Origin of the sequence: Candidatus Thiothrix phosphatis, assembly GCF_035668035.1 — a bacterium.
Lineage (GTDB): Bacteria > Pseudomonadota > Gammaproteobacteria > Thiotrichales > Thiotrichaceae > Thiothrix > Thiothrix phosphatis.
This window is the reverse complement of the sequence record NZ_JAYMYJ010000042.1, coordinates 56,173-100,010: the sequence shown is the minus strand read 5'-3', so window position 1 is coordinate 100,010 and position 43,838 is coordinate 56,173. Positions and strand designations below refer to the sequence as shown.

The 43,838-nt window shown below is 54.5% G+C and carries 41 protein-coding genes (1 of these 41 running past the window's edge); 10 read left to right on the top strand and 31 right to left on the bottom strand.

Features of this window, described 5'->3' with window-relative positions:
• The 12 genes from VSS37_RS05140 to fabD all read right to left on the bottom strand — a co-directional run.
• A partial coding sequence (locus VSS37_RS05140) for a hypothetical protein (protein ID WP_324693647.1) occupies nt 1–204 on the bottom strand: 204 nt, incomplete at its 3' end.
• 9 nt (nt 205–213) lie between these two features.
• A complete protein-coding gene (locus VSS37_RS05135) occupies nt 214–651 on the bottom strand; it encodes a hypothetical protein (RefSeq protein ID WP_324693646.1) in 438 nt (145 codons plus the stop codon).
• Between the two features lie 680 nt (nt 652–1,331).
• Nucleotides 1,332–1,709 carry a PilZ domain-containing protein gene (locus VSS37_RS05130; protein WP_324693645.1) on the bottom strand — a complete coding sequence of 126 codons (378 nt, stop codon included), beginning with the start codon at nt 1,707–1,709 and terminating at the stop codon, nt 1,332–1,334.
• Between the two features lie 25 nt (nt 1,710–1,734).
• Nucleotides 1,735–2,682 carry a DNA polymerase III subunit delta' gene (gene holB, locus VSS37_RS05125; RefSeq protein WP_324693644.1) on the bottom strand — a complete coding sequence of 316 codons (948 nt, stop codon included), beginning with the start codon at nt 2,680–2,682 and terminating at the stop codon, nt 1,735–1,737.
• Complete coding sequence (gene tmk, locus VSS37_RS05120; RefSeq protein WP_324693643.1) at nt 2,679–3,314, bottom strand: dTMP kinase; 636 nt, start codon at nt 3,312–3,314, stop codon at nt 2,679–2,681. The genes holB and tmk overlap by 4 nt, the downstream gene beginning before the upstream one ends.
• 1 nt (nt 3,315) lies before the next feature.
• Nucleotides 3,316–4,380 carry an endolytic transglycosylase MltG gene (gene mltG / locus VSS37_RS05115; RefSeq protein WP_324693642.1) on the bottom strand — a complete coding sequence of 355 codons (1,065 nt, stop codon included), beginning with the start codon at nt 4,378–4,380 and terminating at the stop codon, nt 3,316–3,318.
• Nucleotides 4,377–5,186: an aminodeoxychorismate lyase gene (gene pabC, locus VSS37_RS05110; protein ID WP_324693641.1), complete on the bottom strand. Its 810-nt coding sequence runs from the start codon at nt 5,184–5,186 to the stop codon at nt 4,377–4,379. Before pabC ends, mltG begins: the two co-directional genes overlap by 4 nt.
• Nucleotides 5,173–6,510 carry an aminodeoxychorismate synthase component I gene (locus VSS37_RS05105; protein WP_324693639.1) on the bottom strand — a complete coding sequence of 446 codons (1,338 nt, stop codon included), beginning with the start codon at nt 6,508–6,510 and terminating at the stop codon, nt 5,173–5,175. The genes pabC and VSS37_RS05105 overlap by 14 nt, the downstream gene beginning before the upstream one ends.
• A complete protein-coding gene (fabF, locus tag VSS37_RS05100; RefSeq protein ID WP_324693637.1) occupies nt 6,511–7,755 on the bottom strand; it encodes a beta-ketoacyl-ACP synthase II in 1,245 nt (414 codons plus the stop codon).
• An 84-nt stretch (nt 7,756–7,839) separates the two neighbouring features.
• On the bottom strand, nt 7,840–8,076 hold the full coding sequence (gene acpP / locus VSS37_RS05095; RefSeq protein WP_324693635.1) for an acyl carrier protein: 237 nt from the start codon (nt 8,074–8,076) through the stop codon (nt 7,840–7,842).
• Between the two features lie 80 nt (nt 8,077–8,156).
• Nucleotides 8,157–8,912: a 3-oxoacyl-ACP reductase FabG gene (gene fabG / locus VSS37_RS05090; RefSeq protein ID WP_324693633.1), complete on the bottom strand. Its 756-nt coding sequence runs from the start codon at nt 8,910–8,912 to the stop codon at nt 8,157–8,159.
• A complete protein-coding gene (fabD, locus tag VSS37_RS05085) occupies nt 8,912–9,859 on the bottom strand; it encodes an ACP S-malonyltransferase (protein ID WP_324693631.1) in 948 nt (315 codons plus the stop codon). The genes fabG and fabD overlap by 1 nt, the downstream gene beginning before the upstream one ends.
• A gap of 216 nt (nt 9,860–10,075) precedes the next feature.
• Here fabD and infA point away from each other — a divergent pair, with 216 nt between their 5' ends.
• A complete protein-coding gene (gene infA / locus VSS37_RS05080) occupies nt 10,076–10,294 on the top strand; it encodes a translation initiation factor IF-1 (RefSeq protein ID WP_324693652.1) in 219 nt (72 codons plus the stop codon).
• A 46-nt stretch (nt 10,295–10,340) separates the two neighbouring features.
• On the opposite strand, the gene clpA is transcribed toward infA, so the two are convergent.
• The 3 genes from clpA to icd all read right to left on the bottom strand — a co-directional run bounded on the left by clpA (nt 10,341) and on the right by icd (nt 14,402).
• The gene (clpA, locus tag VSS37_RS05075; protein WP_324693630.1) at nt 10,341–12,632 is read right to left on the bottom strand and encodes an ATP-dependent Clp protease ATP-binding subunit ClpA; all 2,292 of its coding nucleotides are present in this window, start codon (nt 12,630–12,632) and stop codon (nt 10,341–10,343) included.
• 5 nt (nt 12,633–12,637) lie between these two features.
• The gene (gene clpS / locus VSS37_RS05070; protein ID WP_324693628.1) at nt 12,638–12,970 is read right to left on the bottom strand and encodes an ATP-dependent Clp protease adapter ClpS; all 333 of its coding nucleotides are present in this window, start codon (nt 12,968–12,970) and stop codon (nt 12,638–12,640) included.
• Between the two features lie 178 nt (nt 12,971–13,148).
• A complete protein-coding gene (gene icd, locus VSS37_RS05065; protein WP_324693626.1) occupies nt 13,149–14,402 on the bottom strand; it encodes an NADP-dependent isocitrate dehydrogenase in 1,254 nt (417 codons plus the stop codon).
• A gap of 150 nt (nt 14,403–14,552) precedes the next feature.
• Here icd and VSS37_RS05060 point away from each other — a divergent pair, with 150 nt between their 5' ends.
• The 5 genes from VSS37_RS05060 (at nt 14,553) to hflD (ending at nt 20,017) form a co-directional block, all read left to right on the top strand.
• Complete coding sequence (locus VSS37_RS05060; protein ID WP_324693625.1) at nt 14,553–16,352, top strand: endonuclease; 1,800 nt, start codon at nt 14,553–14,555, stop codon at nt 16,350–16,352.
• A 60-nt stretch (nt 16,353–16,412) separates the two neighbouring features.
• Entirely contained in the window at nt 16,413–17,660 is a 1,248-nt protein-coding gene (locus VSS37_RS05055; protein WP_324693624.1) for an efflux RND transporter periplasmic adaptor subunit, read from the top strand.
• A 69-nt stretch (nt 17,661–17,729) separates the two neighbouring features.
• Nucleotides 17,730–18,188 (top strand): NUDIX hydrolase, encoded by a 459-nt coding sequence (locus tag VSS37_RS05050; protein ID WP_324693623.1) that lies wholly within the window; start codon nt 17,730–17,732, stop codon nt 18,186–18,188.
• On the top strand, nt 18,181–19,308 hold the full coding sequence (gene mnmA / locus VSS37_RS05045; RefSeq protein WP_324693622.1) for a tRNA 2-thiouridine(34) synthase MnmA: 1,128 nt from the start codon (nt 18,181–18,183) through the stop codon (nt 19,306–19,308). The genes VSS37_RS05050 and mnmA overlap by 8 nt, the downstream gene beginning before the upstream one ends.
• A gap of 61 nt (nt 19,309–19,369) precedes the next feature.
• Nucleotides 19,370–20,017 (top strand): high frequency lysogenization protein HflD, encoded by a 648-nt coding sequence (gene hflD, locus VSS37_RS05040; protein ID WP_324693621.1) that lies wholly within the window; start codon nt 19,370–19,372, stop codon nt 20,015–20,017.
• Nucleotides 20,018–20,040: 23 nt separating this feature from the next.
• Here the strand turns inward: hflD and pyrF are convergent, their stop codons facing one another.
• From pyrF to gyrA, 13 genes are all read right to left on the bottom strand, one after another.
• Nucleotides 20,041–20,736: an orotidine-5'-phosphate decarboxylase gene (gene pyrF / locus VSS37_RS05035; RefSeq protein ID WP_324693620.1), complete on the bottom strand. Its 696-nt coding sequence runs from the start codon at nt 20,734–20,736 to the stop codon at nt 20,041–20,043.
• Nucleotides 20,737–20,754: 18 nt separating this feature from the next.
• Complete coding sequence (locus VSS37_RS05030; protein WP_324693618.1) at nt 20,755–21,903, bottom strand: tetratricopeptide repeat protein; 1,149 nt, start codon at nt 21,901–21,903, stop codon at nt 20,755–20,757.
• A 68-nt stretch (nt 21,904–21,971) separates the two neighbouring features.
• Nucleotides 21,972–22,277, bottom strand: coding sequence for an integration host factor subunit beta (locus VSS37_RS05025; protein WP_324693617.1), 306 nt, complete (start codon nt 22,275–22,277; stop codon nt 21,972–21,974).
• 145 nt (nt 22,278–22,422) lie between these two features.
• On the bottom strand, nt 22,423–24,090 hold the full coding sequence (gene rpsA, locus VSS37_RS05020) for a 30S ribosomal protein S1 (protein WP_324693616.1): 1,668 nt from the start codon (nt 24,088–24,090) through the stop codon (nt 22,423–22,425).
• 122 nt (nt 24,091–24,212) lie between these two features.
• Nucleotides 24,213–24,866: a (d)CMP kinase gene (cmk, locus tag VSS37_RS05015; RefSeq protein WP_324693615.1), complete on the bottom strand. Its 654-nt coding sequence runs from the start codon at nt 24,864–24,866 to the stop codon at nt 24,213–24,215.
• Entirely contained in the window at nt 24,863–26,185 is a 1,323-nt protein-coding gene (gene aroA, locus VSS37_RS05010) for a 3-phosphoshikimate 1-carboxyvinyltransferase (protein WP_324693614.1), read from the bottom strand. Before aroA ends, cmk begins: the two co-directional genes overlap by 4 nt.
• Nucleotides 26,186–26,272: 87 nt before the next feature.
• A complete protein-coding gene (locus tag VSS37_RS05005) occupies nt 26,273–27,133 on the bottom strand; it encodes a CHAP domain-containing protein (protein ID WP_324693613.1) in 861 nt (286 codons plus the stop codon).
• Nucleotides 27,123–28,028 (bottom strand): prephenate dehydrogenase, encoded by a 906-nt coding sequence (locus VSS37_RS05000; RefSeq protein WP_324693612.1) that lies wholly within the window; start codon nt 28,026–28,028, stop codon nt 27,123–27,125. The genes VSS37_RS05005 and VSS37_RS05000 overlap by 11 nt, the downstream gene beginning before the upstream one ends.
• Nucleotides 28,025–29,155, bottom strand: coding sequence for a histidinol-phosphate transaminase (gene hisC / locus VSS37_RS04995; protein WP_324693611.1), 1,131 nt, complete (start codon nt 29,153–29,155; stop codon nt 28,025–28,027). The genes VSS37_RS05000 and hisC overlap by 4 nt, the downstream gene beginning before the upstream one ends.
• A gap of 87 nt (nt 29,156–29,242) precedes the next feature.
• Nucleotides 29,243–30,352, bottom strand: coding sequence for a prephenate dehydratase (gene pheA, locus VSS37_RS04990; protein WP_324693610.1), 1,110 nt, complete (start codon nt 30,350–30,352; stop codon nt 29,243–29,245).
• The gene (locus VSS37_RS04985; RefSeq protein ID WP_324693609.1) at nt 30,349–31,512 is read right to left on the bottom strand and encodes a phosphoglycerate dehydrogenase; all 1,164 of its coding nucleotides are present in this window, start codon (nt 31,510–31,512) and stop codon (nt 30,349–30,351) included. The genes pheA and VSS37_RS04985 overlap by 4 nt, the downstream gene beginning before the upstream one ends.
• Nucleotides 31,513–31,621: 109 nt before the next feature.
• Entirely contained in the window at nt 31,622–32,707 is a 1,086-nt protein-coding gene (serC, locus tag VSS37_RS04980) for a 3-phosphoserine/phosphohydroxythreonine transaminase (protein WP_324693650.1), read from the bottom strand.
• A 6-nt stretch (nt 32,708–32,713) separates the two neighbouring features.
• On the bottom strand, nt 32,714–35,290 hold the full coding sequence (gyrA, locus tag VSS37_RS04975) for a DNA gyrase subunit A (RefSeq protein WP_324693608.1): 2,577 nt from the start codon (nt 35,288–35,290) through the stop codon (nt 32,714–32,716).
• 212 nt (nt 35,291–35,502) lie between these two features.
• Here gyrA and VSS37_RS04970 point away from each other — a divergent pair, with 212 nt between their 5' ends.
• Nucleotides 35,503–36,621, top strand: coding sequence for a cytochrome-c peroxidase (locus VSS37_RS04970; RefSeq protein ID WP_324693606.1), 1,119 nt, complete (start codon nt 35,503–35,505; stop codon nt 36,619–36,621).
• On the opposite strand, the gene VSS37_RS04965 is transcribed toward VSS37_RS04970, so the two are convergent.
• Nucleotides 36,618–37,550: a LysR family transcriptional regulator gene (locus VSS37_RS04965; RefSeq protein WP_324693605.1), complete on the bottom strand. Its 933-nt coding sequence runs from the start codon at nt 37,548–37,550 to the stop codon at nt 36,618–36,620. The two genes, VSS37_RS04970 and VSS37_RS04965, sit on opposite strands and share 4 nt — an antisense overlap.
• Before the next feature lie 163 nt (nt 37,551–37,713).
• Between VSS37_RS04965 and VSS37_RS04960 the strand changes: the two genes are divergently transcribed.
• The 3 genes from VSS37_RS04960 (at nt 37,714) to VSS37_RS04950 (ending at nt 42,299) form a co-directional block, all read left to right on the top strand.
• On the top strand, nt 37,714–39,099 hold the full coding sequence (locus VSS37_RS04960; RefSeq protein WP_324693604.1) for a ribulose-bisphosphate carboxylase: 1,386 nt from the start codon (nt 37,714–37,716) through the stop codon (nt 39,097–39,099).
• Nucleotides 39,100–39,245: 146 nt separating this feature from the next.
• Nucleotides 39,246–40,049: a CbbQ/NirQ/NorQ/GpvN family protein gene (locus tag VSS37_RS04955; RefSeq protein ID WP_324693603.1), complete on the top strand. Its 804-nt coding sequence runs from the start codon at nt 39,246–39,248 to the stop codon at nt 40,047–40,049.
• 6 nt (nt 40,050–40,055) lie between these two features.
• Complete coding sequence (locus VSS37_RS04950) at nt 40,056–42,299, top strand: nitric oxide reductase activation protein NorD (RefSeq protein ID WP_324693602.1); 2,244 nt, start codon at nt 40,056–40,058, stop codon at nt 42,297–42,299.
• A gap of 28 nt (nt 42,300–42,327) precedes the next feature.
• Here VSS37_RS04950 and VSS37_RS04945 read toward each other — a convergent pair whose 3' ends face one another.
• Nucleotides 42,328–43,464: a YeeE/YedE family protein gene (locus VSS37_RS04945; RefSeq protein ID WP_324693601.1), complete on the bottom strand. Its 1,137-nt coding sequence runs from the start codon at nt 43,462–43,464 to the stop codon at nt 42,328–42,330.
• Between the two features lie 114 nt (nt 43,465–43,578).
• Nucleotides 43,579–43,838: the end of a cytochrome b/b6 domain-containing protein gene (locus tag VSS37_RS04940; protein WP_324693600.1), read on the bottom strand. 424 nt of this gene lie beyond the right edge of the window; 260 of the gene's 684 nt are visible here — the last part of the coding sequence; its start codon lies beyond the right edge, outside the window; it ends in the stop codon at nt 43,579–43,581.

Below are 43,838 nucleotides of genomic sequence, written 5' to 3'. Positions count from 1 at the left end.
TGGGTCAGTTTTCAATTGATGGGGTGGGTCAGTTTTACATCGGTGGTGACAGTACTGCCTGAACCTTGGGCGGGCTTGCACCACATCGGACAATTCCCAATGCCTGAGGGCTTCACAAAAGATCTCCTCCGGCTGATACCCGGCCCGGAAAGTGACCTGATACCAGTCAAAACGGGGTTGGGAAAAAGGCATGTTATCGATCATTTTGACCCCCTATTCCGGTTGTTTTTTGTCCATTTTCTTCGTGTTGTCAACTGCTTGAAAGATAAGTGGTTTATCTTTTTGTGCTAGATTATCGTCCAACCTAACACCCTTGTTACCCTTGTTACCCTTGTTACCCTTGTTAATACCAAGGGTGTCGGGCAGCTCCCCGACCGCCCGCAAGAACCCCTCACCCTGCTGCTGCAAACCGTGCAAAGCCGCCTCAACGCCTTTGGCTGCACGATCCCCCGAATCGTCAACTGACCCCTTATAGGCATTTGCCAAATGTTCAAGGACTGAAATGTTGCCCTCCAGATGCCCCATGGATTGCTGGATGAGGGTCTTGATCACCGCCGAAGGCCGCATGCCCAGGACAGATGAGTAACGCTCCAAGATGTCAGCTTCCTTGTCATCAAGGCTAATGATGTAACGCTTGCGTATCAGAGACATTGGCTGGAACCCCGCTTGTACCATTCTTTGAAAGTGTACCAAGCATAACGCCCGTTAAGGCAGTGTACAAGCCTTGAAACTGTACCAAGGACACCAGCGCCTATGGCTGGCACAGAAAGGCTTAGAAGCCTACCGGCCACCAATTAATCCCAAATTGGGACAAATGTGCAGTATTACTGGTACTGCACATGCCTCGAAGCCTACCGGGCCACCCTCCCCCGGTGCTCCCTAGAGTCCGCCCGGTGGAGGGTGGCCCGGTAGGCGCTACGCCGCAGCACACAACCTTGAACTGTCTACAGCCGTAGAATGGACATGCCCAGGAAGATGGCTTTCAGGGTGGCGGTCAGGCAAAGGCACGCAGGACTACAAACGGCAAGCCACGGACAAAGGCTTTTCTCCGAAAGCCTACGGAGCGCGGTAGCGCCAGATTCTGGCGATGCAGGAGCGGCTACGCCGGATTACGCGGGTTGGAAACTGTTACACATTTCAAATGCTCCCAGCCGCTACTTTGTCATGCAGCAAAATGCACAGCATTTAAAAATTGCGGGACAAGTCTTTAAAATATTTGCAGGATTATTTTAAAGCTGGATTCTAAAATATTAGTGTCGATTTTTTAAATACTTTACCGCGCTACACATTATGCGAAACTGGACACTGCCAAGGCTTTGGAAAGGCTGGAGCTAGTAAGATGGATTCGCTGCTGGTTGCTTGGCGAGATCACCGAGAATTTCTTCAATAAACTGTTTGACGCGGAGGCGCTGCTCGCCTGTAAATTGCAAACCAACACCCGGGCTGGTGCCACGATGCCCAACCCCAGGAGAAATCCAAACGACACGCCCTGGAATCAGGAGCTTCTTGCCATCTTCAACCAAGCGCAAGTGCAAGATTACTTCATCATGCAAAGTGAATTTTTCAGTTGTAGGCACAAAAACGCCCCCATCCTTGATGAATGGCATGTAGCAAGCGTGCAAGGCTGATTTTTCGGCAATAGCCATGGAAAGACTGGCTGGCTTACCCTCCTCTTTGCTTTTATGTTGTACCCCAGCCGTGTTGTTCATCAAAGCTCTCTAGCCATTCTGAATGTTATATGCCCCACAATATTAGCATGGATTCAATATATGAACGGGAATTGAGAGGATGAGTGGCAAATTTTTTAAGCTCCATCAAGCTGTCATGAATTTGGAACACCCTATTCTCCTTAACAACCAGGGACAATGCTTTCAATTCATCAGGAATGGTTGATTTTTCTCTTGCAACATAATGTTTTATCAGTAAAAAAATCCACTCAAGCTGCCAGTCCAATAGTCGCATCCTGTCATATTTTTCCCAATATACGGAAATATCCGTGAGGTTGCCATTTCCTTGGGTCAACTGGGTCAAGTGCCTTAACCATTGCTGACGCTCTACAAGAACGCCAGTGGCATCCAAGTTCAGGGCCTCCAAAGGCCTTCCTCTAGCAATATCCAAGAGGCGATCGGGCGGATTTTGCAATTCCTGCGTTTGCAACCATGTCAATGCAGTTTGACGGGGTGGTGGTGGCAAGCGGACTTCCTGGCAACGGCTACGGATAGTCGGCAACAGCACTGCTGGTTGCGCTGTCAGCAACAGGAGATGGGTATCTGCCGCAGGTTCTTCCAGTGATTTCAGCAAGCTATTGGCGGCATTGACGTTCATGCGGTCCGCTGGGGCAATAATGGCGACGCGACGTGGGCTGTAACTGCGGCTAAGGCTCAGGAAGTAGTTCAGTTCGCGGATTTGTTCAATCAGGATGCTCTGCTTGTCTTCCAATAAGGTGACGGATATGAAATCAGGGTGTGCTTGCGCGGCAAAGACCTGACAGCTGCGGCATTGGTTGCAGGCACCCCCATCAGCGGTAGGATGCAGGCAAAGCAAACTCTGTGCCAGGGAGCGGAGGAACATTTCGTTCCCGCAGCCCTCTTCCCCTGTGGCCAGTAAGGCATGATGCAGATGATTGCCTGCTATCGCCCGTTGCAAGGTCGTCCAGACACTGGCTTGCCAGGGGTATATCACCCTGTATCTCCGGCCAGAATCTGCTCAAAAACCTGTTGCAATTGCCCCCTGACCTGTTCCAACGGTTGGGAGGCGTCAATGATTGGGTAACGTTCCGGCACCTGCCCTGCCCTTTGTTGGTAGCCCTCCCGAATACGCCGAAAAAAAGCATGCTGCTCTTGCTCGAAACGGTCAGCGCGGCCACGCGCCTGCGCCCTCGCCATGCCGGTATTCACATCAAGGTCAAACAGGATGACATAATCAGGCCGCAAGCCACCTTGAACCCAATCTTCCAGGGCGGCGATACGGGATAATGGGATGCCGCGTCCGAAACCCTGGTAAGCATAGGTGGCGTCGGTGAAGCGGTCGCAGATAACCCATGTCCCCTGCTTCAGTGCAGGCAGGATTTTTTGTTGCAGATGTTCATTCCGGGCGGCAAACATCAGCAGCAACTCAGTGTCTGGGTTCATTGCAGGCAAATCAGGTGACAGCAGGACGGTGCGGATGGCTTCAGCCACTTCCGTCCCTCCCGGCTCGCGTGTCACCAAGACAGTCTTGCCCTTTTCCCGCAGATAATTGGCGACCCACGCAACATTGGTGCTCTTGCCCGCCCCTTCCCCACCTTCAAGGGTTATGAACTTTCCTGCCTGCATCTTATTGAACCGATTCCTTATTTTTGTCCACGTTGGGGTTAACCGCCGGTTTTGGCCTATCCAGGATATATTTTCTGACAGCCTGCTGGTGTTCATCATAGGTTGTGGAAAAATAGGAAGGCCCACCCGGCACAGTCGCCACGAAATACAGGACATCGCTTGCCACAGGATGCATGACTGCATCAATGGCAGCCTTGCTTGGCGTGGCGATTGGTGTAGGCGGTAACCCAGTGCGGGTGTAGGTGTTGTAGGGCGTGTCCGTTTGCAGGTCAATCTTGCGGATATTGCCATCGTAACGGTCGCCAATGCCGTAAATGACGCTGGGGTCTGTTTGCAGCAACATGCCCTTCGCCAGCCGGTTCAGGAAAACGCGGGCAATCAGCGGGCGCTCTTCCGGCAAACCAGTTTCCTTTTCAACAATGGAGGCCAGGATCAACGCTTCATAGGGCGTCCTAATCTGCGGGTTCTGCTCGCGCCCATCCCAAGCTTTTTGCAGGTATGCCTGCATTTCCTTGTAACTGCGCTGCAAAAATTCCAAGTCGGTGGTTTTGCGCGGGAAAGAATACGTGTCTGGGAAAAACCAACCCTCCGGCAGCACACCTGCGGGCGCGCCCAGTTTTTGCATGATGGACTTGTAGTCATCCTCTGTCAGGGTTTGCACTATCTGTGGCTGCTTGCGGATGGAAGCAGCAATATCCTTGAACGTCTGGCCGTCAATGATGCCAAGCTGATATTGCAAAACCTGACCAGACACAAACTTCTTCAGCAAATCGTCAGGCTTCATCCCAGGCTCCAGTTTGTACTCACCAGCCTTGAGCTTGTGGGCGGAATCCACCAAACGCGCATGGGCAAAAAACAATTCACTGTGCGCTATGATGCCTTTCGCTTCCAGTTGGGTGGCGACTGTCCTGATGCTGCTGCCAGGTTTGATTTCGAAGATAGCGTTTTCCCCGTTGACGTTTACCGGCGCATTCAAAAAGCTATCATATTGGTACCACAGCAAAAAGCCTGCCGTAATCAGCAATGTGGCCAGCAACAAGCCCAGTAATTTGAATATTAATTTCATGATAGTGCTTTTACATCCATCTGCAACTTCCTGATTAATGATGGTATGCCATAGTGTTTGCCGGAGAATTCACGGACAGGCCAAATACCAATCAGCGAGTTGGTCATAAATAACGCTTGAGCCTGCTCAATATCCTTCAACTCCAAGGTACAAATGTGGCACCGAATGCCGTATTTCTCAAGAACATGGATAATAAATCGGCGCATTATGCCAGCAACACCGCATTGGCCCAAATCCGGCGTGCAGAATTCACCAGCCGCATTGATGATGAACAGGTTGCTCATCACCCCTTCAACAACATTGCCAGCGTAATCACACATCAAGCCTTCCTGATAGTCATTGCCAAATTCCGCCCGCGCCAGCACCTGCTCCAGACGGTTCAGGTGCTTGAATCCGGCCAGCAACGGCTGCCGTGCCAAGCGGGCTTGGCAAAGGGCCAGGCGGACGCCTTGTCCTGCATAATCAGGCGGGTATTCAGGCCAAGGGGAAAGTTGCAGGATGCGGGTTGGCGGCAGGCCAGTCACGGGGTTATAGCCGCGTTGCCCAGCCCCCCGGGTGACAATCACTTTCAGGACGGAACGTTCCTGCCCTTGGCAAAAGGTGAGAATTTCCTGCTGAAACCCATGCCAATCAGGCTGCGGGATACGTAGGGCCTGTAAGCCTGTCTGCAACCGCTCCAGGTGCCATTCCAACAACTGCGCCCTGCCCTGGCGCACACCGATGGTTTCCCACACGCCATCACCGTACAAGAGGCCACGGTCAGTGGCAGGCAAGCAGTCCGTTTCCGCGCCGTTAATCCAGATCATGCCTGATGGCCCTGAGCAACCCACGCGCCTTGTGGCGGGTTTCTTTCAGCTCATTGAGGGGAACTGAATCCATGACGATGCCCGCGCCGGTGCGGAAGCTCAAGCTATTGCCCTGCAAGGTCATGGTGCGGATCAAAATGTTCAGATCCATATCCCCATTATGGTTCAGATAGCCGACGGAGCCGGTGTAGACGCCCCTGCCCGTCTGCTCCAACTCGGCAATAATTTCCATGCAGCGGACTTTCGGACAGCCGGTAATGGTGCCGCCGGGAAAGACGGCGCGGATCACTTGCCCCGGCGTTGCGCCAGCCTTCAGCTTGCCACGGACATTGGAGACGATGTGGTGCACATGTTGGTAACTTTCCACCACCATCAATTCATTGACGGCCACCGTCCCGTATTCACAAATGCGGCCAAGGTCATTGCGCTCCAGATCGATCAGCATGATGTGTTCAGCGCGTTCTTTGGGATGGCCGATGAGTTCACGCAGCAATTCCTGGTCACGAACCGGGTTGTCGCCGCGTGGACGGGTACCCGCAATGGGGCGGGTTTCGACGACGCCATCATTCACCCTGACGAGGCGTTCCGGAGAGGAGCTGATGATGGCGAAACTCCCGAAATCGGCAAGGCAGGCAAACGGTGCTGGATTGGCGGCGCGCAGGCTGCGGTAGATGTTGGTGGGTTTTTGTTCCGTAGCAAGCTCTGCCCGCCACGCACGTGAAAGGTTAACCTGAAAGACATCGCCAGCGGCAATGTAGCGGCGGATGCGCCCTATCCCATTGGTGAATTGCTCTGGCGGTTCTTCCCATAGGGTAATGCTGCCAAGATCGCTTATGTCAACGGGGGAGCTTTGGCCGTATTTCAGGAAATCCTCAACCATACGTTCGAATTCAATGTTAAAGCCTTCTTCCGCAAGCAAAACCGTTTCATGGTGATGGTGGTCTACGATGATGGCTGCTGGAATTCTAACTGCGATAGCGATTGGTAAATGGCCTTGTTCTTCCGGCAGTTGCAGGGTCGGTTCCAATTGTCCGGCCAGTTCGTATCCAAGATACAAAAACCAGCCGCCCCGAAATGGCAATTCCGTCATTGTAGTTGGCGAAAAGGCTTTTCCCGCCGCCAACCACGCTGTATCCAGGCGCTTGCAAAAGCTTTCCTCGCCCAGCGTGTCCAAACGCAGACTTTCCTGTGGAAAGGCAAACAACAAACTGTAACGGGCATGTGGGGAAGTGGAAACGCTTTCCAACAGGAAAGGATAACGGGTGGGGTTTTGTTCGTGTAAGGCGAGCAGGTCATGCCCGCCTGTGAAAACTTTCGTGAGCAATCAGATTTTCTTGAAAATCAGGGTGCCATTGGTGCCGCCAAAGCCAAAGGAGTTGCTCATCGCGACATTGATCCTGGCTTCACGCGCAACATTGGGCACATAGTCCAAGTCACAGGCCGGATCTTGGTTTTGCAGGTTTATGGTGGGCGGCAACACTTGGTCGCGGATCGCCAATACGCTGAACACCGCTTCAATACCGCCAGCAGCGCCCAACAGATGCCCTGTCATGGATTTGGTGGAGCTGACTGCAACCTTGTAGGCATGGTCTCCCAATGCGCGTTTGGCCGCCATGGTTTCGGCCTTGTCGCCTGCCGGAGTGGAGGTGCCATGGGCGTTGATGTAGTCGATATCGGCGGCATTCAAACCGGCGTCACGCATTGCGTTGACCATGCAACGGGCCGCCCCTTCGCCACCTTCGGATGGGGAGGTCATGTGGTAGGCGTCACTGCTCATGCCATAACCGGAAAGTTCGCAGTAAATGCGCGCGCCGCGTTTTTTAGCGAATTCATATTCTTCCAGCACCAAAACACCCGCGCCATCGCCCAGGACGAAACCGTCACGGTCGATATCCCACGGGCGGCTTGCGGCTTCCGGATCGTCATTGCGGGTTGAGAGCGCGCGGGCGGCTGCGAAACCGCCAATACCCAGCGGGGTGGAACCCATTTCAGCGCCGCCCGCAATCATCACATCCGCATCGCCATAAACGATCATGCGCGCGGCGTCGCCAATACTGTGTGTCGCCGTGGCGCAGGCGGAGACAATGGACATATTGGGGCCTTTCAGGCCATACATGATGGAAAGGTTGCCCGCCACCATATTGATAATGCTTGCAGGCACAAAGAATGGGGAAATTTTGCGGGGGCCTGCGTTCAGGTAAGCCGTGTAGTTGCGTTCAATCGTTTCCAAGCCGCCAATCCCGGAACCCATCAACACGCCAATACGTTCGGCATTTTCCTCAGTGACTTCCAAACCGGCGTCACGAATGGCGTCAACACCTGCGCCGATGCCGTAATGGATGAACGCATCCATTTTTTTCTGTTCTTTCGGCTTGATGTAATCGTCGGCGTTAAAGTCTTTGACATTACCCGCGATTTGTACGCTGAAAGCACTGGCGTCAAATAATTCGGGGCTAATGCGATTGATCCCGCTACGGCCAGCTTTGATGTTGCCCCATGCTGTTTCCAGCTTAGAGCCAACGGGAGAAACAATACCCAAACCTGTTACTACTACACGTCGCTTAGACAAACCTGTAACCCTATCTTTGCTTGAAAAACGAGAAAACCGCAATCCGTCCCCTCTTTAGGGCGAACTGCGGTTTGCAGACAGAAATCAACCCTGCTGGGCTTTGATGTAATCGATGGCGGCCTGGACAGTAGTTATTTTCTCTGCTTCTTCGTCAGGGATTTCAGCGCCGAATTCTTCTTCCAGCGCCATGACCAGCTCGACGGTGTCCAGAGAATCCGCGCCGAGGTCATCAATGAAAGAGGATTCGTTCTTCACTTCGCTTTCATCAACACCCAGTTGTTCAACAACGATTTTCTTGACGCGCTCTTCAATATCGCTCATGGTTTTGAGTTCCTCGTAGATAAAAAATGTTCGTAGCGGTAGCGTATTGTATTTAAAACCCATTCATCATACCAGCAGGTTTAAGTCATATACATACCACCATTGACGTGAATTGTCTCACCCGTCACATAGGCTCCAAGGGGCGACGCCAGGAACAAAACCGCACCTGCAATTTCATCAGGTTGCCCCAGACGCGCCAATGGAATGTTTTGCAGTAAGCCGTTGCGTTGCTCTTCGGACAACTCACGGGTCATGTCGGTGTCAATGAAGCCAGGCGCGACCACATTCACCGTGACGCCACGGGAGCCGATTTCCCGCGCCAGTGATTTGGAAAAACCAACCAGGCCAGCTTTGGCCGCTGCGTAGTTGGTTTGCCCGGGGTTGCCCGAAGCCCCCACCACGGAAGAAATCGAAATGATGCGGCCTTTTTTGGCTTTGGTCATGCCGCGCAAACAAGCCTTGCTCATGCGGTAGATGGAAGTCAGATTGGTGGCGATGATGTCATCCCATTCCTCATCTTTCATTCGCATCAGCAAATTGTCACGGGTGATGCCTGCATTATTGACCAGCACAGTCACCGCGCCAAATTCATTCGTCACGGCTTTGATTGCACTGTCGATGGAGGTTTTATCCGCAACATCCAGCACCATTCCTTTGCCAGGAACCCCTGCTTCGGACAAGTAAGCGGAAATGGCTGCCGCCCCTTTTTCACTGGTGGCGGTTCCCACCACGGTCGCGCCTGCTTTTCCCAGCATTTCCGCGATGCTACGCCCGATGCCACGGCTGGCACCGGTCACCAGGGCAGTTTCACCCTGTAAACTGATGATTGAGTCCATTAAGCTCCTGCCTCCCCGCACAGTTTCAGCGCTTCTTCCAGAGTCTTGCTGTCCAGGACACAGACTGCGTTCAGTTTGCGGTCAATCCGCTTGTTTAGGCTCGTCAGGACTTTGCCTGGGCCAAATTCAATGGCCGCTGTTGCGCCATATTCCTTCTGCAAACGTTGAATGGTGTCAGTCCAGCGTACCGGCCGATAAAGTTGCTGCTCCAATGCGGTGCGGGCACCTTCGGCACTAGTCCGCGCTGCTGCGTCCACATTATGCAATACGGGCATTTCTGCGGGGTTAAACGTAGTGGCAGCCAAGCGGATGGCGAGTTTTTCCGCCGCCGGTTTCATCAGGGCGCAATGCGAAGGCACACTGACAGAAAGTTTGACGGCCTTTTTTGCCCCCATCTCTGTTGCGGCCTGAATGGCGCGGTCAACTGCATCAGCGTTACCGGCGATCACCACTTGCCCTGGAGAATTGAAATTGACGGCTTCCACCACAGCGCCTTGTCCTGCTTGGGCACAGGCGGCAATAATCTGCGCGTCATCCAATCCCAGAATAGCGGCCATAGCCCCTTCACCCTCAGCAACCGCTGATTGCATCAGGCTGGCACGTTCAGCCACCAACGCCACAGCATCCGTAAAATTCAGCACACCCGCTGCCACTAACGCAGAATATTCCCCAAGACTATGCCCTGCGACTGCGGCTGGGCGGCAACCACCTTGTTTAAGCCAAACCCGCCAAACGGCAACCCCGGCTATCAGCATGAGTGGCTGGGTGTTTTCGGTGCTGTTCAGGGCGGAATCAGGGCCTTCCTGCGCCAATCGCCACAAGTCACGATTGAGGATTGCAGCAGCCTCCTGAAAGGTTTCGCCCACTTCGGCAAAATCTGTGCCCAGCGCCGACAACATTCCCAATGATTGGGAGCCTTGTCCCGGAAAAATACCAGCTATTGTCATCTTGTTTATTGCTCCAGCATCAAAATGGGCTATCTGTATGCCCTTGCAAAGTAAAATCTGCCTATCCTAATCAAATATTAATGCCATGAAAACCGGCAGTGAGGGAATTCCAGCGCTTTGTCTGCCAAATATGCTCGCAGCAAGGAAAAAGAGCTTGTCATCCTGCGTGTGGCAAGGATAATACGCCGTTTATTGTTTCCAAGCGTTGAAGGCACTATGGCCAAAGAAGATTATATTGAAATGGAAGGCACGGTAGTTGAAACCTTGCCCAACACCACTTTTCGCGTAGAACTGGATAATGGACATATTGTAAATGCCCACATTTCCGGTCGTATGCGCAAGAACTATATCCGCATTTTGACTGGCGACCGTGTAACGGTGCAACTTACGCCTTATGATCTGACCAAAGGTCGCATCAGCTACCGTAACAAATAAAAATGCGCCCATAGGGCGCATTCGCATCATAAATTCCTGATCAAAATCAAGCTGGCACTGCTTCCGTACCGTGCATCTCGATAACCAGCCCATCATCGTCCGCTGACACTTCCACCCTGCCGCCCTGACTTAATTCGCCAAACAGGATTGCGTCAGCCAGAGGCTTTTTGATGTGTTCCTGAATGACCCGCTCCATTGGCCGTGCGCCCATCAGCCGGTCGTAGCCTTTTTCTGCCAACCAATGGCGTGCGACTTCATCCACCACCAAAATAACCTTCTTAGGTTCCAATTGGGCTTCCAGCTTGATGATGAACTTATCGACTACGGAAGCGACCACCTCAGGTGTCAGCGGATTGAACTGAATGATAGCGTCCAAACGGTTGCGGAATTCCGGTGTAAAGGTGCGGTTGACTGCCTCAGTGGCGTCCAGCGTATGGTCTTGAACCCGGAAGCCAAGTGATTTCCGGGTGATGTTTTCTGCGCCAGCATTACTGGTCATGATCAGGATAACATTGCGGAAATCGATCTTGCGCCCGTTGGCATCAGTCAAGGTGCCATGATCCATGACCTGCAACAAGATATTGAAGACATCCGGGTGAGCCTTTTCAATTTCGTCCAGCAACAGCACCGCATGGGGATGCTTATTGACGGCATCAGTCAGTAGGCCGCCCTCATCATAGCCCACATAGCCAGGAGGTGCCCCAATCAGGCGTGAAACTGTATGGCGTTCCATGTATTCGGACATATCGAAGCGCAACAGTTCAATGCCAAGGCGCTGTGCAAGCTGCCTGGACACTTCCGTTTTGCCTACGCCAGTCGGCCCTGCAAACAGGAATGAACCGATGGGTTTGGTGTCGTCACGCAAACCAGACCGCGCCATTTTGATGGCGGTGGTCAACTGGCCAATTGCTGAATCCTGACCGAAGATGACCATTTTCAAGTCACGCTCCAGCGTGCGCAGAATTTGCATGTCGGAGGAAGAAACTGATTTTGGCGGGATTCGCGCAATCTTGGCCACTATATCTTCAATGTCATGCACGCTAATGGTCTTTTTCCGGGATGCCGCCGGTTGCAACTGACGGTTGGCTCCGGCTTCATCGATGACGTCAATGGCCTTGTCTGGCAAGTGACGGTCATTGATGTACTTAGCCGCCAATTCCGCCGCCGCCTTGAGTGCCGGAAAGGTATAGCGGACATTATGGTGCACCTCAAAGCGGGTTTTCAGCCCTTTGAGAATATCAATGGTTTCTTCCACTGTAGGCTCATTGATATCGATTTTCTGGAAACGGCGGGCAAGGGCGCGGTCTTTTTCAAAGATGCCATGATATTCCTGAAAAGTGGTGGAGCCGATGCACTTGAGTTCACCGGTTGACAATACTGGCTTGATCAGGTTGGAGGCGTCCATGGTGCCTCCAGAGGTCGCCCCTGCCCCAATAATGGTATGGATTTCATCAATAAACAGCACTGCATGCGGTTCGTTCTTGATCTGCTTCAACACGGCCTTGAGGCGTTTCTCGAAATCGCCACGGTATTTGGTGCCCGCCAGCAGTGTGCCCATGTCCAGCGAATAGATGACTGCATCCGCCAAAATTTCCGGCACTTCACCGTCGACGATACGTTTGGCAAGCCCTTCGGCAATGGCAGTTTTGCCTACGCCTGCCTCACCCACCAGCAAAGGATTGTTCTTGCGGCGGCGGCACAGCACTTGAATGGTGCGTTCAATTTCCAGGTCACGTCCAATCAAGGGATCAATTTTGCCTTCCAACGCCAGTTCATTCAGATTGGTGGCGTATTTCTCCAATGGCTTGCCGTTTTCATTACCTTCTGTTTCAGCATCCTGCTGACCAGAAGGCGACTGCTGGGCGTCATCGTCGTGCCCCATTCCCATTGGCGGTTCGGATTGCCGGTCCCTACGGATGCCATGGGAAATGAAATTGATGATGTCCAGGCGTGAAATCCGATGGCGGGACAGAAAATACACGGCGTGCGAATCAGGTTCACCAAAAATGGCCACCAGAATGGCGTCGCCGGTCACTTCCCCCTTGCGGGAAGACTGGGCGCTGTAGACCGCGCGGTGAATGACGCGCTGAAACCCCAGGGTCGGCTGTACGTCCCGGTGATCACTTTCTGGGATCAACGGGGTGTTTTCGTCGACAAAGGCTTCCAGCTCTCGGCGCAGTTGGGGGATATCGACAGTACAGGCGCGCAACGCTTCGGCTGCGCTAGGGTTGTCCAGCATGATGAGCAACAGGTGTTCAACTGTTACAAACTCATAACGCCGTTTACGGGCGTCACTGTACAGGGTGTTGATTGAATACTCTACTTCAGCGCTCAACATAAGACTTATGCCTCTTCCATTGTACACAGCAAAGGATGTTGATGTTCCCGCGCAAACCGGCTGACCTGGGCGACCTTGGTTTCCGCTATATCACGAGTATAGACGCCGCACACACCTTTGCCCTTAGTGTGCACATGCAGCATAACGCGAGTGGCGTTCTCGCGATCCATACCGAAAAATGTTTGCAGCACTTCCACCACAAAATCCATCGGCGTGAAATCATCGTTTAAAAGTATAACTTTAAAGCGCGGTGGTTCTTTCACCTCCGGGCGGGATTCCTGCACCGCTACGCCGGAATCCTGGTCGCCACCATGATCTTCTTTATGTTTTTGCGCCATTCCTGATTACCTTGCCCCAAGCTTGCGGGTTGACATGCATATGTTATAAACGGTTTGACAGCCTGCTGTCACTATTCCTGCAATAGATTGGTGCATCTTCTGCAAATACAATGGCAGCCCTGAAAAAATACAGGCGACACAAGGCCGCCTGTTTCAGCATCAAAAATGGCGGTCGCCATTACATGTGCGCGATGACATTATCGCCAAATTCAGCGCAGCCGATTTCCTCAGCGTCATCAATCATGTCCGCGAAGTCGAAAGTGACGCGCTTGGAGGCAATCGCCCCCGCAGTGCCTTTGTTGATCAGGTCAGCAGCCTCTGTCCAACCCATGTGGCGCAACATCATTTCGGCGGACAATACGATTGAACTGGGGTTTACCCGATCTAAGCCTGCGAACTTAGGCGCTGTGCCATGGGTGGCCTCAAACATGGCGACCGTGTCGGAAAGGTTTGCACCCGGCGCAATGCCAATCCCACCAACCTGTGCGGCCAGCGCATCAGAAATATAGTCACCGTTCAAGTTCAGGGTTGCGATCACAGAATAATCTTCCGGGCGCAGCAGAATCTGTTGCAGGAAATTGTCCGCAATCACATCCTTGATGATGATGGTCGCTCCGGTTCTCGGGTTTTGGAAGGAGCACCATGGGCCACCATCCATTTCCATGGCGCCGAATTCTTCTTTCGCCAGCTCGTAACCCCAGTTCTTGAAACCGCCTTCCGTGAACTTCATGATGTTGCCTTTGTGCACCAGGGTCACGGAACTGCGGTCGTTGTCGATGGCGTATTGGATGGCTTTGCGCACCAAGCGCTTGGTGCCTTCGGCGGACACCGGCTTGACGCCGATGCCGGAGGTTTCCGGAAAGCGGATTTTGGTCACGCCCATTTCATTCAGCAGGAAATCGATGACTTTCTTCACTTCCGGTGAACCGGCGGCCCATTCAACGCCCGCGTAAATGTCTTCAGAGTTCTCCCGGAAAATGACCATGTCGATTTTTTCCGGCGCTTTGACCGGGCTGGGAACGCCATCGTAATAGCGGATTGGGCGCAAGCAGAGGTACAAGTCAAGATCTTGGCGCAGCTTGACGTTCAGGGAGCGGATGCCGCCGCCAACCGGCGTGGTGAGGGGGCCTTTGATGGATACGACGAATTCCTTGACGGCATCAACCGTTTCGTCCGGCAACCATACGTCTTCACCGTAAATCTGGGTGGCCTTTTCACCTGCGTAGACTTCCATCCAGGAAATCTTGCGCTCGCCGCCGTAGGCTTTTTCCACCGCAGCGTCAACCACGTTGATCATGACAGGGCTGATGTCAACACCGATGCCATCACCTTCGATATAAGGGATGATCGGGGTGTTTGGCACATTTAAGGAGTAATCGGTATTTGTGGTGATTTTCTCGCCAGATGCGGGAATTTTGATATGTTTATACATTAAACAACTCTCTCCATTTGAAGTTTCTTTCTCAGCGCGTGTACGATGGATTATAAACAAAAGCCATTTACTTGGCATACACTATGCAAATTACACGCCATTTCAGGTGAGACCCTAGGTAAAAGACTTTAAGCATGAGTATAAAAATACATGAAACTCGCCACGTTTAACCTGTATCAGTTTGCCGCCAGTGGCCGTTGCTGGCATGAACACAAAGAAAGCAACACTTACACCGTCAGCGAATGGGAACAGAAACAGCATTGGGTGCTTGTCCGCCTACAGGAAATGGATGCCGATGTCGTCGGCTTCCAGGAAGTTTTCAGCGTTCCGGAACTCAAGCAATTGTGCGCCCAAGCGGGTTACCCTTATTTTGTTACGGTTGACGAACCAGGTTATCGGGAAGATGACCCGGCTGTTTGCGTCAAGTCGGTGGTGGCGCTGGCTTCACGCTTGCCGGTGCAGGCTATTCGTCCGGTGGAGGCATCGGCAACGATCCGTGCCGACCTACCAATCCCGGTCAATTTCCGTTTTAGTCGGAAACCCATTTGTGCAGACATAGAAGCGCCCGGACTGGGCATTGTGGGCGTCTATGTCGCGCATCTAAAATCCAAACGCCCCAACACACTTGACATGCACTACGATGATGCCACGGAGTGGCGTTTCAGGGTTGGCGATACCCTGCAACGCCTTTCGCGGGGTACGGTTGCATCCCTGACGCAACGCGGCCTGGAGGCCACCCTGCTTTATCATGACGTGAGTTCGCGTCTGGCTATGGACGCTACCCAGCCCATTGTGGTGATGGGGGACATGAATGACAGCCAGGACTCCATTCCCCTCGCGGCATTGACCATGCAGGAGCATGTCTACAACATTGGCGGGCTGGAGCCGCCGCAATGGCCAGAAAATGTGTTGAGCTGGCTGCACGACTACCGGCTGGCGGATGCCTTCCGGCTAGCGCCCAACATGCGCCATAGTGTGCGCCCTTTCACCAAAATCCATCGCGGTGCAGGCGGCGTGCTGGACTATATCTTGGTTTCCAATGCGCTTAACCCCAAGAACCCGGCGGCCCGGGCGGAGGTTTCCCAATACACAGTCTGGAACCGCCATTTGGATGCTGACGGCATCGAAGACCGCTTGCAATCCGACCATGGGCAGGTCTGTGTGGAGTTGCTCCCATGCGTGTATCAGCCGGAGCACGCTGCCCGCGTCAACCAACGTCCGGCGCATACGCTGCGCGCACCAGCGGAGATCCGCACCCGGCAGGATTTCGTGGAATACGCTGGTGGCGTTTTTCAGTCCGCCAAACACTTCCGGCAATGGGGCAGCGAAGACAAATGGAAAAATTTCTGGTCTTTTTTCTTTGACACTGAATACGGCTGGGTAACCTCCATCTATGGTTCGGCACCGGTCAGCGAGCTATACCAGAAACAGCGCCATAGCATAGAACATGTCATTCCGCGCGACTTCCTCGACCGCTATTTGGCGCACAAAGGGGCACCGCGCAATATCCGCAACGGTGCCACTGTCAACCCGTTCAACTTTGCGCCATCAGAACGTGGCCTCAACGCCAAGCGCTCCAATTTCAATTTCGATCTGGAAAATGACCGGATTGTGCGCCCCTTCCATCTGGAATTGCATCCAGAAAGCTTTTCTGGAACTGGGTTTGACGCTGACCATGAATGGGTCATCCCTTCCCGCAACCGGGGGGATATCGCCCGTGCAATCCTCTATATGCTGCTGGTGTACGAAATTGATGAACTCTATAATCGCCACATCAATACCCTGGCGCATTGGGCCAAACTTGACAGCCCCAGTCCCTGGGAGATTGCCTACAACAACTGGGTTTTCACGCGTCAAGGTATCCGCAACCCCTTTATTGATAGTCCGGAAAACGCCTTGCTGCTGCTGGACAATCACGACCTGTTATCCTCGATTGAATACCGGAAGTAAGGCGATGCTGTGGTAGGATGTGAAGCTGTTGAATTGCCCGCTTTTGAGGAAAGTGATCATATGACTATACATAAAACGGTGTTGAAATTGGCTGTCCTTGGCGTTTGCGCCGCCCTGCCGCTCGCCCAAGCTGCCGACATCATTCAGGTGGAGTCCACCGGAGCCCGTTCACAGTCGGTGTTGGGTAGTACGGTAGTGCCTTATAAGGAAGTGACATTGAGCGCACAGATTCCGGGCGTGGTCAAATACGTCGCCGGTTCGGTGGGTGCCAATCTGGCGCAGGGCGCTGTTGTGTTCCAGGTCGACGACTCCCAGTTGCGCGCCAAACGCGCCGAAGTCGTTGCACAGATCACCATGGCGCAGAGCGGCTATCAAAACTCCCAATCCCAGTATTACCGTGAATTGACATCGCCGCGCAGCAAGGACATTGGCGCGATGCCCGGTTTCGGCCTTCCCGCCATGTTTGACCGTTTCGCTGTGCGCCCATTCGCCAATTCATTCATGGGAAATTATGATTCTGACACCATCCGCCAGGCTGACCTGAATAACGCCATGGCGGGCGTATCCCAGGCGCAAAGCCAGGTGCAGCAGGCCATGTCCCAATTGCAGGCAATCGACGCATCCCTGCGTGATGCCAGCGCCTATGCGCCATTTGAAGGCATTATCATGGAAAAAATGGTGGAAGTGGGCGACACCGTGCAACCGGGGCAGCCCCTGGTCAAGTTCGGCTATGTCAAATACAAGCGTTTGCAGGCGGATGTCCCCTCCGGTCTGGTTGGCAACTTGAGCAAAGATATGTTGTTGCCTGCCCGTATTGACGGCAGCACCAACACCAATGTGCGCGTTGCGGAAATCTATCCGGTTGCGGATGCCAGCCGCCATACGGTGACGGTCAAATTCGACATTCCGATGGAAATCACCACGGCACCTGGCATGTATGCGGAAATTTATGTGCCGGAAAATAAGAACGGCAGCCAGGTTATTGTCATTCCCAAATCAGCCTTATTGAAAGGCAGCAGCCTGCCCAGCGTACTGGTGGTCAAGGATGACAATAGCTCGGAATTGCGCATGATCCGCGTCGGGGCTGACCAGAATGGTGGCAGCAAAGTCGCTGTGGTTTCCGGCCTGAAAGAAGGGGAGAGGATCATCAATGACCCGCCTGCTGGCGTATCATCTGGTTGGATGCCTGAAGGCGCAAAAGCACCCGAGCCTGCCAAAGACACCCCAGTTGCGGAAAGCTCCCCTAAAACGCCCGTTGCGCCTGCGGCTGAAGCTTCCGCCCAGCCAACCGCCACCGCCGCAAAATAGCGGCAACTGCCCGCTGCGGCCAACAATGGTGGTGGCGCAGCGTATCATTCAAAAATTATGGATAACATAATGGTCTGGAAGCCCCGTGTCACCGTCGCCAGCGTCATCGAGCATGAAGGCCGTTTCCTCATGGTGGAGGAACTGCAACATGGACAGCTCACCATCAACCAGCCTGCTGGCCATATGGAGCATGGCGAAAGCCTACTGGAGGCAGTGCGTCGTGAAACCCTGGAAGAGACCGGCTGGAATTTTGAGCCTACCGCCCTACTGGGGATTTTCCACATGCAACGTGCTGACCCTGGGCGTGTCTATTTGCGTTTCACCTTTACCGGCCAACTGCTGGGGCAAGAGCCGGGGTATCAGCTAGACCCAGATATACTCGCTGTCCACTGGCTGACGGCGGAAGAAATCCGCAACCAGCAGCCGCGTGCTTGGCGTAGTGCCTTGGTGGGTCAAGCGCTGGACGCTTATGCAGCAGGCTTGCGCTACCCCCTCGACAGCCTGCGGTATTTTGTCTCCCATGACTGACCAAGGTTCCAGGCGCGTCATTGTCGGCATGTCCGGCGGGGTGGATTCCTCCGTCGCCGCCCTGCTCCTGCTCCGGCAAGGCTACCAGGTCGAAGGCCTGTTCATGAAGAACTGGGAAGAGGACGACACCGAAGACTACTGCTCCGCAGCGGTCGACCTCGCCGATGCGCAGGCTGTCGCTGACCAGTTGGGCATACCCTTGCACACCCGCAATTTCGCCAGCGAATATTGGGATCAGGTGTTCACCTATTTCCTGGACGAATACCGCGCCGGTCGCACCCCCAACCCTGACATCATGTGCAACAAGGAGATCAAGTTCAAAGCTTTCCTGGAGTTGGCGATGGACTTGGGGGCGGACTATATCGCCACCGGACATTATGCCCGCATTGCCCGCAATCCGGATGGCTCGGCGCAGATGCTCAAAGGCAGGGACAACAACAAAGACCAGACCTATTTCCTCTACACCTTGCAACAGCACCAGTTGCAGCGCAGCCTGTTTCCGGTCGGCGAACTGGAAAAGAGCCAGGTGCGGGCCATCGCGGAAGAAGCTGGTTTCACCACGGCGCAAAAAAAAGACAGCACCGGCATTTGCTTTATTGGCGAACGCAAGTTCCGCGATTTCCTGCAACGTTTCCTGCCTGCCCAGCCGGGCGACATTGTCACGCCACAAGGGGAGATCATCGGCAAACACCATGGCCTGATGTATTACACCCTCGGCCAGCGGCAGGGGCTTGGCATTGGCGGACGCAAGGATTCAACGGAAGAACCCTGGTTCGTGGTCGACAAAGATATGCAGGCCAATCGCCTGGTTGTGACTCAAGGGCATCAGCATGATCTGCTGATGAAGCATTTCTTGCGCGCTTCGCAACTGCATTGGGTCGCGGGCGAGCCACCGGCAGGCATATTTGAATGCAAGGCCAAAATCCGTTACCGTCAGCTTGAGGAAGATTGTCAGGTGTGGATGCTCCCGGATGGCAGTTGCGAAGTTTGCTTTCCCCAGCCCCAACGCGCCATCACGCCTGGCCAGTCTGTCGTGTTCTATCAAGGCGATGCCTGTTTGGGCGGCGGCGTCATTGACGCCATGGAAACACAATGTCGCCGGATGCAAGGGACAATTTGAATTGCCGTCTTTACACCTTACCCTTGATTTTCAGCCAATAACCCCGAACCGGTAAAAATCCGTGGAAGCCAACACCCGTAACCGAACCATTGCCCTTGCCGCCCTCTTCCAGTGCGTTGAAGGCGTCACCCAAATTGCCTCCCGTGGAAGAGTTGATGCCGAATTATTCGATGCCTGCATCAATAGCGTACTGACCGAAGACACCCATTCGGTGGAGGCGATTTATGGCGGGCTTGAAAAGCTGAAAACCGGCTTCAAGGTTCTCATGTATCAGTTGGGCACTGGCGGTATGACACCGGATGGCCGCCCCAAAAATATTGAAGCTACCCGTTATGCGGTTAATTTACTGTATCTGGAGAAAAAATTGGCGAATGATCCGGATATGTTCCAGGCACTGTTGAAAAACATCGAAAACGCCCAGCAACAGCTGGATTTCTTTGCCATGACCCATCCCAATATGATTGCACGTCTGGCGGAAATTTACAGCAATACCATCAGCAAGATTGGCCCACGCATCATGATCAAGGGCGACCAGAACCACCTTGCCAACCCTGAAAACGCCGCCAGAATCCGCGCCCTGCTGCTGGCTGGCGTACGCGCCGCCCTACTCTGGCGGCAGGCTGGCGGCAACCGTTGGAAGCTGATCTTTGCCCGTGGAACCATGCAAAAGGAAGCGCAACGGCTGTTGAACGAGGATTATCGGAGTTAGGGATTCCCCCTCCTCCTTCTTGCTTAACCCTGACCCAAATCCCGATTGATTTGGGCAATCACAGCAACAGGGTCAGCCGCTTGGGTGATTGGCCTACCCACCACGACGTAACTGACGCCGGCCTCCCGCGCTTGCGCTGGCGTCATTACCCGGGACTGGTCGCCATGATCACTGCCAGCCGGGCGGATGCCAGGCGTCACCAGCAGAAAATCATTCTCCAGCAGTCGCCGCAGCATGGCCGCCTCTTGCGCTGAACAGACCACCCCATCCAGCCCATTCGCTGCCGTCAGTTGCGCCAAATGTTTAACCTGTTCTATGGGTTCAGCCATGATGCCCGCGCCTTCCAACTGCGCCTTGTCCATCGAGGTCAGAACCGTCACAGCGATCAGTTTCGGCGGATTGCTGAACTCCTGTAAGGCTTCACGCGCCGCCATCATCATTTTGGCTCCACCAGAAGCATGGACATTGATCATCCACACACCGAGGGCGGCGGCGGCTTTGCAAGCACCCGCGACGGTATTGGGAATATCATGAAATTTCAGATCCAGAAATACGTCGAATCCCCTGCCCGTCAATTGGCGCACAAAGTCGGGGCCTGCCGCCACAAACAATTCAAAGCCTACCTTGAGCTTGCATTCGGATGGGTCAAGCGGGGCAGCGAATGCCAACGCCTGTTCGGCAGAAGGAAAATCGAGAGCGATAATCAAACGACTGGACATGCCAAGATTCCTGAAACATTAAACATTGCTGACGGTGTCCCACTGATGGCAGGCCGGACAGCGCCATAGATAGCCATGCATTTTATACCCACAATGGCTGCACTGGAAATCAGGCTGGCTGGCTGCCAAACGTTGCAGGGCAATTTGGATTTGGGAAATTTCACAGGTCTTTTCTTCCTGCCACAAAGACACCAGCACCTGCGTAGAATTGCTCAATGTGTTAAGGGTGGGCTTGCCTTTGGTGAGATGCGCTTCAACTTCAGCACGCATATCCTTGGTTTTGCCGAGTTTATGCGCCAGTTGCAACAGGTAGCCGAACAATTTGGCGTCCTGGGTTTTGGAAAAAGTCTGCTGAATGAAGCCATACAGGCGCTCAAGCTCGCCTGGTTGATTGAAATTATTGATTAACTGCTTAAAAAGCATGCCTAACAGACGGGTATCCTGATTGATGGACTGCTGGTAAATGTCCATCGCTTCAGTCCGTTGGGAGCGGGCGTAGGCAAGGTCGCCTTTCAGCACCAGCACGCGGGCGGAAGCGGGATAGGCCTTTGCCGCCTTCTTGATGGTTTCTTCAGCTTTGAACAAATTCTGCTTCTGCAACTCTTGTATCGCCAGTTCGCAATAATAATGGGCAATTAAACGGCTGTGATCGACTTTAGAGCGTTGCTGGGCACACTGGGCAATCTCGATGGCCTTATCCCATTCATGCAGTTGCTCATAAATATCGCGTAATGGTTCACAAGCCTCGCCATGCTTTGGGTCGTCCTTGAGCAATTCACTGAATACGCTCTCGGCCCTGTCCAGCATTCCAGCTGCGAAAAAGTCCTCCCCCAGCGCCAGCATCGCGGACATGCGTTGTGTTTTGCTCAGATCAGAGCGGGCCACCAGATTCTGATGGATGCGTAAAGCCCGGTTGATTTCCCCTCGGTTACGGAACAAGTTACCAAGCAAGAGAAAGGTGTTGGCGGTATATTCGTCAATTTCTGGGTAATTGAGGAATACATCCAACGCCTTGTCCGGCTCTTCACTCAACAGATAGTTAATGCCACGCACAAAACGCACGGAAATTTCCTTGCGTTTTTCCTGGCGTTCCCTATAGCGCCGCCGGGCGGCCTGCCAACCGGAATAGAAAGCGATCGGCAGCAATAAAAAAAGAATTTCTTGCATGGGCTATTAGATATGAAAAAGGAGGCTTGGTGCCTCCCTTTATGTATTCGTGTGCGAAAATAATGTATTCAGTCCTGAATGGGGTACTGGCTACGTGATTCGTTGACCCGCTCCCGCAACTCCTTTCCAGGCTTGAAATGCGGGACATGTTTGGGCGGCAAAGAAACTTGATCCCCTGTTTTAGGGTTTCGGCCCTTACGTGCTGCACGATGATGCAGGGAAAAACTGCCAAAACCACGAACCTCAATACGCCCGCCGTCCGCCAATGATTCGCTCATTTTGTCCAACAGCAATTTGACAGACAGCTCTACGTCGCGGCTGCTTAGATGGCTTTGCTTGCGCGCAAGAATATCAATGATTTCAGATTTGGTCATCCTTTCCACTCCTGAACAGCAAAGGGGTGTTTGCTGGGCGTTGTTGATGTTTTCCAGCTTTTGGGGGAGCAATGCGGCATCCAATCACGCCGCATTGCTGGAACTATAGGTCATCCTTGACCTGCTTATCGTCCTGATGGCGACTTTATTCGCCCATCTGTTCCTTGAAGATGTCGCCCAATGAAGTGGATGCGCCACTGGAGCGGCCAGTGTATTCACGCATTACCCGAGCCTCATCGTCATCGTCCTTGGCCTTGATGGACAAGTTGATGGAACGGGTTTTACGGTCGACACCCATGAACTTGGCTTCGATAGCATCGCCTTCCTTCAATACGCTACGGGCGTCTTCCACACGGTCGCGGGACAGTTCAGAAGCACGCAGGATGCCTTCAATGCCGTCGCCCAAATCCACTTTTGCGGATTTCGGAGTGACTTCAATGACAGTACCCTTGACTACGCTGCCTTTGGCATGGGCCGCAACGAAGTTGGAGAACGGATCTTGTTCCAACTGCTTGATGCCGAGGGAGATGCGTTCGCGCTCAGGATCAACCGCCAGCACCACCGCCTCGACTTCATCGCCCTTCTTGTAGCTGCGGACAGCTTCTTCGCCCGGCATATTCCAGGAAATGTCGGACAGATGAACCAAGCCGTCAATGCCGCCTTCCAGGCCGATAAAGATACCGAAGTCAGTGATGGACTTGATCTTGCCAGAAACACGGTCGCCTTTGTTGTGGGAGGCTGCAAACTCATCCCAAGGGTTCGGCTGGCATTGCTTCATGCCCAAGGAGATGCGGCGGCGTTCGGCGTCGATGTCGAGGATCATGACTTCCACTTCATCGCCCAGCGTCACCACTTTCGCAGGGTTGACGTTCTTGTTGGTCCAATCCATTTCGGACACATGCACCAAGCCTTCGACGCCGTCTTCGATTTCCACGAAGCAGCCGTAGTCAGTCAGGTTGCTGACTTTGCCAAAGATGCGGGTGCCGGATGGGTAGCGACGCACCAGATCCTGCCATGGATCTTCGCCCAGCTGCTTGAGGCCGAGGGATACACGGTTTTTGTCGCGGTCAAACTTGAGCACCTTGACTTCGATTTCGTCGCCAATGCTGACCACTTCGGATGGATGCTTGACGCGTTTCCAAGCCATGTCGGTGATGTGCAGCAGGCCGTCGATACCGCCCAGGTCGAGGAATGCGCCGTAGTCAGTGAGGTTCTTGACGATACCTTTGACAACTTGGCCTTCCTGCAGATTTTCCATCAGTGCTTCACGTTCTGCACTGTACTCTTCTTCAACGACAGCACGGCGGGAAACAACCACATTGTTGCGCTTCTGATCCAGCTTGATCAGTTTGAATTCCAGTTCCTTGTTTTCCAGATAGGAAGTGTCGCGGACTGGGCGCACATCCACCAGGGAGCCAGGCAGGAAGGCGCGGATATCGCTGAGTTCGACCACGAAACCGCCTTTGACCTTGCCGGTGATGATGCCGGTGACGATTTCGTCGTTATTGAATGCTTCTTCCAGAACCTCCCAAGCGCGCAGGCGGCGAGCCTTTTCACGGGAGAGGCGGGTTTCACCGAAACCGTCTTCCACGGTGTCCAGCGCCACTTCCACCAGATCGCCGACTTTGACGGTGATTTCGCCGCGTTCATTTTTGAACTGCTCGGCAGGGATGACACCTTCAGATTTTAGGCCAGCGCTAACGATAATAAAATCAGGGCGTACTTCAAGAACTGTTGCATTCAGCAGAGCGCCTGGCTGCATTTGGGTGTAAGAAAGGCTCTCTTCAAACAGTTCGGCAAAACTTTCAGTCATGAATAAAAATACCTGTTAAACAATGGTTATCGCCAACGCATCCTTGCATGACGGGTTAAAACGTAAAAAGCCCGGACTTCCTGTCAGGGCTAGCTCGAAACTAAATCTGTCCAATCAAATGGTTACGCAATATGATGCAAAACAGCCGCAAACACTTCATCCCGATCCAGCGAACCAGTGTCGACCAAAACCGCATCCTCAGCAGGTTTCAACGGGGCTACCGGACGGTTGGCGTCGCGCTCATCGCGGGCATTGATGTCCTGAATTAGGTCGCATAGTCTAGCACTAAGCCCTTGTTCACTCAACTGTTTCAGGCGGCGTTCGGCGCGGATTTCGGCGCTGGCTGTCAAGTAAAACTTATGGTTCGCCCCAGGAAAAACTACAGTGCCCATATCGCGCCCATCTGCAATCAACCCTGGGGCCTGCCGGAAACTGCGCTGCAACTCCAGCAACGCAGCGCGCACCGCAGGCAGTGCGGCGATTTGCGACGTGGCGCTGGCGCAAGTTTCATTGCGGATTTCGCTGCTGACAGCCTCACCATCCAGCCAGGCGTCGCCGTCACGGAACTCAATTTTCAAGGAAGGGATCATGGCGGCGACAGTGGGTTCATCCTGCAAATCCAGGTTGCGCTGCAAGGCCGCCAATGCCGCCACGCGATAAATGGCCCCGCTGTCGAGCAGGTGCCAGCCAAACTTGTCAGCAAGCATGCAGGCGATGGTGCCCTTGCCTGCCCCAGCCGGGCCATCAATCGTGATGACAGGAACTGTATTGCTCATGCGGTTGCCATCCTCACGCCTGCCCGCGCCGCCAAATCCACAAAGCCTGGGAAAGAAGTGTTCACGTTCGCACAGTCGTTGATAATGACCGGCTGTGTTGCGCGCAAGGCCGCCATGGTAAACGCCATGGCGATGCGGTGGTCGCCATGGCTGTCGATCACGCCGCCGCTAAAATTGCCGGGGTTGATGATAATGCCATCCGCTGTCGGCTGGGCATCCACACCGCAGGCAAGCAAGCCATCCGCCATCACCTGGATGCGGTCGCTTTCCTTCACCCGCAACTCTTCTGCGCCTGTCAGCACGGTTCGCCCTTCGGCAAAGGCGGCGGCGACAAACAACACCGGGAATTCATCAATTGCCAAAGGCACCAGCGCTTCAGGAATTTGCACGCCTTTGAGCTTGGCGGAACGCACCCGGATGTCGGCGACAGGTTCCCCACCAACTTCACGTCCGTTCAGCAATTCAAGGTCAGCCCCCATCAGGCGCAGAATGTCGATTATGCCGGTGCGTGTCGGGTTGATGCCAACATGCTCCAACAGCAGTTCCGAATTTTCAGCAATACTCGCGCCAACCATAAAGAATGCGGCGGAGGAAATGTCCGCTGGCACATCAATATTGGCCGCAGTGAGCTTGCCGCCACCTTGCAGGCTGATACGGTTGCCTGCCGTTTTCACTGCATAACCAAAACCGCGCAGCATGCGTTCGGTATGGTCGCGGGTCGGCGCAGGCTCAGTGACCGAAGTTTCGCCATCGGCATACAAGCCCGCCAGCAGGATTGAGGATTTCACCTGCGCGCTGGCCATCGGCATGTCGTAATGCATGCCCTTGAGCTTGCATCCCCCATGCACCAGCAGCGGCGGGGTGCCATTGGGCGTGGCGTCAATGACCGCGCCCATCTCTGCCAACGGCGCAGTCACCCGCTTCATTGGCCGCTTGGAGAGCGAGGCGTCGCCCGTCATCCGCACATCAAACGCCTGCCCGCTCATCAGGCCGGACATCAGACGCATGGAAGTGCCGGAGTTGCCCATATCCAGGGCATGGGCGGGGGCTTGCAAGCCATGCAGGCCGACACCGTGGATGGTTACCCTGCCCTCTTCTGTCGGGCCTTCAATCGCCACGCCCATCGCGCGAAACGCTTTCAGGGTGCAAAGGCAATCTTCGCCCTGCAGGAAGCCGCTAACATGGGTGTCGCCCTCCGCCAGTGAACCCAGCATGATGGAGCGGTGTGAAATGGATTTATCCCCCGGCACGCGCACGCTGCCGCGCAGGCTTCCTCCGGGCTGGACAATGAACTGGAGATTGGTGCTGGAATGGCTCACACAGATTTCCTTGGGGCTAATGCATAAAATCAGGCTGGCATTCAACCATACCCAACGGGGTTTGCCAAATACTGCGAATCAATCGGCCTACCGGGCGGATGCCGGATAAATCCAGCCGGAAATCAGGCCACCAGCCGGGTTGTTGACCTTGTCATTGGCGACATCCTCAAGATGGTAACGCCCGCCTACGTTGAACAGGCGCAACTGGCGCGCATATTGATTGGGTTTTGTCCACGGCAGGTTATTGTAGTTCTGTTCGGCGACACTCACCAAACCGCGTTGCAGGTCAACACCCACCACTACGGCGACATGACCATGCCGCCATTTGGGGTCGTCCGGATTGGGGCAATAAACCAGCAGGTCGCCAAATTTTGGCGGGCGCGTCGCCGTGCCATTGAGTGAGCGGGCCAACGGAAACTTGGCGTTGGCTTGAATGTTTTCACCTTCTGTGAGGTAAAGGATTTCATGCGCGCTGTCGACATCGCCAAAAGTGACGCCAAGGTTGGTCATCCACCAACGCCGGGCGTACTCCACACACTGGTAGGTCAGGCCGACGTAATGCAATTGTTTGTCAACAGGCGGCTTTGCATGCAATGAAATGGCTTTGTTGCGCAAGTCCATGAAAGAAAAATCAGAACGGGCGCAAGTGGATTGGCAATTGGAATACGCAGGCACCTGGTTTGCCACCCCAAGCAATTTGCCTGCCGGGGTCGCACAGCCCGTATCGCAGGATTGCTTGGCTTGCGCATAAGCCTGCTTGCTTACCGCTTCAGGCAACGGCGCAGGCTTCGCCAGCAAACCGTAGCCATCGGTGTTGGGCAAAGCCGCCGCCAAACCGGCGGGATAATGGCCGCTTGAGCCGGTATCCGCCGTGATTGCGCAACCACCAGCCAATACAACTGCACTGAACGCCAAGGCTTTAAGTAGTTGCGGCAACTTACTGATCATCCGGCGTTTCCTGCGCGCTGGCCTTGTGGTTTTCCAGATAGGCGATGTAACTGTCACGCGCCTGCTTGGCCCGCGACATGCGCGTATACAACCCTTCGCCGTCTTGCTGTTCAACCAGTGCGGCGAATTCGCTTAAATCCGCCTGCAACTTACCGATCATTTCCACTATGGCGTTTTTATTGGCCAGGCAAATGTCGCGCCACATGACCGGATCGCTGGAGGCAATGCGCGTGAAATCCCGGAAGCCGCCCGCCGCGTAACGGAAAATGTCCTCCCGCATCGGCAGGTTCAGCAAAGTGTCAACCAGTGAAAACGCCAGCACATGCGGTAGATGGCTGGTCGCCGCCAGGACGCGGTCATGCAGCTCCACCGGCATGCTTTCCAGCACGGCACCCGTCATCCGCCACATATCTTCAACAGCGCGCAAGGCGGCAGGGTCGGTATGCGGCAACGGCGTGAGGATGACGCGCCGGTTGACGTAAAGGTCAGGGATGGCGGCTTCCACCCCACTCTTTTCACGCCCGGCGATCGGATGCCCTGGGACGAAACGGGCAAAAGCTTTACCGAATACCTGCTCAACTTCGGCGACAATGCTGCCCTTGGTGCTGCCTGCGTCCGTCAGCACCGCATCGGCGGGCAAGGCTGGCCTGATCTGTTCCAACAGCCGCCCCATGGCACCCATCGGCACGGCCAGCAACACCATATCGGCGTCTTGCACCGCTGCTTGCGGTTCCAGGGTAAAACTGTCGATCACCCCCATATCCACGGCCTTTTGCAGATGGGCGGCGTTGCGGCTGCAACCGATGACCTCCTGGCAATAGCCCGCTTCACGCAACGCCAGCGCCAGTGAGCCGCCAATCAGGCCGACGCCAAAGATGACAAGCTTCCTGATCACGCTGCAAGAACCTTTTTCAATGTATTGATACAACGTGTGTTTTGGGCTTCCGTGCCAATGGTGATGCGCAAGTGTTGCGGCAGCCCGTAGCCGCCGAGCGGGCGCACGATGACGCCTTCGCGCAACAGGGCGTTGTAAACAGGGGCGGCCGGACGCTTGCAATCCACCGTGATGAAATTGCCTACGGTTGGAATGTATTCCCAACCGTTCTCGGCGCAGGCACCCAACCACTGTTTGAGCCCTGCGGCGTTGGTCAGCACGCTTTGTTGCAGGAAGGCGTCATCTTCCAGCGCGGCCATGGCACCAACCAACGCCAGCGAGTTGACATTGAACGGTTGCCTTACCCGGTTGAGGATGTCGGCGACCGCCGGGTTGGAAGCCGCATACCCTACCCGCAATCCGGCCAGGCCATAAATCTTCGAAAAGGTGCGGGTGACGATCAGGTTGGGAAATTCATCCAGCCATTCCAGCGCATTGGGGAAATCAGGCTGCTGCACGTACTCGGTATAGGCTTCGTCGACCACCACGATGACATCCGCCGGAACCCGTTGCAGGAAGCCGTGCAACGCCTCCCGATCCAACCAGGTGCCGGTAGGGTTGTTGGGGTTGGCGATGAACACCACCCGGGTTTTATCATCAATTTTCGCGGCGATATTCGGCAAGTTGTGGCCATACGGCATGCTGTGATGGTCGGGCGGATTGGCCTTGGCGATGCGCAATTCCGCACCTACCGCCTGGATTTCGATCGGGTAAATGGCAAAGGCGTATTCAGCGCACACGGCGGCACGGCTGCTGTCGAGGTAGGCCCGCGCAATAATGTCCAGCAAATCATTGGAGCCATTGCCAAGGGTAATTTGCGAATCATGCAAACCAATCTTGCGGGCAATGGCTTCCTTGAGCTGGTAGCCGCTGCCATCTGGGTACAGTTCCAGGGAATCCAGCGCCTGGGTCAACGCCGCCAGCGCTTTGGGGCTGGTCCCCAATGGGTTTTCGTTGGAGGCAAGTTTGAGAATGCCGCTGATCCCCAGCTCACGCTCCAGCTCTTCTATCGGCTTGCCGGGCTGGTAGGGTTGCAGCGCCTGTACGCCGCTGACGGCAAGCTGCCTGTAATCAATGCCTGATTGCATGGTTGGCCCTGAAATAAAAATCAAGCGGGCATTCAATCACACACGGGCAATTCTGCCAAGGGCTGGAAAACAATAATGAAATCCCGCTTATACAATGGCGACCGGATAAGCCCCCAAAACCCTGACCAGCTCCGTTTCCGCCCGCAAGGCGACCAATGCCTTGCTGATGGCTTCGTCCTGCTCATGCCCAAGCACATCCAGGAAGAAAAAATATTCCCAGTTGGTGGCGCGGGAGGGGCGGGATTCAATCCGGGTCATGTCCACGCCATTTTCTGCCAGCGGCTTGAGCAGCTTGAACAAAGAACCGGGTTGGTTGCGGGTGGAAACCAGCAGCGAAGTGCGGTCATTGCCGCTGGGCGCGACCACCTGATCGCCAATCACCAGGAAACGGGTGGTGTTGTTGGGGCTGTCTTCAATGTTTTCATGCACGATTTGCAGGCCGTAAATGGGTGCCGCCTGAATACCGCCAATGGCGGCGACGGCATCATCCAGTGAAGCCAGCCGGGCGGCTTCGGCATTGCTGCTGACCGGGATGCGTTCCACATGGGGCAAATGCTTGTCCAGCCAGTAACGGCATTGCGCCAGCGACTGTGCATGGGAATAAACTTTTTGCACGCTTTGCCAGTCACTGTGGCGGCACATCAGGTTCTGGTGGATGCGCAGGGAAATTTCCCCACAAATCCGCAGTTGTGACTGCACGAACATATCCAGCGTATGGGTGATCACGCCTTCGGTGGAATTTTCAATCGGCACCACGCCATAACGCACCCTGCCCGCTTCCACCTCGCGGAAAACCTGCGGGATGGATTCCACCGGCAGCGTGGCGACCGCTTGCCCAAAATGCTTGAAGGTGGCTTCCTGCGCAAACGTCCCGGCTGGCCCCAGGTAGGCGATGCGCATGGACTCTTCCAGTGCAAGGCAAGAGGAAATGATTTCACGGTACAAGTGTGTGACTTGCTCATTGCGCAACGGGCCGCTGTTGAGCGACTGCATCCGGGTGAGGATCTGCGCTTCCCGCTCCGGACGGTAAAACTTGGCGCCCGGATCTTCCGCCAGCTTGGTATGGGCCACTTCCTCAGCGCAACGGGCGCGCTCGTTCAGCAGCGCCAGGATTTGGGTGTCAAGCGAGTCGATACGCTCACGCAGGGCAGCCAGCCCTGCGTTGACGTTCTCAGCATTATCAGTCTTATTGCTCAAAGCAGCCTTACCTTAAGGACTCCAGGAATGGATTTTAGCGTAGCCAGGGTTTCAGCACTGACACTGGAATCCACATCCATCAATGTATACGCCATGTTGCCTTTGGAATCGTTCAACATGTGCGCAATGTTAACGCCGGACTGCCCCAATACATGAGAAATCTTGCCCAGCATGTCGGGGTTATTCTGGTTGACCAGGGAAATCCGTGCAAGGCCTGTGCGCGGTAATTTCACATTCGGCAGATTGACCGAGTTGCTGATATTGCCATTCTCCAGATAATCACGGATTTGATCAGCAATCATAATGGCGCAGTTGTCTTCCGCCTCGAGGGTGGATGCGCCCAAATGTGGCAGTGCAATCACCCGTGGATTGGTGCGCAGCGTATTGCTGGGAAAATCGCAGACATACGCATACACCTTGCCGCTTTCCAAACCTGCCAGCACCGCGCTTTCATCCACAATGCCATTACGGGCGAAATTGAGCAGCACCACATTGTCTTTCAGTTTTGCCAGACTGGTGGCGTTGATCAGATTGCGGGTGCTGTCGATCAGGGGGACATGGAAGGTAATGAAATCGGATTGCGCCAGCAGCATATCGATATTGGCAGCCGCTTCCACATCGGCATTCAACTGCCAGGCGCGCTCGATGGTGATGGTCGGGTCGTAGCCGATGACATCCATCCCCAGGGAACGGGCAGCATTGGCTATCCTCACGCCGATAGCGCCAAGGCCGACGACCCCTAAGGTTTTGCCCGGCAGTTCAAAACCACGAAACCGCTTCTTGCCTGCTTCAGCCGCCACCCGTATTTCTTCATCAGAACCCTGCAAACCGTTCACAAAATCAATGGCTGGGCCAATGTTGCGGCAGCCCATCAACATACCGGCAATCACCAGTTCCTTGACCGCGTTGGAGTTGGCTCCCGGCGCATTGAACACAACCACACCACGCCCTGACAGTTTTTCAACAGGCACATTGTTCGTGCCGGAACCTGCCCGGCCTACCGCCAGCAAATTGCCAGAAAACGGATAATCGTGCAGTTTGTAAGAACGCAGGATGATGGCGTCAGCATCAGGCGCATTGTCTGAAATGGAATAACGGTCGCTGGGAAGACGCTCAAGTCCTTTGGGTGAGATGGCATTGAAGGTTTGGATTGTATACATGGGGCTTTCCTGTGGTGTTGCGCCCCTCCCCCTCTCCCCTTTCCCTCGTGGGGAGAGGGGGGGGAAGAAGGGCTTGCTTGAGATTTCTGTATTGATGGGGTGGAGGATTTCACCCGTTCTTTTGCGCAAAATCCTGCATGAAGCTGATCAGCGCGTCCACACCTGCTTCCGGCATGGCGTTGTAGATGCTGGCGCGCATCCCGCCGACAGAACGGTGGCCTTTCAGCGTGGTCAGGCCCACCTGTGCTGCTTCGGCCAGGAATGGCTTGTCCAATTCAGTATTTGCCAAGGTGAACGGAACGTTCATCCAGGAACGGCAGTTGGTAGCCACCGGGCTGTTGTAGAAACCACCGGAGGCTTCAATCGCCGCATACAGTTTTCCTGCCTTGCGCTGATTGATGGCAGCCATACCAGCCAGGCCACCTTGCTGTTTGACCCATTGGAACACCAACCCAGCCAGATACCATGCGTAAGTTGGCGGGGTGTTATACATGGAATCATTGTCCGCATGGATTTTGTAATCGAACATGGCGGGGGTGCCTGCGATGGTTTCACCAATCAGGTCTTCGCGCACAATCACCAGGGTCAGGCCAGCCGGGCCGATGTTTTTCTGCGCACCTGCATAGATCAGGGCATATTTGCTGACATCCACCGGGCGGGACAGAATGGTGGAAGACAGATCAGCCACCAGCGGCACATCGCCCGTTTCCGGAACCCACGGGAATTCAACACCCCGGATGGTTTCGTTCGGGGTGTAATGCAGGTAGGCCGCATCCGCATTGCACTTCCAGGTTTCAAATGCCGGGACGCTGGTGTAATTGCCTTCCTTGGTGGATGCAACCACATTGACCTCGGCAAAGCGCTTGGCTTCCTTGATGGCTTTGGCTGACCAGTCACCGGTGTCGACATAATCGGCGGTGGTTTTGCCACGCAGCAGGTTCATCGGAATCATCGCAAACTGGCTGCTGGCCCCACCCTGCAGGAACAGCACCTTGTAATTGGCCGGAATAGCCATGATTTCACGCAGATCGGCTTCAGCCTGTGCCGCGATGGACATGAACTCCTTGCCGCGATGGCTCATTTCCATCACCGACATGCCGCTGCCATTCCAGTCGAGCATTTCGGCCTGGGCCTGTTCAAGAACGGCCTGCGGCAACATGGCCGGGCCTGCGCTGAAATTGAATACGCGTTTCATCATGATTTATTCCTGCTCTTCGGTTATATCTGTGGTGTCATCTTCAAGATTCTCGCTGCTGTCCGTCAATATCGGAGCAATCTGCACCAGCTTTTCACCTTCGTTCAGACGGATCAGGGTAACGCCCTGGGTATTCCGCCCGACAATGGAAACATCGGCCACCGGCGTGCGCACCAAGGTGCCGCCATCAGTGATCAGCATGATTTGGCATTCGTCCTTGACCTGCACGGCGCCAATCGCATCGCCATTACGCTCGGATGTCTGGATGGCGATGACGCCCTGCCCTCCTCGGCCTTGGGTAGAGAACTCATCCACGCGGGTGCGTTTGCCGTAGCCGTTTTCTGTCGCAATCAGCAGTTCACCCTCGCCAACGATGATCAGCGCATTGACTTCCTGCCCATCTTCCAGACGGATGCCCCGCACCCCGGCGGCAGTGCGGCCCATCGCGCGCACATCGGCTTCATGGAAACGGATCGCCTTGCCGGAGGTGCTGAACAGCATCACGTCATTGTTGCCGTCAGTCAGCGCCACATCCACCAGCTTGTCACCATCGCGCAGATCCACCGCAATAATGCCAGCAGCGCGGGGACGCGAAAACTCGGTCAACGGCGTCTTCTTCACCGTACCATTGGATGTGGCCATGAAGATGTGTTTGTCGGCGGCATATTCACGGATCGGCAGCACGGCATTGATACGTTCGCCCTCTTCCAGTGGCAGCAAATTAACCATCGGCTTGCCGCGTGCGCCGCGCCCACCCACCGGCAACTGGTAAACCTTGAGCCAGTACATGCGGCCACGGCTGGAAAAGCACAGGATGGTGTCGTGGGTGCTGGCGACAAACAGCTTTTCGATGAAGTCTTCGTCCTTCATGGAAGTCGCCGCCTTGCCACGCCCGCCGCGTTTCTGCGCCCGGTAAGTGTCGAGGGTTTGCGCCTTGGCATAGCCTTCATGGGAAAGTGTGACCATGACTTCCTCATCGGCAATCAGGTCTTCCATGCTCAGGTCTTCGCCGACCACATTGATTTCGGTGCGGCGTTCATCACCGTAAGCATCACGCACCGCCAGCAGTTCCTCACGGATAACCTGGATCAGGCGGTCAGGGTTGGCGAGGATTTCCAACAGGTCAGCAATCTTATCCAGCAGCTCGCGGTATTCGGTAAGGATTTTGTCTTTTTCCAGGCCGGTCAGGCGATGCAGACGCAAATCCAGGATCGCCTGAGCCTGGACTTCTGACAGCCAGTAGCCATCCTCATGCAGGCCATATTGGGCAGGCAGATCGTCCGGGCGGCAAGTATCAGAACCGGAACGGGTCAACATGTCGTTGACAATGCCGGGGTTCCAAGCGCGTGCCAGCAAACCGGCTTTGGCATCCGCCGGGCTTGGTGCCGCCTTGATCAGCTCAATGATTTCATCGATGTTGGAAAGCGCAATCGCCAAGCCCTCGAGGATGTGGGCACGTTCGCGCGCCTTGCGCACTTCGAAAATGGTGCGGCGCGTCACAATCTCACGGCGGTGACGCAGGAAGGCTTCCAGCACTTCCTTGAGGTTCAGCAGGCGTGGCTGTCCATCCACCAGGGCGACCATATTGATGCCGAACACGCTCTGCATCTGGGTCTGTTTGTAGAGGTTGTTCAGCACCACCTCACCAGATTCGCCGCGCTTGAGCTCGATCACCATGCGCATGCCATCCTTGTCGGATTCATCGCGCAATTCGGAAATGCCTTCGAGCTTTTTGTCCTTGACCAGTTCGGCAATTTTTTCCAGCAAACGCGCCTTGTTCACCTGATACGGCAACTCGGTCACGATGATGGTTTCGCGCCCGGTGCGTTCATCCACTTCGATGTCGGCACGGGAGCGGACATAAATACGCCCTTTGCCGGTGTGGTACGCCTCGCGGATGCCGCGTGCGCCATTGATGATGCCCGCAGTTGGGAAATCCGGCCCTGGCAGGTATTCCATCAGGTCGCTGATATCCATGTCCGGGTCAGCGAGCAAGGCCAAACAGGCATTGACGGTTTCGGTCAGGTTGTGTGGTGGGATATTGGTCGCCATCCCAACCGCAATGCCGGATGAGCCATTGACCAGCAGATTGGGGATGCGGGTCGGAAATACGGATGGCTCTTTTTCGTTGCCGTCGTAGTTGGGGACAAAATCTACCGTTTCCTTGTCGATGTCGAGTTGCAGTTCGTGGGCAATCTTCGACATGCGCACTTCGGTGTAACGCATTGCGGCTGGTGCATCGCCATCCACAGAACCGAAGTTGCCCTGCCCGTCCACCAACATGTAGCGCAGCGAGAACGGCTGGGCCATCCGCACGACAGTGTCGTAAACAGCGGTGTCGCCATGCGGGTGGTATTTACCGATGACATCACCGACCACACGGGCGGATTTTTTGTAAGGTTTATTCCAGTCATTGCCCAGCTCACTCATGGCGAACAGCACACGCCGGTGAACGGGTTTCAAACCATCCCGAACATCAGGCAATGCACGCCCGACAATGACGCTCATCGAGTAAGCCAGATAGGACTGGCGCATTTCATCTTCGAGATTTACAGGGAGAATTTCCTTGGCGAATGTGGCCATATTATTGTTCGATCACCTAAATCATGAAGAGCGGGATTATATCAGAAAATATAAGGTTGTGTGCGTCCGTTGTCTGGCTGCCCCCTCTACCGCCGAGGATTAAGGTGGATTATCAGAAGTCTTTTTATTTATTATCTGATGCCAGATAAACTGGTTTTGTTAATGCAGTTCCCCCACATAAACCAGCACCATGAACAAGCAGGGTTCCAGCCGTGAAAATCCATTCAATCAGCCTCAGCGTTTTACTTTCCATCCTTTGCGCCGCTTGCGGCGATAGCACAACAACCACGGTTTCAGGCGTATCCACCCAGGCCGCCAAAGAAGCTTTGGGACAAAAACTGTTTTTTGACACCAACCTTTCTTCGCCTCCTGGGCAGGCATGCGCCAGCTGCCATGATCCAGCTTATGGCTTTACCGACCCGGATAAGAGCCTTCCCACGTCTGCTGGCGCAAATCCTGCCCTGTTTGATGACCGGCATGCGCCGACAGCGGCTTATGCCCTCTATAGCCCGGAATTTCACTTTGACCAAAATTTGGGGGGATATATTGGCGGACAATTCTGGGACGGACGCGCTACAGACCTTTCCACGCAAGCTAAGACCCCGTTTCTGGAGCCGGTGGAAATGGCGAATCCCGACCTCTCTGTAGTTGTCAGCAAGGTGCAGGCTTCAGCTTACGCCAGCCTGATGACGCAGGTTTACGGGGAAAGCATATTCTCCGACAACGTCGCCGCCTACCAAGGCATCGCTGACGCCATCGCCGCGTTTGAGCGCACCAGCCTGTTCCATCCGTTCAATTCCAAGTACGACCAATATTTGGCAGGCAAGGCAGAATTGACGGCGCAGGAAGCCTATGGCCTACAACTGTTCAATGACCCTGGCAAGGGCAATTGCGCCGCCTGCCACCCCTCCACGCCAGCGGCGGATGGGACGCCACCGCTGTTCACCAATTTTGCTTACGCCAATATCGGGTTGCCATTGAATGCAAATGTTCAGGCAGGCGTGGATTTCGACGTCATGGATTTCAGGGATTACGGCTTGGGCGGCAGGATTGACATCCCGCCATCTGAACGCGGCAAATTCAAAATCCCAACCTTGCGCAATATCGCCATCACCGCGCCGTATGGGCACAACGGCATTTTCAGCGACCTGGAGGAAATGATCGCCTACCACAATGCGCGGGATGCGGCGACTGGCCGTTGGGAACCGCCGGAAGCGCCGGAAAACCTGGATGTCCGGGTCGGCAATCTGGGGCTGACGGATGATGAAATAGACGCCATTGCCGCCTTCCTGACAACGCTGACTGACGGATACAGCGCGGCGGGCGGCTAAGGCAGGGTGTGCAGCAATAGCTGCTGATAGTCCTGGGCGTAGGCGGCGGCTTCGGCGATCACATATTCCTTGAATGCTTGCGCCGCAGGGGATAGCCATTTGCCGTCACGGGTGACGATATGCCAATAACGCTGGATAGGGAAACCCTGCACATCCAGTATCGCCAACGATCGTGTTTCCAGTTCCAGCTTGATGCTGTGCAGGGAAACGATGCCCAACCCCAATCCGGCGATCACCGAGTATTTGATCGATTCATTGCTGCTCATTTCCAGTGTGCTGGAAAAAGTGTGCCCATGCTCGGCAAAAAAGCGCTCGATAGCGGCGCGTGTGCCAGAGCCTGGCTCCCGCACCACAAATTTTTCCCCGGCTATATCGGCGATCGGAATCTCTTTTTTACCGGCTAAGGGATGATCAATTGGCGCAATCAGCACCAGCGGGTTGCACATCAGCCGCTGGGAATGCAGATCCAGGTTGGCGGGTGGCTCCCCCATCACCACCAAATCCGCTTCGTAGTGCTGCAACTGCTCCACCAAGGCTCTGCGGTTGGTAATGTCCAGTGAAACGGTGATGCCTTCGTGCATTTTGGAAAAGCTCGCCAGCATCCGGGTAATGAAATAAATCGAAGTGGTCGCCGCCGACACCTTGATATAGCCTTGGTGCACATTCTTCAATTCTTTAAGCGTCTCCACCATGCCCTGATATTGGGCAAGGAGTTCACAGCCATAAGCATGCATCGCCTTCCCCGCCGCCGTCATCACAATGCGTTTGCCTTGGCGCTCGAACAAGGAAAGCCCCACGTTATCTTCCAGTTGCTTGACCTGCATCGAGATGGCGGGTTGGGTCATATGCAGTAATTCAGCCGCACGGGTAAAGTTTTCAGTTTGGGCGACGGCCTGAAAAATCTGTATCTGGCGAAATGAGATATGCATATTAAACACTCATGAAGATGGGCTTTCTGTCAAGAGCTTAACATAACAAAGCGTTATGTTTAAATCAGGATAAATGTGTTTTACTTATCTTAGCATTCCCTTATAATCTCAGCGTCCGTAAGGTTTTTGTAGTAATTTTTTACTCGCATTTGAGGAGAGAGACATGGCGCTTGACCAATCCAGCCGTTATTCAGACCTGAGCCTAAAAGAAGCCGATCTGATGGCAGGGGGCAAACATATCCTGGTTGCTTATAAGATGAAGCCTAAAGCAGGCCACGGTTATCTGGAAGCCGCCGCCCACTTTGCAGCGGAATCATCCACCGGCACCAACGTTGAAGTTTCCACCACTGACGATTTCACCAAGGGTGTTGACGCGCTGGTTTACTACATCGACGAAGCCACTGAAGACATGCGCATCGCCTACCCGATTGAGTTGTTTGACCGCAACATCACGGATGGCCGCATGATGATCGTGTCTTTCCTGACGCTGGTTATCGGCAACAACCAGGGTATGGGTGACATCGAACACGGCCAGATGATCGACTTCTATATGCCTGAACGTGCCATCCAGTTGTTCGACGGCCCTGCCAAGGACATTTCCGATATGTGGCGTATCCTGGGGCGCCCGATCAAGGATGGGGGTTACATTGCAGGCACCATTATCAAGCCCAAACTGGGTCTTCGCCCTGAGCCGTTTGCCAACGCGGCCTACCAGTTTTGGCTGGGCGGTGACTTTATCAAGAACGATGAACCGCAAGGCAACCAGGTATTCTGCCCAGCCAAGAAAGTTTACCCACTCGTCTATGACGCGATGAAACGTGCTCAGGACGAAACCGGCCAGGCCAAACTGTTCTCTGCCAATATCACCGCTGATGACCATTATGAAATGTGCGCCCGTGCCGATTTCATCCTCGAAACATTCGGCCCGGATGCTGACAAGGTTGCGTTCCTGGTTGACGGCTTTGTCGGTGGCCCTGGCATGATCACCACGGCACGTCGCCAGTATCCAAACCAGTACCTGCACTACCATCGTGCTGGCCATGGCATGATCACTTCGCCTTCTTCCAAACGTGGTTATACAGCGTTTGTTCTGGCGAAAATCTCCCGTTTGCAAGGCGCTTCCGGTATCCATGTCGGCACCATGGGCTACGGCAAAATGGAAGGCGACAACAGCGACAAGATTATTGCCTACATGATTGAGCGTGACGAGTGCCAGGGGCCGGTCTATTTCCAGAAATGGTATGGCATGAAACCCACCACGCCCATTATCTCCGGTGGCATGAATGCTTTGCGGCTGCCAGGCTTCTTTGAAAATCTGGGCCACGGTAACGTCATTAACACTTCTGGCGGTGGTTCTTACGGTCATATTGACAGCCCGGCGGCTGGTGCCATTTCCCTGCGTCAATCTTATGAGTGCTGGAAATCCGGTGCTGACCCGATCGAATTTGCCAAAGAGCACAAAGAGTTTGCCCGTGCATTCGAATCCTTCCCTGGTGACGCCGACAAAATCTTCCCAGGCTGGCGCGAAAAGCTGGGCGTTCACAAGTAAGCCGCAAGTACCATAGTTAGATTGCACCCCTACACCTTGCCCCTTCTTCACCTGAGGGAGGGGAACAAAAGAGGGAACGGGGAAACATGCAGGGCGGGTGGAGCACAGGCGATACCCGCCATTTTCAATCTCTCAGGAATCCTGCCATGACCGATACCAGCCAATACCTCATCCAACAAGAACCTTTCTATCAGGCCACCGGGCGCGAAGTGGAGCTATACCAGGCTGCTTACCGCTCACGTTTGCCGGTGATGGTGAAAGGCCCGACCGGTTGCGGCAAATCACGTTTCATCGAGCACATGGCCTGGAAACTCGGCAAACCGTTGATTACAGTGGCCTGCAACGAAGACATGACCGCATCCGATCTGGTTGGTCGCTATCTGTTGGAAGCTAATGGCACTCGCTGGCTGGATGGCCCGTTGACTACCGCAGCCCGTATCGGCGCGATCTGTTACCTCGATGAAATTGTCGAAGCACGCCAGGACACCACCGTGGTGATCCACCCGCTGACCGACCACCGCCGCACCCTGCCGCTGGACAAAAAGGGCGAACTGGTGTCGGCACACCCCGATTTCCAATTGGTGATCTCTTATAACCCTGGTTACCAAAGCTTGATGAAAGACCTCAAGCAATCCACCAAACAACGTTTCGTGGCTTTCGATTTCGACTACCCAACGGCTGATGCTGAAGCCAGTATCCTGCAAGCTGAGACCGGCATCACCGCCGATGTGGCTGGCAAGCTGGTCAAAATTGCCCACACCGCGCGTAACCTGAAAGGCCATGGTTTGGACGAAGGTATTTCCACCCGCCTGCTGGTATATGCAGCCAATCTGATCAAGGATGGCATCGCAGCAGGTGACGCTTGCCGCATGGCCTTAGTCAGCCCGATTACCGACGACAGCGACATTCGCAGCACCCTGAACCATAGTATCGACGCCATTTTTGGGTAAACCGCTATGGATGAAGTCACTGCCCGTTATCGCGCCAAATTAAGTTGCAACTTCAAACAACTGGATGAAGCGTTCGTCGCCTGTATACAGGATGCCCTCGCCCTGTTGAGTGAGGAAGGCATTGACGACTACCTGGATGGTGCCTCGCTGGTATGCAAGATCGGGCGTGGTTTCGACCCGGTGCTGACCTATCTGGAGGAAATGCCCGCCATTGCCTACAAGCTGGGCGAAGGCATGTTCAAGCGTATCAGCCAGACGGTGTGGAAAATGTCGCGCACGCCTAATGGGCGCTCCATCCCGGTTTTTTTACAAGTATTGCCAGAAGTTTGTCACCGACTCGAAAGTGAAGAGTTAGTCGAGCATTACATCGAGCTGATTTTCGACATGATGGAACGCACCACTGGTTCCATCCATGGTTTCCATTCCACCATCCCCAGCCCTGGCCTACCCAAACTGCTGGAGCAGATGCCTTACCTGATCAATCAACTGGCTCTGGGTGGCCTGAAAAACTGGATCGAATACGGCATCCGCAATTACGGCAAGCATCCGGAGCGGCAGGAAGAGTACTTCAGCCTGCAATCTGCCGACAGCAAGGCAATGTTGCAGCACGAACGTCACGGCACCCTGTTTACCCACCACGAGCGCAAGTTGAACCTGTACCTGCAAGCCTGCTGGGAAGAAAGCGAGCATCTGGTGCCGTATTCCATCGATTTCCGCGACCTGCGTGCGCAACAGCCGTATTTTGATGAATACGGCATGCGTATCCCGGATGTGTTCGATGATGCCAATGGCATCAGCGGGCTTGACCGTTACCGGGCTGTACTGGCGCACATGGCGGCGCATCGGCGCTGGTCGGGCAAAGTGATCGTGGATAATTTCAGCCCACAGCAGCGTATCGCCATCGAACGGTTTGAGGACAGCCGCGTCGAGTGGCTGGCGATGCAGGAATACCCTGGTTTGCGGCGTATTTTCATGGCCTTGCATCCGGTTCCTGAGGAAGGTGAATGCAATGTGCAAACGGAATCCTGCCTGCGTCATCGTCTGGCGATGTTGTCCTATGCCATCCTCAATCCGCAGCATGGTTATCAGCATCCGCAGGTGAATGAATTTGCCCAACGTTTCCATGCCAGGATGCTGGAGGGCAATGCAACGACAGCGGATATGGTGCAACTGGCGATTTCCTTTGTGGCCAAAACGCGTTTGCAATCCGACCAGTTGCCACGGGTGTATTTCAACAATACCGCGATTCCTTACCGCGATGACAACCGGCATTTATGGCAGTTCATCGAGGAAAGTGACGACGAAGAATTCTTCGATGAACAGCGCCAATCTTCAGAAAGTCAGGAGGTCGAGGGGTTACCACCGCGCCATTACCCGGAATGGGATTACAACACCCAGACTTACCGCCCCGACTGGGCGAGTGTGTACGAAAGCCTGCACCCCTCCGGTGATGCCGGGCAAATTGACCAGCTGTTGCAGAAACATGCTGTGCTGGCAAAAAAGCTCAAGCAAATTGTTGATTTGCTCAAACCACAAAATTACACGCGCATCCGCTATCAGGAAGAGGGTAGTGAACTCGATCTGGATGTGGCGATCCGTTCCCTGATTGATTTCAAGGGTGGGGCAAATCCTGACCCGCGCATCAATATGAGCCACAAGCATGACGGGCGTAATATCGCGGTGATGTTGCTGCTGGATTTGTCGGCTTCCATCAGCGAAGTGCCGGAAGGTTGCAGCCAGAGCATCCTCGAACTCAGTCAGGAGGCGGTGTCGTTGCTATCTTGGGCAATTGAAGCGCTGGGCGACCCGTTTGCGATTGCAGGCTTTGCATCCAATACCCGTCACGAAGTGCGTTACCAGCATATCAAAGGCTTCAAGGAACACTGGGGAGATGCAGTCAAGGCGCGTTTGGCGGCAATGGACGCGGGCTATTCCACCCGTATGGGTGCGGCAGTGCGCCATGCTGCCCACTATCTGGAAAACCAGCAGGCTGACAAAAAACTGCTGTTGGTCCTCACCGATGGTGAGCCGTCCGACATCGATGTGGATGATCCCCAATGGCTGACACAGGATACCCGGCAGGCAGTGAAGGAGCTTGACCAGAAAGGCATTTACACTTACTGCATCAGCCTTGATCCACGGGCTGACGAATACGTGCGGGATATTTTCGGCAAACGCTATACCGTGATCGATAATGTACAGCGTTTGCCGGAAAAACTGCCGCAGGTGTTTATGGCATTGACAAGGTGACCCGCTCCAATGCCAAGGCAATCGCTTATCAGTTTGCCTGCAACCGCACCAGTTCAGGAGCCGTCGCAAACTGGGGTATGGCCTCAGCGGCAAGGCGGGCAGCTTCAATTGCAGCCTTGGCCTCATCCGCCTTTCTGTCAACCAGCCAATCGGTCACGCCTGCGCCAAGCCACATGCAGAACAGCGCAACCCACGCCGTAATGACCAATATGGATCCGCCGGTCACGCCTGCGCCGACCGCACAACCGCCCGCCAGCATCCCGCCAAACCCCATGAAAGCCGCGCCAATGAAAAAGCGGGTAAAGCCGCTGTCTTCGGTAAAACGTTGCCATTTGAACTCACGGGTAACCAATGCCGCCAGCAGGGAGCCAAGGAAAACCCCCGGCACCAGACCAACATCAAAATTCAATGGCAACTTTGGTTGATTGATCAATCCCATCAGGGTATCCGCAGAAGGGCCCGTGAAACTGACGCTTTTAACCGGCACAATATCGAAAGAATTGGCCGCGTGCCAACTGGTCAGCAACCAACCTAACGCAACCGTCAAACCAGTAATGATGGCGGCAACACCCCACCATTTGCTGAGTTCATGGCGTCTGGCGAACCACAACGCAAACACCAGAATCGCAACGCCCAATATCAGGCCACCATGCTGCGGCAGCCATGGAGCAAAGCTGCGGGAATTGGCATCGACCAACCACCAGGAAGAAATTTCTTCCCGTAGTGGCGACAATCCGCCCCGCAATGAAGCCTGGGCAACGACGGTGACGACCAGCCCAGCCACCATCGTGCGCATATTGCCGGTAGCAGACAACACCAGCAAACGGCTGGCGCAGCCACCGGCCAACACCATGCCGGAACCAAACAACAAACCACCGATAATGGCACCGGACATGGAGCCAACATTATTCAACTGTCGGATTTTTCCGGTATCAATCGCACCGATTTCAATGAAATATTGAGCGCCGATCATGGCCGCCCCAAAAGCCAGCAGCCAAATAGCGAACTTCTTGCCTGCCTGCCCACGCCAGAACTCTACACAGGCCGCCCGCAAACAAAAACGGCTTTGCTGGGCAAAAACACCAAAAGAAAGCCCCACCGCCAGACCGATCATGGCGGCAATCGCCTCGGTGCTGAACCCTTCAAATAAGGCGTCGAAACTCATAGCACTCTCCCTTCCCTGCGATCAAGGCGCAAAGAAGACTCTTAAAAAGTAAAGGAGAGCATTATATTAAGTATATAAGCAGATACTAATGATGTATATCAAGACGCAATCACTTTACCCAGCCAACCAACGGATTCCGAAATATACGCAGGCATAAATCAGTCCGAATAAAGCCAGACCCCGCCATGCGGGACTGAACGCCAGCCCAACAGGCTGCGGTCGCCCTACTGGCCAATCCGCCCTGCCCACAACCATCGCCTTGATCAAATTGGTCTGCTTGAATAAGCGGTAAAAGACCACAGCCAAGATATGCACAGCCGCCAGCAACAAAATGACATTAAATACCAGATGGTGAAGATTGTTCAGAATATCCG

What these genes read in the sequence shown, in the direction of transcription:
- clpA (WP_324693630.1), bottom strand. Translation starts at nt 12,632, where the DNA reads ATGTTGAGCGCTGAAGTAGAGTATTCAATCAACACCCTGTACAGTGAC.
- VSS37_RS04965 (WP_324693605.1), bottom strand. Translation starts at nt 37,550, where the DNA reads ATGCATATCTCATTTCGCCAGATACAGATTTTTCAGGCCGTCGCCCAA.
- VSS37_RS05050 (WP_324693623.1), top strand. Translation starts at nt 17,730, where the DNA reads ATGGTCTGGAAGCCCCGTGTCACCGTCGCCAGCGTCATCGAGCATGAA.
- infA (WP_324693652.1), top strand. Translation starts at nt 10,076, where the DNA reads ATGGCCAAAGAAGATTATATTGAAATGGAAGGCACGGTAGTTGAAACC.
- acpP (WP_324693635.1), bottom strand. Translation starts at nt 8,076, where the DNA reads ATGAGCGATATTGAAGAGCGCGTCAAGAAAATCGTTGTTGAACAACTG.
- VSS37_RS05135 (WP_324693646.1), bottom strand. Translation starts at nt 651, where the DNA reads ATGTCTCTGATACGCAAGCGTTACATCATTAGCCTTGATGACAAGGAA.
- clpS (WP_324693628.1), bottom strand. Translation starts at nt 12,970, where the DNA reads ATGGCGCAAAAACATAAAGAAGATCATGGTGGCGACCAGGATTCCGGC.
- VSS37_RS05060 (WP_324693625.1), top strand. Translation starts at nt 14,553, where the DNA reads ATGAAACTCGCCACGTTTAACCTGTATCAGTTTGCCGCCAGTGGCCGT.
- serC (WP_324693650.1), bottom strand. Translation starts at nt 32,707, where the DNA reads ATGAAACGCGTATTCAATTTCAGCGCAGGCCCGGCCATGTTGCCGCAG.
- pabC (WP_324693641.1), bottom strand. Translation starts at nt 5,186, where the DNA reads ATGATCTGGATTAACGGCGCGGAAACGGACTGCTTGCCTGCCACTGAC.
- gyrA (WP_324693608.1), bottom strand. Translation starts at nt 35,290, where the DNA reads ATGGCCACATTCGCCAAGGAAATTCTCCCTGTAAATCTCGAAGATGAA.
- mltG (WP_324693642.1), bottom strand. Translation starts at nt 4,380, where the DNA reads ATGAAATTAATATTCAAATTACTGGGCTTGTTGCTGGCCACATTGCTG.
- mnmA (WP_324693622.1), top strand. Translation starts at nt 18,181, where the DNA reads ATGACTGACCAAGGTTCCAGGCGCGTCATTGTCGGCATGTCCGGCGGG.
- VSS37_RS04945 (WP_324693601.1), bottom strand. Translation starts at nt 43,464, where the DNA reads ATGAGTTTCGACGCCTTATTTGAAGGGTTCAGCACCGAGGCGATTGCC.
- VSS37_RS05005 (WP_324693613.1), bottom strand. Translation starts at nt 27,133, where the DNA reads ATGATCAGTAAGTTGCCGCAACTACTTAAAGCCTTGGCGTTCAGTGCA.
- tmk (WP_324693643.1), bottom strand. Translation starts at nt 3,314, where the DNA reads ATGCAGGCAGGAAAGTTCATAACCCTTGAAGGTGGGGAAGGGGCGGGC.
- pyrF (WP_324693620.1), bottom strand. Translation starts at nt 20,736, where the DNA reads ATGTCCAGTCGTTTGATTATCGCTCTCGATTTTCCTTCTGCCGAACAG.
- VSS37_RS05030 (WP_324693618.1), bottom strand. Translation starts at nt 21,903, where the DNA reads ATGCAAGAAATTCTTTTTTTATTGCTGCCGATCGCTTTCTATTCCGGT.
- hisC (WP_324693611.1), bottom strand. Translation starts at nt 29,155, where the DNA reads ATGCAATCAGGCATTGATTACAGGCAGCTTGCCGTCAGCGGCGTACAG.
- cmk (WP_324693615.1), bottom strand. Translation starts at nt 24,866, where the DNA reads ATGAGCAATACAGTTCCTGTCATCACGATTGATGGCCCGGCTGGGGCA.
- rpsA (WP_324693616.1), bottom strand. Translation starts at nt 24,090, where the DNA reads ATGACTGAAAGTTTTGCCGAACTGTTTGAAGAGAGCCTTTCTTACACC.
- VSS37_RS05025 (WP_324693617.1), bottom strand. Translation starts at nt 22,277, where the DNA reads ATGACCAAATCTGAAATCATTGATATTCTTGCGCGCAAGCAAAGCCAT.
- fabG (WP_324693633.1), bottom strand. Translation starts at nt 8,912, where the DNA reads ATGGACTCAATCATCAGTTTACAGGGTGAAACTGCCCTGGTGACCGGT.
- VSS37_RS05055 (WP_324693624.1), top strand. Translation starts at nt 16,413, where the DNA reads ATGACTATACATAAAACGGTGTTGAAATTGGCTGTCCTTGGCGTTTGC.
- fabD (WP_324693631.1), bottom strand. Translation starts at nt 9,859, where the DNA reads ATGACAATAGCTGGTATTTTTCCGGGACAAGGCTCCCAATCATTGGGA.
- VSS37_RS04950 (WP_324693602.1), top strand. Translation starts at nt 40,056, where the DNA reads ATGGATGAAGTCACTGCCCGTTATCGCGCCAAATTAAGTTGCAACTTC.
- VSS37_RS04985 (WP_324693609.1), bottom strand. Translation starts at nt 31,512, where the DNA reads ATGTATACAATCCAAACCTTCAATGCCATCTCACCCAAAGGACTTGAG.
- VSS37_RS05130 (WP_324693645.1), bottom strand. Translation starts at nt 1,709, where the DNA reads ATGAACAACACGGCTGGGGTACAACATAAAAGCAAAGAGGAGGGTAAG.
- icd (WP_324693626.1), bottom strand. Translation starts at nt 14,402, where the DNA reads ATGTATAAACATATCAAAATTCCCGCATCTGGCGAGAAAATCACCACA.
- VSS37_RS04960 (WP_324693604.1), top strand. Translation starts at nt 37,714, where the DNA reads ATGGCGCTTGACCAATCCAGCCGTTATTCAGACCTGAGCCTAAAAGAA.
- VSS37_RS04955 (WP_324693603.1), top strand. Translation starts at nt 39,246, where the DNA reads ATGACCGATACCAGCCAATACCTCATCCAACAAGAACCTTTCTATCAG.